The organism is Azohydromonas lata, from assembly GCF_034427735.1.
Lineage (GTDB): Bacteria > Pseudomonadota > Gammaproteobacteria > Burkholderiales > Burkholderiaceae_C > Azohydromonas > Azohydromonas lata.
In genome coordinates this window covers 54769-98092 of sequence record NZ_JAXOJX010000023.1, presented here as the reverse complement: position 1 = coordinate 98092, position 43324 = coordinate 54769, and the positions used below count along the sequence as shown (strand labels likewise).

Genomic DNA, 43324 nt, shown 5'->3' with positions numbered 1-43324 from the left:
TGCCGACCGCCCCCAGCGCGAGGAGCGTGGCGGCTTCCACGGCGAGCGTCCGCGCCGCGACGAGCGCCCCGCTTTCGGCGACCGCGACCGCGGCGGCTTCGGTGGCCCCGGCCGGCGCGACGAGCGCCCGCAGCGCGAGGAAGGCGGTGGCTTCCATGGCGACCGCCCGCGCCGCGACGAGCGCCCCGCCTTCGGTGACCGTAACCGCGGCGGCTTCGGCGACCGCCCGCAGCGCCCCGAGCGCGGCGGCTTCCACGCCGAGCGTGCCGCGCGCGACGAGCGCCCGGCCTTCAACCGCCGCAGCCCTGCCCCCGGCCAGCCCGTGCCGCAGCGCCGTATCGAGGCCGACGAGGCCCGCTCCCGGAGCTGGGATGCACCGGCCAGAGGTGAGGACGACGACGCCGAACCGGCCGCCGTCGCCCAGGGCGTGCGCCTTTCGAAACACCTCTCCGAGCAGGGTCTGGTGTCGCGCCGCGAGGCCGACGACTGGATCGATGCCGGCTGGGTGAAGGTGGACGGCAAGATGGCCGTGCTGGGCCAGCGGCTGATGCCGGGCCAGGTCGTGGAGATCGACGACGCCGCACGCCAGGCGCAGGCCAAGCGAGTGACCATCCTCATCAACAAGCCCATCGGCTACGTCAGCGGCCAGGCCGAGGACGGCTACGAGCCCGCCGCCGTGCTGGTGACGGCCGAGAACCACTGGAGCGAGGACCCCTCGCGCCTGCGCTTCCACCCGGGCCATGGCCGCCATCTGGCACCCGCCGGGCGGCTGGACATCGACTCCACCGGGCTGCTGGTGCTCACCCAGGACGGCCGCATCGCCAAGCAGCTCATCGGCGACGAGACCAAGGTGGAAAAAGAGTACCTGGTGCGCGTGGAATACCAGCACCCCGGTCGATTGCCCGACCGCGACCTGGAACTGCTGCGGCACGGCCTGGAGCTCGACGGCAAGCCGCTCAAGCCCGCGCAGGTGAGCTGGCAGAACGAGGACCAGTTGCGCGTCGTCCTGCGCGAAGGCCGCAAGCGCCAGATCCGCCGCATGTGCGAAGCCGTGGGCCTCAAGGTCGTGGGCCTCAAGCGCGTGCGCATCGGCTCCGTGGTGCTGGGCAAGCTGCCGCCGGGGCAGTGGCGCTACCTCGGGGACTTCGAGAAGTTCTGACGAGACATGCAAAGGCCCCGCCGCCTGACGGCGCCGGGGCCTTGCTGCGCGGGCAGCGCCGTGCGCTGCCGCGAAGGTTCAGGACAAGAGGGACTCCTTCAGGAGACCCTGGGGACGATCAGCCCCGGTCGGCGCGCGCCGCGCGCATGCCGCTGCGGTTGTGGTCCATGGTGCCCGTGCCGTTGACGGTGTGGGCCGGGGTGGCTTCGTTGGCGTTGTTCTTGTTGACGTTGACATCGACCGCACCCTTGGCGTTCTTGCCCACGTCCACGTCCACGCCCGGAACGCCGCGGTCCATCTCGGCCTTGGCGGCCGGCGTGCCGGTGCCCACATTGGACTGGTCGGCGGCTTGCGCGGCGCCGGACAGGGCCAGCAGCGCAACGGCAGTGGCGGCAAGGGTGTTGCGGATCGTGCTCATAAGGTGTGCTCCTCTAGTGGCTGTGGATCGATCAATCGGCCCCGGGCGCTGATCACGCCGGCTTGGGCAGCTCCCGGGCCGTGCTTGTCATTGGGCAATGGGCGTGCCCGAGGCCGCATGAACCTCCATGCCGTTACCCCCTCAACCACCCGCCTCCGCCTCGCCGCCGCCCTCCTGCGCCAGCATCTCCTCCACCTGCCGGTTCAGCAGCGCGAGGTTGACGGGCTTGACGAGGAAGCTGGTGCAGCCATGGATCAGCGGCTCGTCGCCCGCGTAGCCGGACATCATGATGATGGGCAGCTGCGCACGGCGCCGGCGCAGCTGCATGACCAGGTCGCGACCGCTCATGCCCGGCATGCTCAGGTCGGAGATCACCAGGTCGGCCGGGTCGGCCGCCTCCAGCGCCAGCGCCTGCTCGCCGTTGCCGGCCACGCTCACGCGGTAGCCCATGCTCTCGAAGTAGTACTGGAACACCGCGGTCACGTCGGCCAGGTCGTCGACGATGAGGATGTGCTTGGGCATGGGGCGAACGCTTTCAGCCTTGCTGTTCGTGACGGGAGCGCCGCCGCGGCGGCGAGGGTGGCGCGGCCTCGCAGGCGCAGCCCTGGGCGGCCTGCAGGCCAGGCCTGGACGGCGGCGGCGCATCGCTCCCTGCGCCGGCGTGCACCAGCGCGCGCACGCGCTCCAGCAGCTCGGCCTGCCGGTAGGGTTTGCTCAGCACCGGGTCGCGGCTGCTGCCGTGGCCGGCCAGCTCTTCGGCATACCCCGTGGCCAGCAGCACGGGCAGCCCCGGCTGGCGCCGGCGCGCGCGCTCGGCCAGCACCAGGCCGTTCATGCCGCCGGGCATGATGACGTCGGTGAACAGCAGGTCCACATGGCCTTGCCGCCCAAGCAGCTCCAGCCCCGCCTCGCCGCTGGGCGCGCTGAGCACGCGGTAGCCCTGCTCGCACAGGCAGTGCTCGGTCATGAGCCGCACGTCCTCGTTGTCCTCCACGAGCAGGATGGTGGCGCCGCCGTCGTGGTCGGCGGCAGGGCCGGCAGCCTCGCCGGCGGTGGCGGCCTCCTGGGCGCCGCCTGACGCCGCACCGGCCTCGCCGCGCCACAGTGCCGGCGCCCCCAGATGCGGTGCCTCGGCCGGAAAGATCATGCGCACCGTGGTGCCGCGGCCGGGCTCGCTGGTGATCTCCAGCCGGCCGTGCGACTGCTGCACGAAGCCGTGCACCATGGCCAGGCCCAGGCCCGTGCCGGGCTCCTTGGTGGTGAAGAAGGGCTCCGTGGCACGGCTGGCCACCTCGGCCGGCATGCCCTGGCCCTCGTCCACGACGCACAGCACCACGTGCGGCCCGGGCGGCAGCGGCGGCACCCGCGGCCGGCTGCCCTCCTCCAGCAGCATGGTGCCCACGCTCACGCGGCCGCCGCCGGGCATGGCGTCGCGCGCGTTGATGAGCACGTTGAGCAGCGCCATCTCCAGGTGCGTCGGGTCTAGCCGGCAGTGCGGCAGCCCCGGCTTGAGGTCCAGCCGCAAGTCCACCTTGTCGCCCAGGGTGCGCACCAGCATCTCGCTGAATTCCACCACCAGCGCGTTGAGGTTCACGCGCCGCGGCTCCAGGCGCTGCTTGCGCGCAAAGGCCAGCAACTGCTGCGTGAGCTTGCCGCCCTTCTCCGCCGCGCGCTGCGCCTGGCGCACGCAGCGCAGGCCCAGCTCGTCCTGGCGCAGCCGCATGGCGGCGATCTCCAGGTTGGCCGTGACCACCTGCAGCAGGTTGTTGAAGTCGTGGGCCAGCCCAGCGGTGAGCTGGCCTATGGCCTCCATCTTCTGCGCCTGGCGCAGCGACAGCTCGAAGCTGCGCCGGCGCGAGATGTCCACCTGCGAGGAGAAGTAGTAGAGAAGCCGGCCCTCGGCGTCGAAGACCGGCCCAATGAACAGCGCGTTCCAGAACGGCGTGCCGTCGGCCTTGTAGTTGACGAGGTCCACGGCCACGGCGCGGTGCTCGGCCAGGGCCTCGCGCACCTCGGCCACGGCGTCGGGGTCGGTGTCGGGCCCCTGCAGGAAGCGGCAGTTGCGGCCCAGCACCTGCGCTTCGTCGTAGCCCGTGAGGTCCAGGAAGGCGCGGTTGGCGAAGACCACGGGGTTGTCCGGCTGGTTGGGGTCGGTGATGACCATGGGCATGCGCGTCATCTCTATGGCGGCAAAGAACACGTTGCCGCGCTCGTCCAGCCCGGGCTGGCTGATGAAGCCGGCCTGCCAGTGCCGCACGCCGGGCCCGCCCGTGGGGTTGCAGGCATTGCCCTCCACTTCGCCGGCAGCAGGCAAGCCTTGGCTGCCGCCCTGGTCGTCCAGCGGCCTGTCGTCGTCTTCAGCCTTGCTGCCCGTGGTCATCGCTGCTCCAACTGCTTGATTTCAAATGGGTAGTTGCCCCGGGCCAGTGCAAGCGCGGTGCCCGGGCGGGCCCTCGCTCAGCGCGGCGCAGCGGACGCATCCTGCAGCGGCAGCGAGATCTCCACGGCAAAGCTGCTGCCCTGCCCGGGCACGCTGTGCAGCGACAGCGTGCCGCCCATCACGTCCACCAGGCGGCGGACGATGGACAGGCCCAGGCCCGTGCCGCCGAAGCGCCGCGTGGTGGAGCTGTCGGCCTGCATGAAGGGCTCGAAGATGCGCACGCGCTGCTCGGCCGAGATGCCTATGCCGGTGTCGCGCACCTCGAAGCGCAGCAGCGCCCGGCCGCCGTCCTGCTCGCGGGCGGCCACGCCCAGCGTGACCTCGCCGGACGGCGTGAACTTCACGGCGTTGCCCAGCAGGTTGAGCAGCACCTGTTTCAGGCGCAGCGGATCGCCCAGCAGCGGGCCGGGCCAGGTGGGCTCGGCGGCGGCGCCGGTGTCCAGGCGCAGCTTCAAGCCCTTGGCCGTGGCCTGCGGCTCGACCATGGCGCACAGCGCGTGCAGCAGCGGGCCCAGCTCGAAGGGCACGGACTCCAGGTGCATCTCGCCGGCCTCGATGCGCGAGAGGTCCAGCACGTCGTTGGTCAGCGCCAGCAACTGCTCGCCGGCCTGCTGGATGTGGCCTATGAAGCGCCGCCCGTCCGGAGACAGCTCCATGCGCGCCATGAGCTGGCTCAGGCCGATGACGGCGTTGAGCGGCGTGCGTATCTCGTGGCTCATGTGCGCGAGAAAGGCGCTCTTGGCGCGGCTGGCCGCCTCGGCCTGCGCGGTGCGCTGGCGCAGCGTTTCCTCCAGCGCCTTGCGCTCGGAGAGGTCGGTGAGCACGCCCAAAAAGCCCTTGGGCGCGTCGCGGCCGTCGCGCAGCACGCTCAGGCTCAGCAGCACGGGCACGCGCGAGCCGTCGGCGCGCACGCAGCTCCACTCCTGGCCGGACTCGGCGCCGGGCCGCGACGGCTCGTCGTCCACGCGGCGCGAGGGCCACAGCACGCGCAGGATGTCGGCCGGCAGCGTGCGGGCGCGCTCGCGCAACTGCGCGGGTTCGAAGAAGTCCAGCACGCGCAGGCCCAGCGCCTGGCTGGCGCTGATGCCCAGCAGCTCCTGCGCGGCGCGGTTGATGGTGGTGATGCGCCAGTGCAGGTCGGTGGCGACGATGGCGCTGGCCGCGCTGTCCAGCACGGTGCGCATCTCGCGCGAGCGCTGCTGCATGCGCTGCTCCAGCAGCTCGCGCGCGGTGTGCTGCTCGTGCACGTCGGTGGCCACGCAGAACCAGCGCCGCGGCCCGCCGCCGGCCTCGGCCAGGGGCTCCACGCGCACGAGGTGCCATCTGTAAACCCCGTCGTGCCGGCGCAGCCGCAGCTCCTGCACGAAGGCCAAGCCCGTGTCGGCGGCGTGGCGCCAGTGCGCGCGGGCCACGGGGCGGTCGTCGGCATGCATGCAGTCCACCCAGCCCTGGCCCAGGGCCGCGGGCTCGGCCTGGCCGGTGTACTCGCTCCAGCGGCGGTTGAACCAGTCGGCCTGCGCGCCGGGGCCCACGCGCCACAGCAGGTCGGGGACGAGCTCGGACACGGCCTGGAAGCGGGCCTGGCTGTCGCGCAGCGCGGCCTGCACGGCCTCCACGTCGGCGTCGCCGCTGCGGCGGCGCTCCGGCGGTGGCGGCAAGGGGCCCACGTGATCGCCGGCCGCGGCAGGCGGCGCCACCGGCGGCCCGTCACCGGCCCCATCGGAGTCGGCGGCGTGCTTCAGGAAGCGCTTGGAGGACGCTGGGGCGCGCCGGGCGTGGGGGACTTGCGAGCCTAGGGACATGGGCAGCGGGTGCGGGCGGCAGACGAATCCGGCCACAGAGCAAACGGCGTGCCTGCCTGCGGGATTGACGGCGCGGGCCCTTCTGGGGCTGGCGGGCCGTGCGCGGCTGCTACGCTCGCGCGATGTCCGCAAAACGCAGTCCCCTGAGCAATACGGCCCAACCCGCAGCCGCGGCGCCCGTGTCCCCCGCCGTCGTGGCCGTGGCGCTGGCGCTGCTGATGGGCCTGCAGCCTGTGACCACGGACCTCTACCTGCCCGCGCTGCCGCGCCTCACCCGCGCCTTCGAGGCGAGCACGGCGCAGAGCCAGCTCACCATGTCGGCGCTGATCCTGGCCTTCGGCATGGGGCAGCTCTTCTGGGGACCGGTGGCCGACCGCTTCGGCCGCCGCCCGGTGCTGCTGCTGAGCCTGTCGCTCTACACCGCCGCGAGCCTGGGAGCGACGCTGGCGCCCGCCCTGGCCTGGCTGGTGCTGTGGCGCACGGTGCAGGGCGCGGCGCTGGCCGCGGCCGTGGTGTGCGCCCGCGCCATGGTGCGCGACCTGTACGAGCCCAGCGAGGGCGCGCACGTGATGTCCAAGGGCATGTCGGGCCTGGGCCTGATCGCCATCGCCTCGCCCATGCTCGGCGGCACGCTGGCGGCCACGCTGGGCTGGCGCGCGCCACTGGGCGCGGTGGCGGCCATAGGCGCCATCGCGCTGCTGTTCGTGGCGCGGCAACTGCCGGAGTCGCTCGCGCACCGCAACCCGCAGGCGCTGCGATTGAAACCGCTGGCCGCCGCGGTGCGCGAGGTGCTGGGCCACCGCACCTTCCGCGCATGGTCGGCGCTGGTGGCCTGCACCTACGGCGGGCTGTTCGCCATCCTGGCGCTGTCGTCCTTCGTCTACATCGAGGTGCTTGGGCTCACGCCCGGCCAGTACGGCGTGGCGCTGGCCTCCGGCTCGGTGGCCTACCTGCTGGGCACCTTCTTCTGCCGGCGCTGGCTGCTGCGCCACGGGCTGGACGGCGCCGTGCGCCGCGGCGCGGGGTTCAGCCTGGCCGGCGGCCTGTCCATGGCGGGCCTGGCGCTGGCGGGCGTGCAGGAGGTGTGGGCCGTGCTGCTGCCGCAGTGGCTTTACGCCTTCGGCCACGGCATCCACCAGCCCTGCGGGCAGGCCGGCGCGGTGGGGCCCTTCCCGCGCATGGCGGGCGTGGCCTCGGCGCTCAACGGGTTCGTGCTGGCCAGCACCGCCTTCGTGGTCGGACTGTGGGTGGGCCACGCCATGGACGGGACGACCCGGCCGCTGGGCCTGGTGCTGGGCGTGTTCGGCATCGCCACCGCCACGGTGGGCTGGACGCTGGTGCAGCGCCACGGCGTGCCGGCGCGGGCGCGCACGGCATGAGCGCGGCGGGCCTGGACGGGCTGCGCGCCCTGCCCTGGATCGCCCTGGCCGGCCCAACGGCCAGCGGCAAGACCGCGCTGGCGCTGGACCTGGCCGAGCACCTGGCCGCGCGTGGGCTGCCGGCGGAAATCGTGAGCGTGGATTCGGCGCTGGTCTACCGCGGCATGGACATCGGCACGGCCAAGCCCACGGCGCAGGAACGCGCGCGCGCGCCGCACCATCTGCTGGACCTGATAGCGCCCACGCAAGCCTATTCCGCCGCGCAATTCGTGGCCGACGCGCAGGCCGCCATGGCAAGAATCCGCGAGCGCGGCGCGCTGCCGCTGCTGGTGGGCGGGACCATGCTGTACTTCAAGGCGCTCATAGACGGCCTGGACGACATGCCGCCCTCGGTGCCGCCGCTGCGCGCGGACATAGAAGCCCAGGCCGCCGAGCAGGGTTGGGCCTTCATGCATGGCGAGCTCGCCAAAGTGGACCCGGTGACCGCCGCGCGGCTGGCGCCACTGGACGCGCAGCGCATTTCGCGGGCGCTGGAGGTTTACCGCGCCAGCGGCCGGCCGATATCGAGCTTCCACCGCGAAAAGAAAGCCAAGGCACCGGAAGGCCCCTTTTTCTCGCTGGAGCCGGAAAACCGCGCGTGGCTGCACGAACGCATCAATTTGCGTTTCGAGCAAATGCTGCAGGCCGGGCTGGTGGCGGAAGTCGAGGCGCTGCGCGCGCGCGGCGACTTGAATATCGAGCTGCCCTCCATGCGCTGCGTGGGATACCGGCAGGTGTGGGAGGCGCTGGACGCCGGATTGTCCGGCGCGCCCTTGCGACGTCAGGTCTTGGAAACCGGCAGCGCCGCGACGCGGCAATTGGCCAAAAGGCAGCTCACCTGGCTGCGCAGCATGCCGTGGCGAATTTCCATTGCCTGCGACGCGGCACAGCCGCTGCATGCGCTGCTCAGCCGGGTCGCGTGAAGCTGCTGCGCTTCATGCGCGAATACAGCGCCGCCATGAATTCCGTTCGCGAGCGCGGCGACACCAGCATCAATTCCCGCCCGTAGCGTATTTCCACGCGCCGCAGCGACAGTGCCGGCGCCGAGGCCGGATTGAGGCTGAGCATGATGGACTTGATTTCCTGATAGGGAATTTCCCATCGGCGCATGCCGCTGCACACCAGCAAATGGTCCGGCATGAGGATGTAGCGGCAAGGCAGCACCATGACGCGCAGCGCCACGGCCATGAGCAAACCAATGCCCCAGGCGGCGGGAATACCGTCCACGGTGGCTTCATAAATCACCGCGCCGAAGGCCAGCAGCAGCGCCGCTGCGAGCCAGATGTCCACGCGCGTGGAGTAAGTGACGGGTTGCGCGTCGGATGAAACATCGCCGAACCGCTCAGCAGCCATGACTACTTTTGCCTTGAACTGGTAAATCCTGAAATACCGGTACGCGACCGGCGCCATCACTGCTCATGCAGGCGGGAAAATCCGCGGGCACATGATGCCTGCAAGCCGTTCGAAAGCTTTAGGTCCAGGCAGTTGTTCGTCCGGCGCTGAGCGCAAATAACAGGGGCATGGCGCGAATCCCCGAAAAACGTGAACTATTACCGGGCCCGGCAAAGGCGGCGTTCGGTCAATCGCCGGACGCGGAGCCGGCCAGTCGGGCGTGCTCGGCCATTTCCGCCTCGATGAAGGCCGCGATCATGGCCCGGTACACCTTTTCCGTGACGTCAGGATTGGCACCCAATTCCCCGGCCAATGACTTGACCTTGGCAATCACCTGCTCCACGCGCTGCGGCGCCTTGACGTCGTCGGTGGTCTTCTTGAATTTTGCCGCCTGTTTTACATAGCCGCCACGCTCGGCGACGAGGGCGACGATCTGTCGGTCCAGGCGGTCAATTTGGGTGCGGACTTCTTCGAGGGATTCACAAATCGCTGTCATCATTTGAACAACATCCAATCAAAAAAACACACACCCCAATATTTATATTGGGCCATCAATATTTTACAAGGCAAAAAGCGCAAGCCGATTGACTGCGCAATCACCGTAGACCACAAAACACGGCCAGGCCTTCCCTTTGCCCTTACAGTGGCGCCGTCCGCAAATGGCTCCACGAATCCATGCTGTCCCTCCAAGCCCTTGAAAAACGCTATGCCGACACCCCCGTTTTCACCGGCGTGGACCTGAAAGCGAGTCAAGGCGAATTCATCGCGATATTAGGCGAATCCGGCGTGGGCAAATCCACGCTGCTCAATTGCATCGCCGGGCTGGACCAAGCCGATGCCGGCCGCGTGGTGCTGGACGGCGTGGACGTGTTCAGCCTGGGCGAGGAGGCCCGCGCGCGCTGGCGCCGCGAGAAGCTGGGCTTCGTGTTCCAGGCCTTTCACGTGTTGCCGCACCTGAGCGTGGCGCAGAACGTCGGCTTGCCGCTGCTGCTGCTCAAGCGGCCGGACGCGGCCCGGGTGAAGCACATGCTGGCCGTGGTTGGGCTGCAAGGGTTCGACGAGCGGCTGCCGCGTACGCTCTCGGGCGGTCAACTGCAGCGCGTGGCCATCGCCCGCGCGCTGGTGCACCGCCCGGCGCTGCTGCTGGCCGACGAGCCCACGGGCAACCTAGACCCGGCCACGGCCGAGCGCGTGATGACGCTGCTGCTGGAGCAGGCCCGCGCGGAAGGGGCCATCTGCCTGCTGGTGACGCACTCGCAAACGGCCGCGGCGCGCGCCGACCGCGCACTGCGCCTGACGGCCACGGGCTTCGAGGCGATGCACCCGTGATCCCCCTCTTCCGCCAACTCGTCCTCCCCGAATGGCGCCACCACCCGTGGCGGCTGGCCGTGGCGGTGCTATCCGTGGCCTTGGGCGTGGCGCTGGCGTTTTCCGTCCAGTTGATCAACCGCTCGGCCCTGGACGAGTTCGCCAACGCCGCGCGCGCCGCCGCGGGCGAGCCCGACGTCTCGCTGCGCAGCCCCGCCCAAGGGGCGCTGGAGGACGCCTGGTTCGAGCGCGTCGCCCTTTCTCCCCTGGTCCAGGCCGCCAGCCCGGTGCTGGAAATCGACGCTGCCGCGCTGGACGCCGCCGGGCAGCGGCTGTCTTTGAAACTCCTGGGCGTGGACGCGCTGCGCGTGGCCCCGCTGGGCGCGGCCCTCATGCCCGTGCCCATCAAGGGCTCCTCACTCACCGCCGTCCTGGAGCCGGACGCCGTCTTCCTCAATGCCGCGGCGCTGCAGCGGCTGCACCTGTCGCCCGGCGACACGCTCACGCTGCAGTGGGGTTTGCAAAAGCTGCCGCTGCGCATCCAGGGCACGGTCACGGCGGGCGGCGCGCCGCTGGCGGTCATGGACTTGTCGGCGGCACAGGCGCGCTTCGCTTCCGGAAAGCTCTCGCGCGTGGACATCCGCCTGGCCGGCGGCGCCGACGCGCGTGCGCTGCGCCAGGCGCTGCAGTTGCCGGACGGCCTGCAGCTCGCCGAACCGCAGGCGGCGGCACAAAAGGTCAGCGACCTCTCCCGCGCCTACCGCGTCAACCTGACCGTGCTGGCACTGGTGGCACTGTTCGTGGGCGGCTTCCTCGTCTTCTCGGTGCTGGCCCTGTCGGTGGCGCAACGCACGCCGCAACTGGCGCTGCTGGGGGTGCTCGGCCTGTCGGCCCACCAGCGCCGCGGCCTGGTGCTGGCCGAGTCGGCCGCCATTGGCGCGTTGGGCAGCGTGCTGGGTCTGGCCCTGGGAACCGCACTGGCCGCGGGCGCGCTGCGCTGGCTGGCGGGCGACTTGGGCGGCGGCTACTTCCCCGGCATCGCGCCGCGGCTGCAGTTCTCGGTGCCGGCGGCGCTGGTGTTCGGCGCCCTGGGCGTGGTGGCCGCCCTGGCCGGCGGCTGGTGGCCGGCACGGCTGGCGCAGCAGATGGCGCCGGCCCAGGCCATCAAGGGTTTGGGCGGCTCCGTTCCCGCCGCGCCGGCCTGGCGCGCGCCCGCCCTGCTGGCCCTGGGCGGCTTGATGGCGCTGGCCCCGCCCGTGGCCGGGCTGCCGCTGCCGGCCTACGTGTCGGTGGCGCTGCTGCTGTTGGGCGGCATCGCCTGCGTGCCGGCGGCCGTGGCGCTGCTGCTGGCGCGGCTGCAGCCCCGCTCGGCCCTGCCGCTGCTGGCGGTGCAGCGCGCGCGGCACGAGCAGCATGCGGCCAGCGTCGCCATGGCGGGCGTGGTGTCCAGCCTCGCGCTGGCGGTGGCGCTGACGGTGATGGTCGCGAGCTTCCGCAACGGCGTGGCCCAGTGGCTGGACGCGGTGCTGCCCGCCGACCTCTACGTGCGCAGCGGCACGCAGGGCCAGGGCGATACGGCCTTCCTGCCGCCGGAGTTCGTCACCGCCGCCGCCCGCGTGCAGGGCGTGGCGCGCGCTGACGGGCTGCGCGTGCGCCCGCTGCAGCTCGACCCGGCCCGTCCAACGGTCAGCTTGGTGGCACGGCCCCTGGCGGATGCCTCGCGCGACCTGCCCATGCTGGGCCGCCCGCTGCCGCCGCAAGGCACGCTGCCCGCCGTGTACGTGAGCGAGGCCATGGTGGACCTCTACGGCGCCCGCCCCGGGACGACGCTGAAGCTGCCCCTGGGCGGCGCGCAGCCCGTGCAGGTGCAGGTGCTGGGCGTGTGGCGCGACTACGCGCGGCAGTTCGGCGCCGTGGCCATGGAGCTGCGCGACTACAGGCGGCTCACGGGCGACGCGCGCGTCAACGACCTGGCGCTGTGGCTGGCGCCAGATGCCTCGGCGGACGCCGTGCAAGAGCGGCTGCGCGCGCTGTCACCGGAGGCAGGGCTGCTGGAATTCGCCCTGCCGACACAGATTCGCGGCATCTCGCTGGGTATTTTCGACCGCAGCTTCGCCGTCACTTACTACCTGCAGGCGGTGGCCATAGGCATTGGGCTGTTCGGCATCGCGGCAAGTTTCTCGGCACAGGTGATGGCGCGGCGGCGCGAATTCGGCCTGCTCGCCCACCTGGGCTTTACAAAGCGCCAAGTGGTGGCGGTGGTCGGTGGCGAGGGAGCGGCGTGGACGGCGGCGGGGGCGCTGGTCGGCCTGGGGCTTGGGCTGCTGGTGAGCGTGGTGCTGGTGAAAGTGGTCAACCCACAGAGCTTCCACTGGACCATGGAACTGCTGCTGCCTTGGTCGCGCTTGGGCGCGCTGTGCGCGGCGGTGGTGGCGGCGGGCACGCTCACGGCGGCCTTCAGCGCCCGCGCCGCCGCCGGGCGCGATGCGGTGCTGGCCGTCAAGGAGGACTGGTAGGGCAGCACGCGCCGGGAGCGCAAGGCCTTCCACGCGCCTCGCAGGGCCTAACACACGACAGCCCGCCTTCGGGGGTTGGCCGCCGCGGCCCACCCTTGCTTGCAGGCGTGCAATTGCGGGCATGAACCGTGTACCCACCCCCTTTAACTCCAGCAAATTCAATAGATCTGAAGCAACGCTTACGAATTGTCGGGATATTCAAGCTCACTCGAAAACTAAAACACCTTCGCTCACACCAGCAGATTCCTTGCCCGCCTCAATGCGCCCCATTTACGGGCACCAGAGCTGTCGGAGAATGAATTTGCTGTATTTCCTCAAATGCACAAGGAGCGAAACAAGATGAATTTGTCCCGAGTTTCCTGGCGGCTGCTGGTGCCGGCCGCGGCGGCGCTGGCGGCGCTGTCCATGCCGGCCGCCGCGCAAAAGCCCAACATCCTGTACATCCTCGTGGACGACATGGAACACGAGCTGTACCAGTACATGCCCAAGACAAAGCGGCTGATCGAGGACCAGGGCGTGCTGTTCGACCAGAACTTCACCAGCCTCTCTCTGTGCTGCCCCTCGCGCACCACCACGCTGCGTGGCCAGTATTCGCACAACACCGGGATATTCACCAACGTCTGGCCCACCGGGGGCTTTGCCAAATTCCACGCCGACGGCCTGGAAAATTCCACCATCGCCACCTGGTTGCAGCGCGGCGGCTACCGCACGGGGATCATCGGCAAGTATCTCAACGGCTATCCCAATTCCGACGTTGGCCCGCTCTACATTCCCCCGGGCTGGAATTACTGGTGGGTTCCCAATGGGGGCACGCCTTACGCGCAATACAACTACAGCGTGAATTTCAACGGCCGCACGGTGAGCTACGGCAACACGGCGCCGGACCATTTCAACGACGTGGCCACGGCGCAGGCGGTGAGCTTCCTGCGCGAATCGGCCAACGACCCGGCCAAAAAGCCCTTCTTCCTGTTCTTCACGCCCACGCTGCCGCACGCGCCGGCCACGCCGCCCAAGCGCTACAAGAACATGCTGCTGGACGTGAAGCTGCCGCGTAAGCCGTCGTTCAACGAGGCCGACATCAGCGACAAGCCGCGCTGGCTGCGCAAGCTGCCGCTGCTCACCGAGGACGAGATCGCGCGCATGCAGACGCTCTACGTCAAGCGCCGCCAGTCCATGCTGGCGCTGGACGACATGGTGGAGACGCTGGTCAACGAGCTGCAGGCCTCGGGGCAACTGGCCAACACCTACGTGTTCTTCTCCTCGGACAACGGCTGGCACCAGGGCGAGCACCGGCTGCCCGCGGGCAAGTCGCGGCTGTACGAGGAGGACATCCGCGTGCCGCTGTCCGTGCGCGGCCCTGGCATCCCGGCCGGGCGCGTGGTGAGGAAGCTCTCGGCCAACGTGGATCTGGCGCCCACCTTCGCCGCGCTGGGCGGCGTGGCGGCGCCGGACTTCGTGGACGGGCGCTCGCTGGTGCCGCTGTTCAAGGGGCCCAATCCCGCCACCTGGCGCCAGGCGCTGCTGCTGGAAAGCCACACCGGCCTGGCCGGCGAGGCGTCGGAGCTGGCGTCGGCAGGCGCCACCACCGAGCCTGGGCTGCTGGAGCCTGACGACATGAACGCCAACTCCGCCGCCCTGGCGCCGGCGCCCGCGCACGTGTACCGCGGCCTGCGCACGGCCTTCGGCTCCACGTTCGCGCTGTTCGACATCGGCGATGCGGAGTACTACGACCTCTACCTGGACCCGTACCAGATGCAAAACCGCTACAGCACCATGAACGCCGAGCTGCGCACGGCGCTCACCAACCAGCTCACCGCCATGCGCAACGCCAGCGGCGCCGCGCTGCGCGCCGCTGAGGAGGTGCCCGCCGGCCGCCGGCCGGCCGCCGCCGGCGCCAAGTGACGCCTCGCGCCTGACCCTGTTTTGGGGTGCGCTGCCGGGGCCTCCCGGGCAGCGTCTTGCAGGGCGCCGGTCTCCCGTCCGCGTTGGGCGAGGGACCGGCGCTTTTTTGCGAGCCGGCCTGGGCGGCGCCCTCCCCCGCGGCGGGCCTTCGCGGCTCCGTAGGATGCCGCCCATGCTTTCCCGCCGCCTGCTCCTGGCCGCCGCGCTGCCGGCCACCTGTCCCAGCCTTTGCACGGCCGCAACCGCGGCCGGCGCGCCGCGCGCAACGCCTGCCGCTCCTGCCGTCCCCATCGACGCCATTGACGCCATCGACAGCCGCATCACCCCGCGCCCGCTGGACTTCCCGCGCGACTTCGGCGCGCACCTGGGCGTGCGCACCGAGTGGTGGTACGCCACGGGCACGCTGCGCACGGCCGCGGATGAGACGCTGGGCTTTCAGCTCACGTTTTTCCGCAGCCGCACGGGGCTGGCCACGCAGGACGCCGGCCGCTTCGCGCCGCGCCAGTTGCTCTCGGCCCACGCGGCGCTGAGCGACTTGCGCGCGGGCCGCCAGCGCCACGCCCAACGCCTGGCGCGCTGGAACGAAGACCCCGCCGCGCCGCTGGCCGCGGCCTCGGTGCGGGACACCGACGTCTTTCTGGGCGACTGGTCCTTCCGCCGCGAAGGCGGTGCCGGCGCCAGCCGCTACCGCGCCCGCCTCTCCGACCGCGACGCGGGTTTTGCCTACGAGCTGGACCTGAACGCCACCCAGCCGCTGCTGCTGCAGGGCCGCGCGGGCTTCAGCCAAAAGGGGCCGGACCCCAGCGAAGCCAGCCACTACTACTCCGAACCGCACCTGGCGGTGAGCGGCACGCTCTGGCGCGGCGAGCGCCGCGAGGCCGTGCAGGGCCGCGCCTGGCTAGACCACGAGTGGAGCATCGCCTACCTGCACCCCGACGCGGCGGGCTGGGACTGGATAGGCATGAACCTGGACGACGGCGGCGCGCTCATGGCTTTTCAAATTCGCCGGCGCGACGGTTCAACGATGTGGGCCGGCGGCGCCTTTCGCCCGGCGGGCGGCGCGGCACGGGATTTCGGCCCTGGCGAGGTGATGTTCACCCCGGGGCACACTTGGCAAAGCCCAACGTCGCAGGCGCGCTACCCGATGGAGTGGACGGTGCAGACGCCTTCAGGAAGCTTCAAGGTGCGCGCGTTCATGGACGCGCAGGAGCTCGATGCGCGCAACTCCACGGCCGCCATCTACTGGGAAGGCCTGTGCGAGCTGCAGGACGCCGGCAGCGGCCGCCGCGTGGGCGGCGGCTACTTGGAGATGACGGGGTACGCCTCGCCGCTGCGCCTGGGCTGAATCGGCGCGGCGCGCACGCAGTTGCGGCCGGCTTCCTTGGCCGCGTGCAGGGCGCCGTCGGCGTCCGAAATGAGCGACTCCAGCGTCGCGTGGCCCACGCCCAGCGAGGCCACGCCCACGCTCACCGTGGTGCCCACGGCGGCGCCGTTCCAGCTGACCTGCAGCGCGGCGATGGTTTCGCGTATGCGCTCGGCCACGTCCAGCGCGCCCAAGGGGTCGGTCTGCGGCAGCAGCACCGCCACCGACTCGCCGCTGAAGCGCGCCAGCAGGTCGGGGCTGCGCAACTGGCGGCCGCTGGCCTGGACGATCTCGCGCAGCAGCGCGTCGCCGCAGGTGCGGCCATAGCGGTCGTTGATGTTGCGGAAGCGGTCGGCGTCCACCATCAGCAGCGCGCAGTCGGCGTCGTAGCGGCGGGAGCGGGAGAACTCGCGCTCGGACACGTGCATGAACCAGTCGCGGTTGAAGGCGCCGGTGAGCTCGTCGCGCGTGGCGCGTACCTCCAGCGCCAGGTTCTGCTTTTCAAGCTGCCGCAACTGCTGCAGCAGCGGCAGCGCCAGCAGCGGCGGCAACACGCCGCACAGGCCCGCGGCCAGCAGCAGCGGCGCCCAGCCGGCCGTGCCGCCCAGGGCCATCTGAGTGCCCCAGGCCAGCGACTCGCAGGCCGCAACACTGGGCAACAGCAGCAACAAGGCCGAGCGCCGGGGTCCCAGGCCCAGCAGCAGGCGGCTCCAACGCTGCCGCCGGGAACGTTCGGAAGGGGTGCGTGCTTGCATGGGAAAAGTATCCATTGGGCCAGAGAGCGCAAATCCCAAGACCTGCCAGACGCAGGACGGCATGCGGCTGCGGCAAACGGCGGGCCAGTGCCAGCCCCCAATTTACAGGCAGGCGCGCCACCCTGACGCCCGCACGGACCCGCGGGCCGGCCTGGGCTTCACAGTTCACAGAAGGGACACAAGCCCCCGGGCACGCGCCGGGGTGCTTGTGTCCGCCACCGTGCACGCGCGACGCTTATTCAGTGCGCGCCGCCCGCATCCGCACCGGCCGCGCCGCGCGCCGGGCGCTTGGTGAACCAGATCAGGACGATGAGCAGCAGGAACAGCCCGGCAGAGGCAAGAAAGATGTCGTCCGCCGCACGCGTGTAGGCCTGTTGGTCCACCAAGCGGTTGATCTGCCCCCAGGCCTGCTCGGCCGTGAAGCCGTTGGCCTGCATGCCGGCCACGGCGTCGGCCGCCGCGCTGCTGCCCTGGCCCATGGTTTCGGCGTACTGCGCGTGGTGCAGCGTGGCGCGGTTGCTCCACAGCGTGGTGGCGATGGAGGTGCCCATGGCGCCGGCGGTGATGCGCACGAAGTTGCTCAGGCCGGCGGCGGCCGGTATGCGCTCCGGCGGCTGGCCGCTCAAGGTCAGCGTGGTCAGCGGGATGAAGAAGAAGGCCATGGCCGCGCCCTGCATCAGCGTGGGCACGAGGATCTGGACGAACTCCGTCTGCGTCGTGAAGTGCGAGCGCATCCACAAGACGACGGCAAAGCCGATGAAGGCAGCCGTGGCCATGCGGCGCGGGTCCCAGACGCTGACCTTCTTGCCTACCAGCGGCGTGAGCAGGATGGCCAGGAAGCCCACCGGCGCCAGCGCCCAGCCCGCGGCCGTGGCGGTGTAGCCCATCCACTGCTGCAGCCACAGCGGCATGAGCACCACGTTGCCGAAAAACACGCCGTAGGCCACCGACAGTGCCAGCGCGCCGAAGGCGAAGTTGCGCCCCGAGAACAGCCGCAGGTCCACCACCGGGTGCTCGGCGGTGAGCTCCCACACGATGAACACGGCCAGGCCCACCACGGCCAGCAGCGCCAGCAACACGATGAGGCTGGAGGAGAACCAGTCCTCCTCCTGCCCCTTGTCCAGCATGAGCTGCAGCGCGCCCACCCAGACCACCAGCAGCGCCAGGCCCGTCTTGTCTATGGGCAGCTGGCGCGTGGGCGTCTCGCGCTCCTTGTAGATGCCCCAGGTGACGGCCGCGGCGGCCAGGCCCACGGGCACGTTGATGTAGAAGATCCAGGGCCAGGCGATGTGGTCGGTGATCCAGCCGCCCAGGAGCGGCCCGGCCACGGGCGCCACCAGCGTGGTGACGCCCCACAGCGCCAGGGCGGTGCCGGCCTTCTCGCGCGGGTAGCTGGCCAGCAGCAGCGTCTGCGACAGCGGGATCATGGGGCCGGCCACCGCGCCCTGCAGCACGCGGAAGGCGATGAGCATTTCCAGCGAGGGCGCGAAGCCGCACAGCCACGAGGCCAGGACGAACAGCAGCACGCTGGCCGTGAACAGGCGCACCGCGCCGAAGCGCTGCGTGAGCCAGCCCGTGAGCGGCACGGAGATGGCGTTGGCCACGCCGAAGCTGGTGATGACCCAGGTGCCCTGCGTGGGGCTCACCCCCAGGTCGCCCGCGATGGCCGGCAGCGACACGTTGGCGATGGAGCTGTCCAGCACGTTCATGAAGGTCGCCAGCGACAGCGACAGCGTGCCCAGGACGAGCGCGGTGCCGTGCAGCGGCGGCGGCGGCACGTAGCGCGGCGCGCCGGGCGCGGCGGCGGCCGGGGCCGTGCCGGTGCCCGGCTTGGGCGCGTCCGCCCCGGGGGCGGTGGTGGAAGCGGCGCTCACAGCGTGATCCTTGTGTCTTGATGCCTCACTGCGCCACGGCCGTGCGCGCCGGCGCCGAGGCCACGCGCGCGGCGGCCTGCGTGGCACCTTGGGCGGGGCCGGAGCGGTTCACGGCGGCGGCCGGGCGCGCCGCGGCGGCCTGCCCCAGGTTGGCGGCGATGATGCGCTGCACGTCGGCCTCGGCCTCCCGCTCCTGCGGCGTCATGCCGGAGGCGCCGCCGCCATGGCCGGCCGCGTCCACCGCGCCGCTGGCCGCGCCCTCAGGGGCCGAGGCCGCGCCACCGGCGGCCGCGGGCGCCGCGCCGCGCGGCGTGTCGGCCAGCACCTTGCCGCTCTGGTCGCGCACGTCCACCGTCACGTCCATGGACAGGCCCACGCGCAGCGGGTGCTCCTGCAGCTCCTTGGGGTCCAGCGCTATGCGCACGGGCACGCGCTGGACGACCTTGATCCAGTTGCCCGTGGCGTTCTGCGCCGGGATGAGCGCAAAGGCCGCCCCCGTGCCCGCGCCCAGGCCCACGACGCGGCCGTGGTACTCGACCTTGCTGCCGTAGACGTCGGCCTCCAGCGTGGCGCTCTGGCCGATGCGCAGCTTGCGCAACTGCACTTCCTTGAAGTTGGCGTCCACCCAGCTCTGCCCCAGGGTCACGACGGACATCAGCGGCGCGCCGGCCTGCACGCGCTGGCCCAGTTGCACGCTGCGGCGGGCGACGTAGCCGTCCACCGGCGCGGACAGCTCGGTGCGCTGCAGCGCCAGGTGCGCCTCACGCACGCGGGCGGCGGCGCGCGTCACGTTGGGGTGCTCCTGCACGGGGGTGTTGTCGGTAAGCGCCTGGCTGGAGGCGAGCTGCTCGCGCGCGGCCTGCACGGCGGATTCGGCCGCGGCCACGGCGGCCTGCGCGGCGGTGCGCTGCGCCAGGGCGTGGTTGAACTCCTCGCGGCCCACGGCGCCGCTGGCCAGCAGCGGCTCGCGGCGGCGCACGTCGTCCTGCACGCGGGCGAGCTCGGCGCGGGCGCGCTCGGCATCGGCTTGGCGCAGGGCCACCTGGGCCTGTGCGGCGCTGTTGTTGGCGTAGAGGGTGCGCACCTCGCGCACGGTCTGCGCAAGCTGGGCCTGGGCCTGCTCCAGGGCGACGCGGGCATCCGCCGCGTCGAGCTTGACCAGGGGCTGGCCGGCGCGCACGAAGTCAGTGTCCTGCACCAGCACCTGCTGCACGGTGCCGGCCAGCTGCGGCGTGATCTGCACCACGTCGGCCTGCACGTAGGCGTTGTCGGTGTTCTCGTAGCGGCTGGCCACCATGAGGTGGTAGCCGCCATAGGCCAGCCCGGCCACGGCCACGACGGCGGCGATGGCGGTCAGGCCCTTCTTGCGCTTGGCCAGCCGCTGTTCCTTTTGGTCGCTCATGAGAGTCTCTTTTCGCTGTATTCGGTTGCTCGTTGGGCCGGCTGCAATCAGCGCGCGGCCGCCACGGGTTGCGCGGCGCCCTCGCCGCCTTGCCAGCCGCCGCCCAGGGCGCGCAGCAGGGCGACTTGCGCTTCCAGGCTGCGCGACTGCAGCTCGGCGGCCAGGCGCCGTTGCGTGAGCAACGGGCCTTCGGCGCTGAGCACGGTGAGCTGGCTGGACAGGCCCGCGCCGTAGCGCTGCACGGCCAGCCGGTAGGCGGCCTCGGCGCTGTCCTGCGCGGCGGCCTGCTCGCGGCGCTGGGCCTGCAGCGACTGCAGCGTGGCCAGCGCGTCGGCCGCCTCGCGCACGGCCTCCAGCAGCGCGTTGTTGTAGGAGAGCACGGCCGCATCCAGCTCGGCCTGGCGGCCGTGCAGGTTGGCGCGCAGCCGGCCGGTGTCGAAGATGGGCAGCGTGATGGCCGGCCCAACGCCGTACTGGCGGCTGCCGGCTTCGACCAAGCGGTCCAGGCCGATGGCGTTGAAGCCGATGAAGGCCGTGAGGTTGACGTTGGGATAGAACAGCGTGCGCGCCACCTGGACGTCCTGCGTGGCGGCCTCCACGCGCTCGCGCGCGGCCACGATGTCGGGGCGGCGGCCCAGCAGGTCGGCGCCCAGCACGGCGGGCTGCTGCAGCGGCTGCAGCGCGGCCAGCGGGGCGTTGAGGCCCTGCAGTGCCTGCGGCGGTTGCGCCGTCAACGCGGCAAGCTGGTTGCGGGCCAGGGCGATCTGCTCGTCGAGCTGCTCGATCTGCAGCCGCGCCTCCGGCAGGCCGCCTTCGCTCTGGCGCAGCTCGACGTTGGTGTCCAGCCCGTTGCTCACGCGCTGGCGCACCAGCTCCAGCAGCGACTGGCGCTGCGCCAGCGTCTGCGTCGCGACCTCGCGCTGGGCCTGCAGCCGCGCCAGGCCGACGTAGGCGCGCGTGACCTGCGAGGCCAGCAGCACGCGGGCCGCGGCGGCATCGGCCTGCGCGGCACGGCCGGCGCCCAGTGCCGCGGCCAGCTCGGCGCGGTGGCGGCCGAAGAAGTCGAGGTCCCATTGCAGGCCGGCCTGCAGCGTGGCCGTGGTGCGCACGCTGCCGGCCAGCGGCGGCGGATAGATGCCGTGCTCGGTGAAGCGCTGGCGCGTGGCGTCAAAACTGGCCTGCGCGCTGGGCAGCAGCGCGGCGCCGGCGGCCTCGTTCGCGGCGGCGGCACGCGCGATGCGCGCCTGCGCGGCCTGCAGGTTGGGCTGCTCGGCCAGGGCGCGCTCCACCAGCGCGTCGAGCTGCGCGTCGTTGAAGGCGCGCCACCAGTCAGGCGCCACGGGCAGCGGCGTGGCGGCGTCGGCCTGCAGGCCCACGGCGGCGGGCTCCAGCAGTTTCACCGGCGGCTTGGACGGCCCCGGCGTGGCGCAGCCGGCCAGGAAGATGGCGGCCGCCAGCGCGGCGGCCCTGAGGGCAAAGGGCTTCATTCGGTGTCGTCTTCCGGGAAAAGACTGGACGGGGCGCTGGTCTGCAGCGCCTCGGCATTGACCAACATGCGGCGCAGCAGCACCAGCAGCGTTTGCCACTCGTCGTGGCTGAAGCCGACCAGGTGGTCGTTGAGCACCTGCGACAGCACCTTGGGCACTTCGCCGGCCACGCGGCGCCCTTCCTCGGTGAGGCTCACGTGCACCACGCGCCGGTCTTCCGTGCTGCGGCAGCGGCTGATGAAGGCCTTTTTCTCCAGCCGGTCCAGCATGCGCGTGGCGGCGCCGGGGTCCACGTTGAGGTCGCGTGCCAGCGTGGCGACGGTGACCGGTGCGTCCTTGTTCTTGAGCAGCAGGAACAGCGGCATCCACTGCCCATGCGTGAGCCCATGCGGCACCAGCCGCTCGTCCGCCAGTTGGGCGATGGACTGCATGACGCGGCGCATGAGGTAGCCCACGCTGTCCTGCGCGCAGTAGCCGCCGCTGTAGAAGGTCACGGGCGACGGTGCGGCAGCGTCGGCGGCCGGTGCGCCGGCTGCAGGGCCGGCGGGTGCGGAGGTGGAATCGGTATCAGACATGACGGACGCGACAATAATTGCCTAGACAATCTTTGTCAAGGCAAGAGCCCATGACCGACCGGGGTCGGCGGGGCGGCTTCTACACTGGCGGGATGGCCCGCAATCGAAACAAGAACCAGGACGGCGAGCGTCCCCGCGGCCAGCGCGTGGGGACGCTGGCGGCGTTGCAACCTTTTTTGAAGCCCTACCGGGGGCGCATGGCGCTGGCGGCGCTGCTGCTGGTGTGCGCGGCGGCGACGACGCTGGTGTTCCCCATCGCCTTGCGCGGGCTGATCGACCAGGGGCTGGTGCCGGCGGACCCGGGCGGTCGCATCCTGGCGCTGCGCGGCAGTTTCCTGGCGCTGTTTGGCGTGGGGGCGGCGCTGGCGCTGTTCTCGGCCGGGCGCTTCTACATGGTGACCTGGCTCGGTGAGCGCGTGACGGCGGACCTGCGTGCGGCGGTGTACGCGCGCGTGCTGCGCCAGGCGCCGGCCTTTTTCGAGCACACGGCCACGGGCGAGGTGCTCAGCCGCCTCACCACGGACACGACGCTGGTGCAGGCGGTGGTGGGATCGAGCCTGTCCCTTGGGCTGCGCAACAGCGTGATGGGGCTGGGTGCGCTGGGCATGCTGGTGGTGACCAACCCGCGGGTGATGACGCAGGTGCTGGGCGTGCTGGTGCTGGTCGTCCTGCCCTCCATCTACTTCGGCCGCCGGGTGCGGCGGCTGTCGCGCGCCAGCCAGGACCGCGTGGCCGACAGCAGCGCCATTGCGGCCGAGGTGCTCAACGCCATGCCGGTGGTGCAGTCCTATGGGCAGGAGGGGCGCGAGGCGCGGCGCTTTGCCGACGCCACGGAGGCCGCCTTCGACACCGCGCGCAAGCGCACGCGGGTGCGGGCCTTCCTGGTGGCCTTCATCATCGCGACGACCTTCGGCGCGCTGCTGTGGGGCCTGTACCAGGGCACGCAGGCGGTGGTGGCCGGGCACATCACGGCGGGCCACCTGGGGCAGACGGTGGTGTACGTGATCATCCTGGTGGGCAGCGTGGCGGTGCTGTCGGAAGTGCATGGCGACCTCCTGCGCGCCGCGGGCGCCACCGAGAGGCTGATGGAGCTGCTGCACGCCGATGCGGCCATCGAGCAAGCCGCTCACCCGCGCGCGCTGCCGCCGGCGCACGGGGGCTCGGCGGTGAAGTTCCAGAACGTGCGCTTCGAGTACCCGTCGCGGCCGGGCCAGCCCTCGCTGGACGGCGTGTCGCTGGACATACGCCCCGGCGAGACGGTGGCCCTGGTGGGGCCCAGCGGCGCGGGCAAGAGCACGCTGCTGCAGTTGCTGCTGCGCTTTTACGACCCGCAGCAGGGCCGCATCACGCTGGACGGCGTGGAGCTGCGCGAGGCGTCGCTGGAAGCGCTGCGCGCGCGCATTGCACTGGTGCCGCAGGACAGCGTGGTGTTCGCGGCCAGCGCCTTGGAAAACATCCGCTACGGCCGGCCGGAGGCGAGCGACGCCGAGGTGATCGCCGCGGCAAAAGCCGCCCATGCGCACGAGTTCATCAGCGCCCTGCCCGAGGGCTATTCGACCTTCCTGGGCGAGCGCGGCGTGCGCCTGTCGGGCGGCCAGCGCCAGCGCATCAGCATCGCGCGGGCCCTGCTGAAGGACCCGCCGCTGCTGCTGCTGGACGAGGCCACCAGCGCGCTGGACGCGGAGAGCGAGCGCATGGTGCAGGCGGCGCTGGAAGGCGCCATGCGCGGGCGCACGACGCTGGTGATCGCGCACCGGCTGGCCACGGTGCAGCGGGCCGACCGCATCGTGGTGCTGGACGGCGGGGTGATCGTGGACAGCGGCACGCACGCCGAGCTGGTGCAGCGCGGGGGGCTGTACGCGCGGCTGGCGTCCATGCAGTTCGACCTGCGCCCGGCGGCGTAAGCCGAAAGGCGCCCTCGCGCGTTGTCTTGTGGGCACGCCGGCTGCTGCCGCGCGTGAACGGTGCGCGCACTGCAGCGCGTGCCGACATCCCAATCTTCAGAGGAGAAATTGCGTATGAGTATCCGAGTGCGTGCTGGACTGCGTCCCGTGGCCGGCCTGCTGGCCGCGGCCGTGGTGTTGAGCGGCTGCGCCGACATGAACATGAGCGACCGCCAGAAAGGCACCGCCATCGGTGCCGGTGCGGGCGCGGTGGCCGGCGCGGTCATAGGCAACGCCACCGGCGGCCACAACACCACGCGCGGGGCCGTCATCGGCGGCGCGCTGGGGGCCATCGCCGGCAACGTGTGGTCCAAGCGCATGGAGGACAAACGCGTGGCCATGCAGCAGGCCACGCAGGGCACGGGCATCGAGGTGAGCCGCACGCCCAACGAGGAGCTGCGCGTGAACGTGCCCGCGGACTTCAGCTTCGACGTGGGCCGCGCCGACATCAAGCCGCAGATGCGCCCGGTGCTGGACCAGTTCGCCAGCGGGCTGGACGCGCGGCAGATCGTGCGCATCGTCGGCCACACCGACAACACCGGCAGCGACGCCATCAACAACCCGCTGTCGGTGAACCGCGCCAACGCCGTGCGCGACTACCTGGTGATGCGCGGCGTGCCCGCGGCGCGCATCACCACCGAGGGCCGCGGCAGCTACGAGCCCGTGGCCGACAACACCAGCGAGGCCGGCCGCGCCCGCAACCGCCGCGTGGAACTGTTCCTGCGCGACCCGCAGCCGGCGGGCTGATCGCCCAACGGCGGGCGCCACGGTCCTGACACGGCCGTTGGCGCCCTGAGCCCCGGGGATTTGGGCGGGCGCAGGGCGGCGCCCCTACACTGCGCGCCTTCTCAAGCCGCCCGCCCAATGAAGAGCTATCTCGAACTCGTCCAGACCGTCCTCGACCAGGGGAGCTGGCAGGACAACCGCACCGGCATCCGCACCCTGAGCCTGCCCGGCGCCATGCTGCGCTTCGACCTGCAGCAGGGCTTCCCGGCCGTCACCACCAAGAAGCTCGCCTTCAAGACCGCCGTGGGCGAGCTGGTGGGCTTTCTGCGCGCCAGCCGCAGCGCCGCCGACTTCCGCGCCCTGGGCTGCAAGGTCTGGGACCAGAACGCCAACGAAAACCAGGCCTGGCTGGCCAACCCCTACCGCCTGGGCGACGACGACCTGGGCCCCGTCTACGGCGTGCAGTGGCGCCAGTGGCCCGCCTACAAGCTGGTGTCGCCGCAGGCCACGGGCCAGATCGAGGACGCCCTCCAGCGCGGCTACCGCCGCGTGGGCACCGTGCAGGACGAAGCCACCGGCGCCCCCGGCGTGCTGCTCTACAAGGCCGTGGACCAGTTGCGCCAGTGCCTGGACACCATCGTCAACAACCCGGCCGACCGCCGCATCCTCTTCCACGGCTGGAACTGGGCGCAGATCGAGGAAATGGCGCTGCCGCCCTGCCACCTGCTCTACCAGTTCCTGCCCAACGCGGCCAAGCGCGAGATCTCGCTGTGCCTGTACGTGCGCAGCAACGACCTGGGGCTGGGCACGCCCTTCAACCTGGCCGAGGGCGCGGCGCTGCTGCACCTGGTTGGGCGCCTGACGGGCTACACGCCGCGCTGGTTCAGCTACTTCGTGGGCGACGCCCACATCTACGAGAACCACCTGGACATGCTGCGCGAGCAGTTGCAGCGCGAGCCGCTGCCGCTGCCGCGGCTGCTGCTGTCGGACCGCATCCCGGACTTCGCCGTCACGGGCCGCTACGAGCCGCAGTGGCTGGAACAGGTCGAACCCGGTGATTTCTCACTGGACGGCTACCGCCACCACCCGCCGCTGACCGCCCCTATGGCCGTGTAATACGGGGGCTTGGACAACATGAAACTCACCATCGTGGCCGCCGTGGCCCGCAACGGCGTGATCGGCCGTGACAACGACATGCCTTGGCGGCTGCCCGAGGACTTGAAGCACTTCCGCCGCGTGACGCTGGGGGCGCCGGTGATCATGGGCCGCCGCACCTGGGACTCGCTGCCCGCGGCCTTCAAGCCGCTGCCCGGGCGGCGCAACGTCGTCATCACCCGCAACGCCGGCTGGAGCACCGAGGGCGCCGAGGCCGCCGCGTCGCTGCAGGAGGCGCTGCAGCGTCTGGCCGACGCACCCGCCGCCTTCGTCGTGGGCGGCGCGCAGCTCTACGCGCAGGCGCTGCTGCTGGCCGACGAGCTGGTCCTCACCGAGATCGACCGCGACTTCGAGGGCGACACGCGCTTTCCGGCGTTCGAGCGCGAGCGCTTTGCCGAGGTGGCGCGCGAGACGCACCGCGCTGCGCCGCCCAACGACTTCGACTTTGCCTTCGTCACCTACCGGCGACAGGCCTGATTTTTCGCCCCCATAAAAGCACCTTCAGGAGAGATTTCCCATGTCCGGCCACGGTTTCCACGTCCACGGTCCGCACGACCACGAGATCGAGCATGCCGCGCACCACGGCGGCAAGGACCCCTTCCAGGGCCGCATCGCCGTGACCACCGCCATCCTGGCCACGGTGGGTGCGCTCTTCGGCTACATGGGCGGCGCCACGCAGGCCAACGCCTCGCTCTACAAGAACAACGCCGCCATCAAGAAGACGGAGGCCTCCAACCAGTGGAACTACTACCAGGCCAAGAGCAGTAAGCAAAGCCTGCAGGAGCTGGCGCTGCAGCTCGTCTCGGAGGAGAAGAAGGCGGACGTGCGCAAGGAAATCGACCGCTACAAGGCCGAGAAGGCGGAGATCAAGGAAGGCGCCGACAAGCTCGAAGCCGAGGCGCGCGACTGGGACCACCAGTCCGACGAGCAGATGCACCTGCACCACCGCTGGGCCCAGGCGACGACGGCGCTGCAGGTGTCCATCGCGCTGGCGGCCATCACGCTGCTGACGCGGCGCAAGTGGCTGGAAATCGGCATGTACGCGGTGGCCGGGGGCGGGACGCTGCTGGGAGTGGCTGCCGCTTTGCACATGTAAGACGCAAGGGCTGGCGGGTGCCCAGCACGCCTGCCGGCCCTGTCTTGCGGCCAGCGTGGGGACCGCCTGGGTTCCCGCCTTCGCGGGAACGACGAAGCAATGAGCCGGCCGCATCGGCTGCCGGCCAACGAACAAAGGGCCCTTCACGGGCCCTTTGCCGTTTCCGGGAGCCGAAGCTTGGGCGCCGGCTCAATGCAGCGTGTACGGCCGCAGCGCGTCGGGGATGCGCATGTCGGACGGCATCTCGAAGCTGGCCAGCGCGGCGCCGCGCATGCATTCCGGGTCCTGCGGCAGGCCGCTGCGGTCGCTGTAGTCGTGCGCGGCCTGGGCCTGGCGCACGGCCTGCGCCTTGGGCACGGCGGTGGCGCAGGCCACGTCCAGCGCGGCGACGCCGGCCACGGCCACCAGGGAGCTCACGGCGCGGGCGCGCTGCGCGTCGTTGCCGGTGATGGCGCGGTTGCCCAGGGCAGCGAGGTCCAGCGCGTCGCCGGCCACGCGGCCCCACAGCCAGGGCGTGGGGTCCTTGGCCAGCAGCAGCCCGACGCCGGCGGCGATCTCGCGCCAGCCATAGGCCTTGACCAGCGACTCGTGCCCGTGCAGCCCGGTGGCGCGCGCCATCAGGCGCGGCGCCAGCACCTCGGCCAGGCCCAGGCCGATGCTGAACCAGCCCAGGCCGCGCGCCAGGCGGCGCGAGGGCAGCATGTGGCCGTCGTCCACCGCCGCGTCGTGGCGCCGCTGCTGCGGCGCCTGCGGGCTGTAAACGCCGCTGGGCAGGCCACTGCTTTCCGTGAGGGAGGATGGCTGTTGCTGCATGAGGAGGCTCCTGCTGAGGTGGTCCGTTGGGCCGTCCGCGGGGTTCAGGGCTTGAGGACCACCTTGATGCAGCCGTCCTGCTTGTCGCGGAACGTGGTGTACATCTCGGGGCCCTGCTCCAGGCCGACGGTGTGGGTGATGACGAAGGACGGGTCGATCTGCCCTTCCTCTATGCGGTGGAGCAAGTCTTCGGCCCAGCGGTTGACGTGCGTCTGGCCGGTGCGCACCGTCAGGCCCTTGTTCATGAGCGCGCCGAAGGGAATCTTGTCCAGCAGCCCGCCGTAGACGCCGGGAATGGAGAGCACGCCCGCGGGGCGGCAGACGTAGATCATTTCGCGCAGCACGTGGGCGCGGTCGGTTTCCAGCATCAGTGCCTGCTTGGCGCGGTCGTACATGGAGTCGATGGAGCGCGTGGCGTGCGCCTCCATGCCCACGGCGTCTATGCATTTCTCCGGGCCCTTGCCCTGGGTAAGCTCGGCCAGGCGCTCCAGCACGCTCTCGTTGTCGAAGTCGATGGTGATGGCGCCGCCCGCGCGCGCCATGGCCAGCCGCTCGGGCACGTGGTCGATGCACACCACCTGCTTGGCACCCAGCAGCAGCGCGCTGCGGATGGCGAACTGGCCCACGGGGCCGGCGCCCCAGATGGCCACGGTGTCGGTGGGCTGGATGTCGCACTGCACGGCGGCCTGCCAGCCGGTGGGGAAGATGTCGCCCAGGAAGAGCACCTGTTCGTCGGTGAGGCCGTTGGGCACCTTCACGGGCGCGACGTCGGCAAAGGGCACGCGCACGTACTCGGCCTGGCCGCCGGCGTAGCCGCCGGTGAGGTGCGTGTAGCCGAAGAGGCCGGCCGTGGTGTGGCCGAAGAGCTTGTCGGCCACGTCCTTGTTGCGGTTGGAGCGCTCGCAGACGGAGAAATTGCCGCGCCGGCACTGGTCGCACTCGCCGCAGCAGATGGTGAAGGGCACGACCACGCGGTCGCCGACCTTGAGCTTCTTGTTGTCGCGGCCGACCTCGACGACCTCGCCCATGAACTCGTGGCCGACGATGTCGCCCTTCATCATCCCGGGCATGAAGCCGTCGAAGAGGTGCAGGTCCGAGCCGCAGATGGCGCAGGAGCTGACCTTGATGATGGCGTCGCGCCCGTCCTCGATCTTGGGGTCGGGGACGTTGTCGCAGCGGATGTCTTTCTTGCCGTGGTAGCACAGGGCTCGCATGGGGTCAGTCCTTTCGCGCTTGGGCTTCTGGCGGTGTGGACTGGGCGGCAATACGTGTTCCCGTGGTGGGTTAGGCTTGCCGCCCTCGCAAGTCCTGCCCGCCCATGAAACTCGCCACCTGTAAGGTTAATTAGGCGCGCATATCCCTCCAAGTTCGGCGCGGGCCTTCTCTAAGTGCTTGTCCCTTCTCACACTGTTCGCTCAAGTTCACTCATGTACGTTCCTTGCTCCGCATAGAATTTGTGTAGCTAGCTGCGTAGCTAGCCGGTCTAGCTACACATCGAGGGCGCAATGCCGAGAGAAATCAACCGGCTCAACGACAAGCAAATCAGGGCGTGGATGAAAGCCGGTGCGCCTGTCGCAAAGGCTGATGGCGGGGGCCTCACCTTCACGCTGTCGGCGGCCGGCACGGCTGCCTGGGTACTGCGCTACCGTCATGGCGGCCGGGCCCGCGAGCTGACGCTAGGGCAGTACCCCGACCTCACCATCCAGGCAGCACGCCAGCGCGCCAGCAAGGCCCGGGCTGAAATTCAACGCGGCACGGATGTGGCACGCGAGCACCAGCGCGCAAAGGCCGAAGCGGTTGCGGCAAAGAGCTTCCGGGAGCTGGCCAACGACTACATGGCCAAGGCGTTCCCGAAGCTCGCCGACACCACTGCGAAGCAGCGGCGCCAGCACATCGAGGGCGTGATCTTCCCCAGGCTTGGCGCCATGGCAGCCCGCGACGTGACCACGGCGGACGTGGTGGCGCTGCTGGAGTCGGTGGGCAAGAAGAAAACGGCCAACGTGGCCGAGCTGGTGTTCACGGCCCTGTCGGAAATTTTTAGGCACGGGCTGGCGCGCCACGCCGTGACGGTGAACCCCTGCGCCGGCGTGTCGGTGGCTGCGATCTGCGGCAGGGCGGAGCCGCGACGCAAGCGGCTGAAGCTGACGGAGGAGGAGCTGCGTGAGTTGCTGCCTGCCCTCCCCCGCATCGGCCCCGAAAACACTCTGACGGTGAAGCTGCTGCTGCTGACCTGCGTGCGCATAGGCGAGCTCGCGCGCGCGGAGTGGCAGCACGTGGACTTTGAGCGGGCCGAATGGTTTGTGCCTGAGGCCAACTCGAAGACCGGCCGCGGCTTTACGGTGCCGCTGGTGCCGGCAGCGGTGGCGCTTTTCAAGGAGCTTCGGCCCCTGGCCAGCGGCTCGCGCTTCGTGCTGCCGGCCCGACAGGAGCGGCGGGTGCGCAACCACGCTGGTGCCGACGTGCCATTCAACCAGCGCGCGTTGAACGCCATGCTTCACAAGCTGTGCGACGACCTGGGCAGCAAGGTGCGGCGCTTCACGCCGCACGATCTACGCTCGACAGCGCGCAGCCACTTGGCGGCCCTCGGCGCCAGCATCATCGTCGCCGAACGGTGCCTGAACCACTCGCTGGGCGGACTAGTGAGCGTGTACGACCAGCACGATTACTTGACCGAGCGGCGCGCCGCCCTGGAGACGTGGGCGGCATTCCTGCAGGCCTGCGAGTCCGGCGTGCCCTGGCTCCGCGAGAGCAACGTGGTCCAATTGCGCGCTGCGTAACAGCACCAGCGCCCTCCCCAGGGCCGGCTGCCCTACTCCGACGGGAGGAAGTCCGAGTTCCCTTGCTTGGCTGGCGCGGCCTCCTTTTCCAAGGTAGCCGCGCCCGAGGGAGCGCAATGGACGACAGGAACAACAACACGCTCAGCCCCGATCCAGAAGAGTGGGCAGAGGTGCCCGACCCGGACTTTGGCGCCGATGACTACTTTGCCTTGCCCGACAGCGGCGTCGGGTACTACAGCCTAGAGGACGCGGCATTGCTGGCCGCGCTGGACATGTGGAACGCTGGCCAGGTGCTAGACGTGCCGGTGGGCGAAGGGTGGCCAGAAGGAGACGGGCCCAGGGTGCGCAAGGGTATCGAGCCACTACAGCGCCAGTTGCTAGACGCGCTCGCGCGCTCCGTGGAGAGCGGCCTTCTCGAGGCCGTGGTAAGGCGCCGCACGCTGCCCGACTCGCGGCCCGTCCCAGGGCACACCTTCGTCCGCCTGGCTGACCTTGAGGACTGGCTGGAAGTTCATGGCCACATGCGCGGTCCCGTGATCGAGGCGGCTGCGGCGGTCTTCGTGGACAACCCATGGCAGGTTGCTTGCGCTGTGGCCAGGGATCGGGCAGAGCTCCGGCACCCCGCCGCGCCTACCCAGCCGCAGCAGCATGGCGACAACGCGGCGACCCTGGACGAGGTGACGCGCCTGAAGCGCGAGCTCCAAGAAGCACGGCTGCACGTCCTTCATCTTCAACGGCAGGGCGAGCGACGCAATGGCGCTGGCCGGCGCCGTGATGACCTGGGGGCAAGAGAACGCGCAACGCTGCTGAAGCTGGTTATCGGCATGGCCATTGATGCGTATCGGTTCGACCCTACTGCGGCCCGCACCACCGTGCCAAAAGAAGTTGCGGAGGCCTTCGCGCTCTTGCCCTGCGCAGACGACATCGCCGTGACCGACGACACGGTGCGCAAGTACCTGAAAGAAGCTGCAGAGACCGTGCTGGCCAAGAAACGGAGTTGACCTCGAAACCGAATTCGGTTTCGTCTATCCGAGTTCGGCCCCAACACAGCACGCGGCCGCTGCAATGACCTCATGTTCAACCATGAGGCTGCAATGCGCTCCCCGTCTTTCCACATCGCGGCAACCAAGCCGCGCCAGTCCCGCCAACCCCTGCAGGCGGCAGAGAACCCCGACGCCCTGCTGCTGGTGCAGACCGTGACCGCGCTCACGGGCATGTCCACCTCCACGCTGTACCGGAAGATGGCCGCGGACCAGTTCGTCCAGCCCATCCGCCTCGGCACGCGCTGCACCCGCTGGCGCGCCGGAGACGTGACCGCTTGGCTGCGCCAGCAGGCCGCCAACGCTTGAGGTTTCCCGATGCTCAAGCAACGACATGCCGTCTGGGCGAAACGCCCCGCACGCAGGCAAGCATCCCGCCGCACGGCGAACCGCACCGGCCAAGACCGTGCTGTGCGACCTGTGCCGACCAAACACACCAAAACCCACCAAACCCACCAAGGCCATACGGCTGGCACTTGTGTTCGAGCGCGCTGTTGTAAGGCGCTGCAGTGGATCAACGTGAACCGCTGTGGCACACTGGGCGTAGGTGCTTCAAAACGCCTAAAGCAAGCGGATAGCCGCCCCGACAGCGCGGCTTTGTCACGCCCAAATTCCGTCAAGGTTCTGGGCGGGATGGGGCTATCCGTAAGGACGCCCGCCCGGCTTGCTTCGGGTTTTGAACATCCCGCCCACCCCCTGTGCTTCAAAACGCAGGAAGTGGCTTCCCAAGCTCAGCAAGGAGCCCGGACCATGGCACAAAGCCCGAAGACCGCCCACGTCGGCGGCAACATGCGCACGCCTGCGCAGTCCTCCACCTACGTTCCCGCGCACTACCTGCGCCGGGTTGCCCGTTCGATCCTGCTGCGAGCCGCAGTCAAAGGCCGCCTGTCCTGGGTTGTGGTGCTGCACCTGCTGGCGCTGTTGGACCGCGGGGGCGAGCAATGAAGGCCGGGCGCAACACCATCCCCCAAGAGCAGGCCGCGGTATTGGCCGCTTGCTTCAAGGTGCTTGGCTATGAGGCCGACCACGGCTTGCCTGAGCGCGTGGCTCAGTTCATCCGCGGCAAGGCCGACCGCCTGCCCGCCAGCCTGGGGTGGGTGCCGGAGAGCGCCCGCCCGGTGCTGGAGGCGGCCCGAACGATTTACGCCGAGAGGCCGCACGCCGCGGCAAGCGCCAGCCCCGGGCCTGCAGCGCCTGCGGCAATCCCACCAATGCTGAAGCTGCACCCTGAGCCGGCGAAGCCTGGCCATGCTGTTGCCCTGGGCGACGAACTGCGCATTGAGCTGCCGCGCCTGAGCCGCATTGCCTACTTCGAGGGGACGCGCGCGCAAATCGAAGGGGACGGCCTTGTGCCTCCTGGCGTGGCGTGGCCGAAGGGCCGCGAACACGCCACATGGAAGCGCGGCGGCGCCTACTTCAACCTTTTCCGCATCAAGCCCGCCGGATTCCCCGGGCGCGCCAGCGAGTGGGCCGCGTGCGATTCCTGGCGCTTGGCCGTGCGCAACTTCGAGAGCCATGCTGACGCCGAGGTGTGCCGTCTGCGCCGCGAGCTGGAGGCTGCGACCTACAAGGCCAGCAGCACCGGCAGGCTTGCGGCAGCGCGCCAAGCCGAGCGTGCCCACAGGGCCGCCGCTGACGCCGGATTTCAGGCGTTCATGGGCGCCGTGCTGCCCCCGAGCATCAAGCGCGAGCCGGCGCGCCGCGGGCGTCCCGCCAAGGCCACCAGCGCCAGCGTGAAAGGGGCCACGGCATGAGCGGCCCCACAAAGCCGGCGCCGCGCCGCGCCGCGAGCCCCAATGCTGCAGCCATGCGGGACGCCTACACGCGAAGCAAGACATTGCGCGAAAGCCTGGGCGACAAGCTACTTCCGCTGCTGGCACTGTGCCAATTCGCCACCAGCGCCCACGAAACGCTGCACCAACTGGACCGCGCCGCGGCAGGGGATGCGGAGTTCGTGACGCGGCTGGACATGGCGGCGCCCGCCTGGCTGGACGCAATGGGCCAGCTTGGAGCCATGCCCGGGCGCATTGGTGAATGCCTCGCGCTGGCGATGACGCTGTGCAGCGAAGCGGCCGGCAACGCACAGGCGGTGGCGGAAGTCACCTACAGCGCGAGCCGCGACCTGTGCGCCGTCGCGCCGGCCATGAAAGGCGGTGCAGCGTGAACGCCGCCCTGAACCTCACCGCTGATGGTGTGCACGAGCGGTTCATGTTGCCTGTGACCAGCGATGCGGAGGTCTGGCCGCGCTACCGCGTGGGCGAGTTCGTCGTCATCGAACCTGGCACCAAGGCGCTGCCGGGTGACGACGTGGTCGTGACGTTGCACGACGGCTGCCGCCTGCTACGCGAGCTCGTGACCATCGATCCGGCTGGCATCGTGCTGGAGGACAACGCCGGCACCGTCACGGCGCTGGCTTCGGACTCTGTGCTGCAGGTGGCCCCCGTCGTGGGCCGCATGAGTCGCGCCATGGCGCTGCAGCACATGTGCGGCGCAGAGGTGGCTGGCATGGATGAGACCCGCAACTGCATCCAGCCTAGTGCTGCTGGCGCGCCCGGGTGCCCACCGGCGACCGCACGTCAAAAAAATTTCTCAGATGCGCGTTCGGGCTGCCTATACGAGTCAAAGGAGCTCACCCGATGACCGTGCAACGCGAAACCACAACCCAGCCCGCCGACAGCAGCCCCCCCTTATTACCTGCAGATGGCCAAGTCAGCAGGCCCATGACGCTCACGGTGTTCACCAGCGCGCAGCCGACGCGGCTGACCAAGGTTCTGACCTTGGCGGACGGCAAGCTGCAGAAGACAGCCGCGGCCAGCATGCAGATGGGCCGGGCGCAGCGCGTGGAGGTGCGCGACATGGCCGAGCTGGCGCAGCTGCTTGACAGCCTGACCGAAGCTCAGGCTGTGGCCTGGGGCGTATGTGCACATGAGGCGGTCGACGTCGTGCCCCAGGACGCAGAAGCCTCGACGCCCGGCGCTATCGCCCGCACGCGGCAACACTTCAGCTTTCCTCCTGCGCCTGGCGTACTGATGCTGGACCACGATGGCGCGCCCGGTGAGCAACTGGACGCCGCCTCCCTGCGGCAACGCCTCATTGATGCCTGCCCAGCGCTGGCCAGCGCGCCGATGCTGTGGCGCCCCAGCGTGTCGGCGGGCGTGCGCGCGCCGGACGGCTCCCCACTGACGGGCATCACACGGCACCGGCTTTACGTCCCGGTGACCGATGCCAGCCGAATCCCCGAAGCAGGCAAGGCGCTGGTGGCGCTGCTGTGGGCGGCCGGGCATGGCTGGTTCGAGGTAGGTCGGGCCGGCCAGGCGCTGGAACGCACGCTGGTTGATGCCGCCGTGTGGCAGCCCGAGCGCTTGGACTTTGCGGCGCCCCCAGTGCTGAAGGACGGGCTGACGCGCGAAGGCGTGGCGCCTGTGATACACGGCGACGGCGCGGCACAGTTCGACCTGGCGCAGATCGTCGCCGACGCCGACACACTCAAGCGGGCCGCTGCGACGAAGAAGGCTGCACGCGAGGCCGTCAAAGGCTCGTGCGACTCCCAGCGCGAGCGCTGGGCCACCGAGCAAGCGCCCCAGCTGGCCGCGCGCCGTGGCATTACGCCCGAGAAGGCCCGCGAGGTGTTGCGGCGTGCCAGCGAGCATCGCGTGTTGATGGGCGACTTTGTATTGACCGCGCAAGACGGTGCCACCGTGTCCGTGGGCACGGTGCTGGACGCCCCCGACCGCTGGCACAACGAGCGCTTTGCGGACCCGCTGGACCCGGATGCGGACCGGCGCGTGGCCGTGGTGAATCTCAAGAGCGGCGCGCGCCCGTACCTCTTCAGCCACCGTCACGGCGGCGTGCGCTTCGAGCTGATGCGCCAGTCGTCACGAGTACAGGTGGGCCGAGGCATGCGCATCGCCACGACGGACGCGGTGTTGGCCGTGCTGAAGACCCGAGGTGAGCTGTTCGACTTCGGCGAGGGCACCGTGGCTTACGTGAGCGAGGGCAAGGCCCGCCCCGTGTCCCCGGACTGGCTTTTGGATCACATGGGCCGCGTGTGCGATTTCTACAGCGTCAAGTTGCGTTCGGACGGTGAAGGCGACGCCGTGCGCGAGGAGATTCCCGAAGACGCTCCGTCCCCTGTGGCTCGCGCCATCCTGGCGAAGCACGGCGACCGGGGCTTCCATAAGTTGCTGGCCGTCACAACAGCACCCACGCTGCGCACCGACGGCTCAATCCTGGACACGCCTGGCCATGACGCGGCATCAGGCCTGCTGTACTACAGCGAGCACCCGAGCCCGCCGCGCGTGCCCAACGCGCCCTCACCGGCTCAGGCGCTGGAGGCACTGCGCTTCCTGTGGAAACCGGTGCGCGACTTCCCTGTAGTGGACGACGTGGGGCGCGGCGTGGTGCTGCATGGGCTACTGACAGCAGCACTGCGCGCCAGCCTGCCCACGGCGCCAGGTATCGGGCTCGATGCGCCGGCAGCCGGCACTGGCAAGACGCTGTTGGCCCGTTGCATGGGCATCCTGGCCACGGGCACCGATCCAGCGATCTTGCCTCCGGCCGACACCGACGAGGAGACGCGCAAGCGCCTGTTCTCCGCGTTGCGTGAGGGGCAGCGCGTAGTGCTGTGGGACAACGTGCGCGAGCCGCTGGGCTGCGCTGCCCTGGACAGCTTTCTGACTGCGTCGACCTTCGCGGATCGCATCCTGGGCAGCAGCGAGACGGCCAGCCTGCCGAACCGCGCGTTGTTCATCGCCACCGGCAATAACCTGCGACTGACCTCTGACACTTGCCGCCGCGTGCTTCTGGCGCGCCTGGATGCTGAGACGGAGAAGCCCTACACCAGGGACTTCAGTTTTGATCCCGCGCAGATGCTGGCCGCACACCGACAGCAATACGTGGTGGCGGCACTGACCATCATCCGCGCGTACATCGCTGCAGGTCGGCCGAAGATGGCGAGTGGCCGCACGGCTAGCTTTGAAGTGTGGGACGACTTGGTCCGGCAGCCGCTGTGCTGGTTGTCGCAGCTGGCAGCGCAGGCCGGCGTGCCGGACCTGCCAACCTTCGCGGACCCGGTGGAGGCCGCAGCGCGTGCGTTCGAGCAAGACCCGGAAACGACCAAGCATTCGGCGCTGCTGGAGGCTTGGCACGCAGTCTTTGGCAGCGTCCAGACCACGGTAGCCACGGCCATCCGGCGTGCCGAAACGGACGACGCTCTAGGCGTGGCGCTGGAGGAAATCGCTGGCCAGCGCGGCGCTATCAACTCGCGGATGCTGGGGCGCTGGATCGAGCGCATGGCCGGGCGCATCGTCGGCGGCAAGCTGTTCGTGCGGATCGGCATACGCGCCGGCACGCTGCACTGGGCGGTGCAGTTCGCACGCAAACAGCCGGGAGAAAACACACCAAAACCCACCAAACCCGCCACGGCGGACGCCGACGGCCCGGCATGTGGCGGCAAGATGGTGGGGCTGGAAGGGTTTGTTTCGGACGGTCTGAGCACAGGCCTTGGCGCCGCTGAGCTCGCTACCAGCGACACCGAGGCCTTCTGATGCATGCGACCGAACTGCTCCGGGGACTGCACCGCGCCGGCTTTGTGCTGGCGCTGGGCCACGAGGACAAGCTGCTCGTGACACCTGCCAGCCGCCTCACCGAAATGGACCGTGCTGAGATTCGCGCACACCGTGATGATCTGGTGCGGCTGCTGACGAAGCCAAATTCGGCGCTAGCGGCCACTGCCGATGCGGAGAACTGCGTCACCTGCATGCACCGGACACGGGCCGACGTATGCGGCAGGCCAGTGGAGGCTGGGTTGGCGTCGCACTTCGAAGTGTTCTTCTGCGACACCCTGCCCGGCGCCGGCGTCGGTTGCCCAGCTTGGAGCGCACGTCCACCAGCCTGGACTTGACCTGCTGGCACTGCCGGCGACGGCTTGGTGTCGAGTGCCAGCCATCTACACTCAGATACGGTCGCGCATACCCCGACGGGGGGAAAACCGGGTGCCCTTGCCCAGCTGGCGCGGCTTTTTCTGCAAGGTGCGCAAAGGGTGCGCAATGGAATTTCAGCACTATGACTTTGTAAGGTGCTTTACGCTGGACGAACTGGTTTGCTTGTGCGTCGGCATAGAGCCAAGCGAACTAAAGAATGCATCGCCTCGCGATTTAAAGCAGTACAAAATAATTCGGCAAGAAGCATTGTTTAGTGCAGTTTGTGCACATACGGAAGGGCTTCTTACCAAGTCGCGCCGCGGCACAAGACTAGATATGCGGCGCGGCCTTCTCTATCCGACGCGCGTCATTGGAAATATTCCAGGAGACTCTGAGGAGCTACGTCATTGGGAGCAGCATTTTGGATATAACTGCAATGACTTGCTACCCGAAGGTAGCGAGGAATGGGAATTTCCCAGAGAAGTAATTGCTGAATGGCTCGCCACACGCCCAGCATTTAAGCCCGCCTATGATTTCTCCCGGAAATCTGGGCTTTTCATGGAATCACCGTTAGCTCCCGGGCCACTTGCAGCGACACAAGAGAATGCGGCGCTGCGTGAAGCCCTTGCCCAATCTGAGAGCGCACGCGCGGTACTTGAGGCCCAAATGGGCAGTATGAAAACGACCCGGTCTACAGCGCCTCAAGAGTTGCGGCCCACGCACCAGCGGGCTGATGATCTGGCTGGCAAGCTGCACGAGGCGAGCCAGACGGCGGCGAAGTTCCACGAGGGTTGGCCATGGGACTTACACGAGACCGAATTACTGCGCCACATGGCAGCGGCGGCTGAACGCTTCTGGGTCCGGTATGACCCGTCTGACAGCACCACAGCTCCGACCAATGAGGCTGTTTCGACGTGGCTGCAGGGCCGCGGCGTCTCCAAACGCACTGCCGACACCATGGCAACGATCCTGCGTGCCGATGGTCTACCAACGGGTCCACGCACCTAGTCCCTGTCACCAACTTTTCTTAGTGCTGACAGGCACTTATAAGCGTATCAGGAGTTACTGACACCCAGTCCCTGCAGTGGACTGCAGCTATTCGTACGCAGTCGCTCCGGATGCAATGCACCTCATGTTGACCCACGAGGCCGCAATGCACTCCACACCCTCCCATGATGCGGCGAAGAAGCCGCACCAGCCCCTGCATGTTGCCCAGCTTGATGACGCATTGCTGAAGCTGCAGACCGTCCGGGCCATGACTGGGCTTTCGGACTCGACCATCTACCGCAAACTGGCCGCGGGCGACTTCCCCCAGCCGATCCGGCTGGGCACGCGTTGCACCCGCTTCCGAGCTGGTGACGTGACAGCATGGCTCCGCCAGCAGGCTGCCAAGGGAGCGGCTCAATGAGAAACGCCCGCTCCGACGAATCGAAAGCAGGCGTTGCCGGCCAGGGCGGCGCCATTGTGACCCAGGATCACGCGGCCGTGCAGCCGCTGCATGCCACCACCAGCGGCCAGCTGCGTCACGGCGCCCTTGAAGTCGCCAGTATCGCTATCCGCAGCGACGCGCAGGGGCGTCTCTGCCTCAATGACCTGCATCGCGCCGCAGGCGGCCAGACGAAGCACCGCCCCAGCACTTGGCTGCAGAACCAACAAACCCGGGAACTGATCCGCGAACTCGTGGCGGATGGGGCCTCACGGAATTCCGTGACCCCTCTCGCCACTGTCAACGACGGCCACAACAACGGCTCCTACGTCGTGCGCGAACTGGTCTACGCCTATGCGATGTGGATCAGCCCGGCATTCCACCTACGGGTCATCCGCGCCTACGACGCGATGGTCGCGCAGCCAGTAGCTGCCGTGCCAGCGCTACCTCGGACGTACAAGGAGGCGCTGCTGGCGCTGATCGCCGCTGAGGACGAGAAGGAGGCGCTGGCCGCCCAGGTGCAGGTCTTGGAGCCCAAGGCCCAGTTTCACGACGCCGTGTCTGGCGCTGTCAACGACCAAACCGTGCAGGAAGTCGCCAAGGTGCTGGGAACCGGGCAGAACCGCCTGTTCGCATTCCTGCGCGACGAGGGTCTGCTGATGCACGACAACCTGCCGTATCAGCGCCACGTCGATGCCGGCCATTTCCGCGTCGTGGAGCGGACGTTTGCGGACCGCCGCGGCGAGCGGCACACCTACACCCGCACGCTGGTGACGGGCAAGGGACTCACGCTGATCCAGAAGCGGCTGGCCGCTCAAGCTGCGGCTGCATACCCCCTGGGCCTCTCTAGAAAAACGCGCCATGGGCCCACAACGGGTCTCCATGGGGCATGAGGCAAGGGGGTAACCGATGAACGGGCGCGGCGAGCAGGGCCGCAAGGCGAAAAGGGGCGGGAAGGACCGGGACGGCAGCCGCTTTGCGCTGCTGCCGCACTGCGTCCTTGAAAGCCGCGCCTACTTGAACTTGTCCCACACCGCGCGAAGCCTGCTTATGGAAGTCGCGATGCAACTGCTGCCAGACAACAACGGCCGCTTGCTGCTGTCGCGCGCCCATCTGGCGCCACGCGGCTGGAAGTCGGCCGATGTGATCCAGCGGGCCAAGCTGGAACTGCTGAACAGCGGATTCATCTTCGAGACCGTGAAGGGGCACCGGCCGAACAAGGCGAGTTGGTACGCGGTGACGTGGCGCAGCTTGGAGCGGCGCGCGGACTATGACCCCGGTGCCCTGGGCGGATTTCCGCGGAGTGCTTACCTGCTGGTCGGCGTCGACGAAAACGCGGCCCTTTGTCCGTCTCACGGAACAGGGAAGCGCCCTACTGCTCCGCCTCACGGAACAAGAGCCCGCTTCACTGCTCCGTCTCACGGAGCAATGGAGGCCATTTCAGCCCCCTCCTCTGTTCCGTCTCACGGACACCATCTAGAGATGCCATCTGCAGGGATCAGAGAAGGGAAGCCAGGGAGGAGCAAGGGGGTAACAGGCACCAGCGCCAGCACTCCAGCGACATGCATGCAGTGACGGGCTGACTTGGCAACAGCGACGGCCCTGGGTCGCCGAAAGCACGCCGAACGGTCAAAACCGCCTCTCCGCAAATTCCCGGTTGCGCAACAACACCGGGGAGACGCAATGCGGGAGGCTGGCTGCCTGTGGGATGACTTCGTGATCGAGCTGCTGATTGCCGCGACGCGCCAGCGCAACCGCGGCGCCAACGACCCCGACGACGACAGCGACGACCTGATGCCTGCGCAGCGCGTGGTGCCAGCGGCCGGCACCGCGCCCCCGCCCGTGACAGCCACGGCACGCAGCGTGTTCGACCTGGCGCAGGACGTCGAAAGCGGCCCGGTGCGCGTGCACCGCCACAACATGCCCGGCAGCTCTTCAGGGTTCTCGCTGAGCGCCAGCGCGAAGCCGCGCCGTGCCTTCAACACCGTGGCCCGCGCCGGTGCTGTGGTGCGCGTGTCTGGACTGGCGTACCCGGGCAACAGGTGGACGGCCGAAAAAGCAGAGAAGGAGCGCGCGCGCCGTGCCCGACAGAAGGTGCCGCCGCCGTCGTTGGCCGCCAAGAACTTCAAGTTCAGCAAGGCAGGCGCGGCGCCTGATACAGCAAGGACAGAGCAACGATGACGACAACAAAACGCCCCGGCCGATGGAAGCCGGGACAGTCCGGCAACCCTGCCGGCCGCAAGCCTGGAACCGGCGAGGTGGCGCGGCTGCGCGCCGCCATCGCGGAACAGGTGCCAACCATCTTGGAGACGCTGACCACCGCGGCGCTGGCCGGCGATGTGGCTGCAGCCCGACTGCTGCTGGAGCGCGTACTGCCACCCGTCAAGGCCACAGAGCAGGCCGCACCAGTGGCGCTGCCGGACGGAGGCACGCTCACCGAGCAGGGCCGAGCCGTCATGCAGGCCGTAGCCCACGGGGAACTGGCAGCAAGTCAAGGTGCCGCGCTGCTGGGCGCGCTGGGGCAACTCGCCAAGCTGACCGAAACGGACGAACTGGCCCGACGCATTGAGGCCCTGGAAACGAGGAGCAAGTCATGACACTACGCAATCGCCTGGACCGCCTGGAGGCCGCGCTGCCAACCCATGAGGCCGATCCTCAGCGCGGCGAACGCCTGAGCGCCACCGTGCGCTTCATCTTGGACAGCGTGCCCCGTGGCCCCATCACCGTTGACGGCGACCGGGACGCCCCCTTTCGCGAGCTGCTGCAGCGCGGCGATGCCGGCGCGCTGACCGCCGAGGACTGTGCGCTCCTGGCCGCTGCACCTGAATGCCACGTGCCAGCGCTCGAAGTGCTGCGGCTGCTGGTGAAGCTCATGGACGAGGTGTGACCGTGGGGCAGCTACGCATTCGACTGGATCGCCTGGAGCAGGCCTGCATGAGCGCGCTGGGCGGGTCAGTGCTGCTGGCGTACGACAGCGCAGGGCTGCTGGCGCCGGTGACCTTTGACGCCGCCCCGGGCGAGCCGGTGCCTTTTCCGGCCGGGTGCCGGCCACAGCGACCCGAGGAGCCAGAAGCGGACTACATCGCCGCACTGGAGGCGCTCGGCCTGACCATGCTGATGTGGGATTTCAGCCGGATACCCAACTTGCCGGAGGGGGCCTGACATGGTGGACCTGCGCATCAGATTGGAAAAGCTGGAGCGGGCCATGGCGCTGCCGGGCAGCCCTGCCGTGGTGCTGTACGAAGGCGACGACGGGCGGCTGGTATCAGACCTGTTCTCCAGCGGCGGCCCCGGGACGCCGACAGCCACGCCTGCCGGCTGGCGCCCTCAAATGCCGGACGAGCCAGCTGACGCCTACGTGGCCTCGCTGCAGGCCACAGGGCTGCAAGTGGTGGTGATTGAAGTGATGGACGCAAGCATTCCCGAGCCAAGTACGGAGCCGGCAGTTGAGTGAAGAGAGCGGCCGGGCTCCAACCGCGTTGTAGACCTGCGGGCTGGCAGCACAGAACAGCGCGGACTTTTCTGCGAGGATTCTCGCGTGGCGGCCACTTCGACCGGCCCAAAACTGGGCCGATCCTGTTATGCAATGTCATGGTGCAGCGGGCCCTGCTAGGTTTGGTCAGACCTGAAATCCGACCAAGACCGCCAGGCCGCGCGGTGGCAGGACCGTCTCCTCATTTTTCAGGAGACGTTCTCCCGGCTCCTGTGGCGCAGCCCGAAAGGGTTGGACTTGAAATTCGACCCTTCGAGATTTGGCGTCCGAAAGGGCGCATGCGTGGAGCTCCAGCGCGCCGCTTAGGGTCACCGAGGGGTAACGACTGGCCGCCCACCGTCTCCACAAAAATGCGGAGACGATGCAGGCGCAGGTGGGCTGTTCGCCCTCTTCGCAGGTGCCGGGCGCGTTGCCCTGACCAACCACCTCAAAGTTGAGGCGGTTGAGCATTCCCCGCACGCGCGGGGCGCCAGCGTTTCGTCTCCTTCCGGTAGTGCAACGGTGACCGCATTCCCCGCGTGCACGGGGCGCCTGCCACAGGGTGATGGACCATCCCTCACGCTGCTGAGCACTCCCCTCGCGCGAGGCGCCGGGAGCCTCATCACACTTCCTCAGCTTGAGGAAGTCGGTTCCCCCGCGCGCATGAGGCGCTGGACGGAAGGAAGGGGTAGAACGGTTCTACCCCTGCTGAGGCAGTCCGCGCGCACAGGGCCGGCCGTGATGTGACATCACATCGCTTCATCTCATGCCGCGCAGTCTCTGCGCGTGTGGCGCTGCTAGGGACATCGCCCCAAAACTGTGGGCATCCAGCGCAGTCCCGCGCGCGTGTGGCGCTGCCGGTCACCGTTGCGCTACCGGAAGGGGATGAAACGCGCAGTCTCCGCGCGCGGCGCTGCCGGAGGGGCGGTTCCAGTGGAACCACTCTCTCAAAGGCGGTCCGCTCGTGAAGGGCCGGCCGTGTCAGGCCGTCTGACGCCGCCGAGCTCGCCACGCGGCCCCCCGGCGCATGTTGGGAAATGTTGGGGCGGCAGTGACCGCGCGCCGGATAAAGAAACCGCAGGGAAACGGTGCTGGCCTCGCACTGCTGGCGCCGCGGAGTGTCAAGGTTCCGTCAAGGGCGCAC

Annotated in this window: 43 protein-coding genes; 30 read left to right on the top strand and 13 right to left on the bottom strand. The window is 69.6% G+C overall.

Annotated features, from left to right (window positions below; genetic code table 11):
- The coding region (locus SM757_RS15195) for a pseudouridine synthase (RefSeq protein WP_322466102.1) at positions 1–1159 on the top strand (1159 nt) is incomplete at its 5' end.
- A 118-nt stretch (positions 1160–1277) separates the two neighbouring features.
- Here SM757_RS15195 and SM757_RS15190 read toward each other — a convergent pair.
- The 4 genes from SM757_RS15190 to SM757_RS15175 all read right to left on the bottom strand — a co-directional run bounded on the left by SM757_RS15190 (position 1278) and on the right by SM757_RS15175 (position 5819).
- The gene (locus SM757_RS15190; RefSeq protein WP_066336785.1) at positions 1278–1577 is read right to left on the bottom strand and encodes a hypothetical protein; all 300 of its coding nucleotides are present in this window, start codon (positions 1575–1577) and stop codon (positions 1278–1280) included.
- A gap of 141 nt (positions 1578–1718) precedes the next feature.
- On the bottom strand, positions 1719–2099 hold the full coding sequence (locus SM757_RS15185; RefSeq protein ID WP_322466101.1) for a response regulator: 381 nt from the start codon (positions 2097–2099) through the stop codon (positions 1719–1721).
- A 13-nt stretch (positions 2100–2112) separates the two neighbouring features.
- Positions 2113–3957, bottom strand: coding sequence for a histidine kinase famiy protein (locus SM757_RS15180; protein WP_322466100.1), 1845 nt, complete (start codon positions 3955–3957; stop codon positions 2113–2115).
- Between the two features lie 77 nt (positions 3958–4034).
- Positions 4035–5819: a PAS domain-containing sensor histidine kinase gene (locus tag SM757_RS15175; RefSeq protein ID WP_157118968.1), complete on the bottom strand. Its 1785-nt coding sequence runs from the start codon at positions 5817–5819 to the stop codon at positions 4035–4037.
- A gap of 179 nt (positions 5820–5998) precedes the next feature.
- Here SM757_RS15175 and SM757_RS15170 point away from each other — a divergent pair, with 179 nt between their 5' ends.
- Positions 5999–7198 (top strand): multidrug effflux MFS transporter, encoded by a 1200-nt coding sequence (locus SM757_RS15170; protein ID WP_322466099.1) that lies wholly within the window; start codon positions 5999–6001, stop codon positions 7196–7198.
- Entirely contained in the window at positions 7195–8160 is a 966-nt protein-coding gene (gene miaA, locus SM757_RS15165; RefSeq protein ID WP_322466098.1) for a tRNA (adenosine(37)-N6)-dimethylallyltransferase MiaA, read from the top strand. The genes SM757_RS15170 and miaA overlap by 4 nt, the downstream gene beginning before the upstream one ends.
- Here the strand turns inward: miaA and SM757_RS15160 are convergent.
- Positions 8144–8590 carry a PH domain-containing protein gene (locus tag SM757_RS15160; RefSeq protein WP_066336796.1) on the bottom strand — a complete coding sequence of 149 codons (447 nt, stop codon included), beginning with the start codon at positions 8588–8590 and terminating at the stop codon, positions 8144–8146. The two genes, miaA and SM757_RS15160, sit on opposite strands and share 17 nt — an antisense overlap.
- A gap of 226 nt (positions 8591–8816) precedes the next feature.
- Positions 8817–9128 carry a chorismate mutase gene (locus tag SM757_RS15155; RefSeq protein ID WP_322466097.1) on the bottom strand — a complete coding sequence of 104 codons (312 nt, stop codon included), beginning with the start codon at positions 9126–9128 and terminating at the stop codon, positions 8817–8819.
- Between the two features lie 176 nt (positions 9129–9304).
- Between SM757_RS15155 and SM757_RS15150 the strand changes: the two genes are divergently transcribed.
- The 4 genes from SM757_RS15150 (at position 9305) to SM757_RS15135 (ending at position 15700) form a co-directional block, all read left to right on the top strand.
- Entirely contained in the window at positions 9305–9958 is a 654-nt protein-coding gene (locus tag SM757_RS15150; RefSeq protein WP_322466096.1) for an ABC transporter ATP-binding protein, read from the top strand.
- On the top strand, positions 9955–12453 hold the full coding sequence (locus tag SM757_RS15145; protein ID WP_322466095.1) for an ABC transporter permease: 2499 nt from the start codon (positions 9955–9957) through the stop codon (positions 12451–12453). The genes SM757_RS15150 and SM757_RS15145 overlap by 4 nt, the downstream gene beginning before the upstream one ends.
- Positions 12454–12792: 339 nt before the next feature.
- The gene (locus SM757_RS15140) at positions 12793–14355 is read left to right on the top strand and encodes a sulfatase family protein (protein WP_322466094.1); all 1563 of its coding nucleotides are present in this window, start codon (positions 12793–12795) and stop codon (positions 14353–14355) included.
- A gap of 163 nt (positions 14356–14518) precedes the next feature.
- Entirely contained in the window at positions 14519–15700 is a 1182-nt protein-coding gene (locus SM757_RS15135) for a lipocalin-like domain-containing protein (protein WP_407655762.1), read from the top strand.
- On the opposite strand, the gene SM757_RS15130 is transcribed toward SM757_RS15135, so the two are convergent.
- From SM757_RS15130 to SM757_RS15110, 5 genes are all read right to left on the bottom strand, one after another.
- Positions 15655–16473: a GGDEF domain-containing protein gene (locus tag SM757_RS15130; RefSeq protein ID WP_066335614.1), complete on the bottom strand. Its 819-nt coding sequence runs from the start codon at positions 16471–16473 to the stop codon at positions 15655–15657. The genes SM757_RS15135 and SM757_RS15130 overlap by 46 nt on opposite strands.
- A 239-nt stretch (positions 16474–16712) precedes the next feature.
- Positions 16713–18347, bottom strand: coding sequence for a DHA2 family efflux MFS transporter permease subunit (locus SM757_RS15125; RefSeq protein ID WP_407655761.1), 1635 nt, complete (start codon positions 18345–18347; stop codon positions 16713–16715).
- A gap of 25 nt (positions 18348–18372) precedes the next feature.
- A complete protein-coding gene (locus SM757_RS15120) occupies positions 18373–19749 on the bottom strand; it encodes an HlyD family efflux transporter periplasmic adaptor subunit (RefSeq protein ID WP_322466092.1) in 1377 nt (458 codons plus the stop codon).
- A gap of 47 nt (positions 19750–19796) precedes the next feature.
- Positions 19797–21236 (bottom strand): efflux transporter outer membrane subunit, encoded by a 1440-nt coding sequence (locus SM757_RS15115; RefSeq protein ID WP_322466091.1) that lies wholly within the window; start codon positions 21234–21236, stop codon positions 19797–19799.
- Positions 21233–21811, bottom strand: a complete 579-nt coding sequence (locus SM757_RS15110; protein ID WP_084267414.1) for a MarR family winged helix-turn-helix transcriptional regulator — start codon at positions 21809–21811, stop codon at positions 21233–21235. Before SM757_RS15110 ends, SM757_RS15115 begins: the two co-directional genes overlap by 4 nt.
- A 92-nt stretch (positions 21812–21903) precedes the next feature.
- On the opposite strand from SM757_RS15110, the gene SM757_RS15105 reads away from it, so the two are divergent.
- The 5 genes from SM757_RS15105 to SM757_RS15085 all read left to right on the top strand — a co-directional run bounded on the left by SM757_RS15105 (position 21904) and on the right by SM757_RS15085 (position 26731).
- Entirely contained in the window at positions 21904–23715 is a 1812-nt protein-coding gene (locus tag SM757_RS15105) for an ABC transporter transmembrane domain-containing protein (protein WP_322466090.1), read from the top strand.
- Between the two features lie 114 nt (positions 23716–23829).
- A complete protein-coding gene (locus tag SM757_RS15100) occupies positions 23830–24501 on the top strand; it encodes an OmpA family protein (RefSeq protein ID WP_066335622.1) in 672 nt (223 codons plus the stop codon).
- A 117-nt stretch (positions 24502–24618) separates the two neighbouring features.
- Entirely contained in the window at positions 24619–25596 is a 978-nt protein-coding gene (locus SM757_RS15095) for a thymidylate synthase (protein WP_322466089.1), read from the top strand.
- 18 nt (positions 25597–25614) lie between these two features.
- On the top strand, positions 25615–26112 hold the full coding sequence (locus SM757_RS15090; RefSeq protein WP_322466088.1) for a dihydrofolate reductase: 498 nt from the start codon (positions 25615–25617) through the stop codon (positions 26110–26112).
- A gap of 40 nt (positions 26113–26152) precedes the next feature.
- A complete protein-coding gene (locus SM757_RS15085) occupies positions 26153–26731 on the top strand; it encodes a DUF4337 domain-containing protein (RefSeq protein WP_322466087.1) in 579 nt (192 codons plus the stop codon).
- Between the two features lie 189 nt (positions 26732–26920).
- Here the strand turns inward: SM757_RS15085 and SM757_RS15080 are convergent, their stop codons facing one another.
- Positions 26921–27544: a hypothetical protein gene (locus SM757_RS15080; RefSeq protein WP_322466086.1), complete on the bottom strand. Its 624-nt coding sequence runs from the start codon at positions 27542–27544 to the stop codon at positions 26921–26923.
- A 44-nt stretch (positions 27545–27588) separates the two neighbouring features.
- Positions 27589–28758, bottom strand: coding sequence for a zinc-dependent alcohol dehydrogenase (locus SM757_RS15075; RefSeq protein WP_066335635.1), 1170 nt, complete (start codon positions 28756–28758; stop codon positions 27589–27591).
- 291 nt (positions 28759–29049) lie between these two features.
- Between SM757_RS15075 and SM757_RS15070 the strand changes: the two genes are divergently transcribed.
- The 18 genes from SM757_RS15070 to SM757_RS14985 all read left to right on the top strand — a co-directional run bounded on the left by SM757_RS15070 (position 29050) and on the right by SM757_RS14985 (position 42162).
- Positions 29050–30321 (top strand): tyrosine-type recombinase/integrase, encoded by a 1272-nt coding sequence (locus SM757_RS15070; RefSeq protein WP_322466085.1) that lies wholly within the window; start codon positions 29050–29052, stop codon positions 30319–30321.
- Positions 30322–30437: 116 nt separating this feature from the next.
- Positions 30438–31322, top strand: a complete 885-nt coding sequence (locus SM757_RS15065; protein WP_322466084.1) for a hypothetical protein — start codon at positions 30438–30440, stop codon at positions 31320–31322.
- Between the two features lie 93 nt (positions 31323–31415).
- Positions 31416–31670 carry a helix-turn-helix transcriptional regulator gene (locus SM757_RS15060; RefSeq protein ID WP_322466083.1) on the top strand — a complete coding sequence of 85 codons (255 nt, stop codon included), beginning with the start codon at positions 31416–31418 and terminating at the stop codon, positions 31668–31670.
- A gap of 441 nt (positions 31671–32111) precedes the next feature.
- The gene (locus tag SM757_RS15055; protein ID WP_322466082.1) at positions 32112–32306 is read left to right on the top strand and encodes a hypothetical protein; all 195 of its coding nucleotides are present in this window, start codon (positions 32112–32114) and stop codon (positions 32304–32306) included.
- Positions 32307–32479: 173 nt separating this feature from the next.
- Positions 32480–33115 (top strand): hypothetical protein, encoded by a 636-nt coding sequence (locus SM757_RS15050; protein WP_322466081.1) that lies wholly within the window; start codon positions 32480–32482, stop codon positions 33113–33115.
- Positions 33112–33525, top strand: a complete 414-nt coding sequence (locus SM757_RS15045) for a hypothetical protein (protein WP_322466080.1) — start codon at positions 33112–33114, stop codon at positions 33523–33525. The genes SM757_RS15050 and SM757_RS15045 overlap by 4 nt, the downstream gene beginning before the upstream one ends.
- Entirely contained in the window at positions 33522–34001 is a 480-nt protein-coding gene (locus tag SM757_RS15040) for a S24/S26 family peptidase (protein ID WP_322466079.1), read from the top strand. Before SM757_RS15045 ends, SM757_RS15040 begins: the two co-directional genes overlap by 4 nt.
- A complete protein-coding gene (locus tag SM757_RS15035) occupies positions 33998–36907 on the top strand; it encodes a hypothetical protein (protein WP_322466078.1) in 2910 nt (969 codons plus the stop codon). The genes SM757_RS15040 and SM757_RS15035 overlap by 4 nt, the downstream gene beginning before the upstream one ends.
- Entirely contained in the window at positions 36907–37263 is a 357-nt protein-coding gene (locus SM757_RS15030; protein ID WP_322466077.1) for a hypothetical protein, read from the top strand. The genes SM757_RS15035 and SM757_RS15030 overlap by 1 nt, the downstream gene beginning before the upstream one ends.
- Positions 37264–37354: 91 nt before the next feature.
- A complete protein-coding gene (locus SM757_RS15025) occupies positions 37355–38290 on the top strand; it encodes a hypothetical protein (RefSeq protein WP_322466076.1) in 936 nt (311 codons plus the stop codon).
- Between the two features lie 124 nt (positions 38291–38414).
- A complete protein-coding gene (locus tag SM757_RS15020; RefSeq protein WP_322466075.1) occupies positions 38415–38690 on the top strand; it encodes a helix-turn-helix transcriptional regulator in 276 nt (91 codons plus the stop codon).
- Positions 38687–39601, top strand: a complete 915-nt coding sequence (locus SM757_RS15015; protein ID WP_322466074.1) for a phage antirepressor KilAC domain-containing protein — start codon at positions 38687–38689, stop codon at positions 39599–39601. The genes SM757_RS15020 and SM757_RS15015 overlap by 4 nt, the downstream gene beginning before the upstream one ends.
- Before the next feature lie 16 nt (positions 39602–39617).
- A complete protein-coding gene (locus tag SM757_RS15010; protein ID WP_322466073.1) occupies positions 39618–40283 on the top strand; it encodes a hypothetical protein in 666 nt (221 codons plus the stop codon).
- 108 nt (positions 40284–40391) lie between these two features.
- Positions 40392–40889, top strand: a complete 498-nt coding sequence (locus tag SM757_RS15005; RefSeq protein ID WP_322466072.1) for a hypothetical protein — start codon at positions 40392–40394, stop codon at positions 40887–40889.
- Positions 40886–41305: a DUF5681 domain-containing protein gene (locus tag SM757_RS15000; RefSeq protein ID WP_322466071.1), complete on the top strand. Its 420-nt coding sequence runs from the start codon at positions 40886–40888 to the stop codon at positions 41303–41305. Before SM757_RS15005 ends, SM757_RS15000 begins: the two co-directional genes overlap by 4 nt.
- A complete protein-coding gene (locus tag SM757_RS14995; protein ID WP_322466070.1) occupies positions 41302–41595 on the top strand; it encodes a hypothetical protein in 294 nt (97 codons plus the stop codon). Before SM757_RS15000 ends, SM757_RS14995 begins: the two co-directional genes overlap by 4 nt.
- Before the next feature lie 47 nt (positions 41596–41642).
- Complete coding sequence (locus SM757_RS14990; protein ID WP_322466069.1) at positions 41643–41870, top strand: hypothetical protein; 228 nt, start codon at positions 41643–41645, stop codon at positions 41868–41870.
- A gap of 1 nt (position 41871) precedes the next feature.
- Positions 41872–42162 (top strand): hypothetical protein, encoded by a 291-nt coding sequence (locus tag SM757_RS14985; RefSeq protein ID WP_322466068.1) that lies wholly within the window; start codon positions 41872–41874, stop codon positions 42160–42162.
- The last annotated feature ends 1162 nt before the right edge of the window (positions 42163–43324 follow it).

What these genes read in the sequence shown, in the direction of transcription:
- SM757_RS15190 (WP_066336785.1), bottom strand. Translation starts at nt 1,577, where the DNA reads ATGAGCACGATCCGCAACACCCTTGCCGCCACTGCCGTTGCGCTGCTG.
- SM757_RS15185 (WP_322466101.1), bottom strand. Translation starts at nt 2,099, where the DNA reads ATGCCCAAGCACATCCTCATCGTCGACGACCTGGCCGACGTGACCGCG.
- SM757_RS15180 (WP_322466100.1), bottom strand. Translation starts at nt 3,957, where the DNA reads ATGACCACGGGCAGCAAGGCTGAAGACGACGACAGGCCGCTGGACGAC.
- SM757_RS15175 (WP_157118968.1), bottom strand. Translation starts at nt 5,819, where the DNA reads ATGTCCCTAGGCTCGCAAGTCCCCCACGCCCGGCGCGCCCCAGCGTCC.
- miaA (WP_322466098.1), top strand. Translation starts at nt 7,195, where the DNA reads ATGAGCGCGGCGGGCCTGGACGGGCTGCGCGCCCTGCCCTGGATCGCC.
- SM757_RS15160 (WP_066336796.1), bottom strand. Translation starts at nt 8,590, where the DNA reads ATGGCTGCTGAGCGGTTCGGCGATGTTTCATCCGACGCGCAACCCGTC.
- SM757_RS15155 (WP_322466097.1), bottom strand. Translation starts at nt 9,128, where the DNA reads ATGATGACAGCGATTTGTGAATCCCTCGAAGAAGTCCGCACCCAAATT.
- SM757_RS15150 (WP_322466096.1), top strand. Translation starts at nt 9,305, where the DNA reads ATGCTGTCCCTCCAAGCCCTTGAAAAACGCTATGCCGACACCCCCGTT.
- SM757_RS15140 (WP_322466094.1), top strand. Translation starts at nt 12,793, where the DNA reads ATGAATTTGTCCCGAGTTTCCTGGCGGCTGCTGGTGCCGGCCGCGGCG.
- SM757_RS15135 (WP_407655762.1), top strand. Translation starts at nt 14,519, where the DNA reads ATGCCGCCCATGCTTTCCCGCCGCCTGCTCCTGGCCGCCGCGCTGCCG.
- SM757_RS15130 (WP_066335614.1), bottom strand. Translation starts at nt 16,473, where the DNA reads ATGCAAGCACGCACCCCTTCCGAACGTTCCCGGCGGCAGCGTTGGAGC.
- SM757_RS15120 (WP_322466092.1), bottom strand. Translation starts at nt 19,749, where the DNA reads ATGAGCGACCAAAAGGAACAGCGGCTGGCCAAGCGCAAGAAGGGCCTG.
- SM757_RS15115 (WP_322466091.1), bottom strand. Translation starts at nt 21,236, where the DNA reads ATGAAGCCCTTTGCCCTCAGGGCCGCCGCGCTGGCGGCCGCCATCTTC.
- SM757_RS15110 (WP_084267414.1), bottom strand. Translation starts at nt 21,811, where the DNA reads ATGTCTGATACCGATTCCACCTCCGCACCCGCCGGCCCTGCAGCCGGC.
- SM757_RS15105 (WP_322466090.1), top strand. Translation starts at nt 21,904, where the DNA reads ATGGCCCGCAATCGAAACAAGAACCAGGACGGCGAGCGTCCCCGCGGC.
- SM757_RS15100 (WP_066335622.1), top strand. Translation starts at nt 23,830, where the DNA reads ATGAGTATCCGAGTGCGTGCTGGACTGCGTCCCGTGGCCGGCCTGCTG.
- SM757_RS15095 (WP_322466089.1), top strand. Translation starts at nt 24,619, where the DNA reads ATGAAGAGCTATCTCGAACTCGTCCAGACCGTCCTCGACCAGGGGAGC.
- SM757_RS15090 (WP_322466088.1), top strand. Translation starts at nt 25,615, where the DNA reads ATGAAACTCACCATCGTGGCCGCCGTGGCCCGCAACGGCGTGATCGGC.
- SM757_RS15085 (WP_322466087.1), top strand. Translation starts at nt 26,153, where the DNA reads ATGTCCGGCCACGGTTTCCACGTCCACGGTCCGCACGACCACGAGATC.
- SM757_RS15080 (WP_322466086.1), bottom strand. Translation starts at nt 27,544, where the DNA reads ATGCAGCAACAGCCATCCTCCCTCACGGAAAGCAGTGGCCTGCCCAGC.
- SM757_RS15075 (WP_066335635.1), bottom strand. Translation starts at nt 28,758, where the DNA reads ATGCGAGCCCTGTGCTACCACGGCAAGAAAGACATCCGCTGCGACAAC.
- SM757_RS15070 (WP_322466085.1), top strand. Translation starts at nt 29,050, where the DNA reads ATGCCGAGAGAAATCAACCGGCTCAACGACAAGCAAATCAGGGCGTGG.
- SM757_RS15065 (WP_322466084.1), top strand. Translation starts at nt 30,438, where the DNA reads ATGGACGACAGGAACAACAACACGCTCAGCCCCGATCCAGAAGAGTGG.
- SM757_RS15060 (WP_322466083.1), top strand. Translation starts at nt 31,416, where the DNA reads ATGCGCTCCCCGTCTTTCCACATCGCGGCAACCAAGCCGCGCCAGTCC.
- SM757_RS15055 (WP_322466082.1), top strand. Translation starts at nt 32,112, where the DNA reads ATGGCACAAAGCCCGAAGACCGCCCACGTCGGCGGCAACATGCGCACG.
- SM757_RS15045 (WP_322466080.1), top strand. Translation starts at nt 33,112, where the DNA reads ATGAGCGGCCCCACAAAGCCGGCGCCGCGCCGCGCCGCGAGCCCCAAT.
- SM757_RS15035 (WP_322466078.1), top strand. Translation starts at nt 33,998, where the DNA reads ATGACCGTGCAACGCGAAACCACAACCCAGCCCGCCGACAGCAGCCCC.
- SM757_RS15030 (WP_322466077.1), top strand. Translation starts at nt 36,907, where the DNA reads ATGCATGCGACCGAACTGCTCCGGGGACTGCACCGCGCCGGCTTTGTG.
- SM757_RS15020 (WP_322466075.1), top strand. Translation starts at nt 38,415, where the DNA reads ATGTTGACCCACGAGGCCGCAATGCACTCCACACCCTCCCATGATGCG.
- SM757_RS15015 (WP_322466074.1), top strand. Translation starts at nt 38,687, where the DNA reads ATGAGAAACGCCCGCTCCGACGAATCGAAAGCAGGCGTTGCCGGCCAG.
- SM757_RS15010 (WP_322466073.1), top strand. Translation starts at nt 39,618, where the DNA reads ATGAACGGGCGCGGCGAGCAGGGCCGCAAGGCGAAAAGGGGCGGGAAG.
- SM757_RS15005 (WP_322466072.1), top strand. Translation starts at nt 40,392, where the DNA reads ATGCGGGAGGCTGGCTGCCTGTGGGATGACTTCGTGATCGAGCTGCTG.
- SM757_RS15000 (WP_322466071.1), top strand. Translation starts at nt 40,886, where the DNA reads ATGACGACAACAAAACGCCCCGGCCGATGGAAGCCGGGACAGTCCGGC.
- SM757_RS14995 (WP_322466070.1), top strand. Translation starts at nt 41,302, where the DNA reads ATGACACTACGCAATCGCCTGGACCGCCTGGAGGCCGCGCTGCCAACC.
- SM757_RS14990 (WP_322466069.1), top strand. Translation starts at nt 41,643, where the DNA reads ATGAGCGCGCTGGGCGGGTCAGTGCTGCTGGCGTACGACAGCGCAGGG.
- SM757_RS14985 (WP_322466068.1), top strand. Translation starts at nt 41,872, where the DNA reads ATGGTGGACCTGCGCATCAGATTGGAAAAGCTGGAGCGGGCCATGGCG.